The sequence below is a fragment of the Streptomyces sp. CB01635 genome (assembly GCF_002803065.1).
Taxonomy (GTDB): Bacteria; Actinomycetota; Actinomycetes; order Streptomycetales; family Streptomycetaceae; genus Streptomyces.
The window spans coordinates 1-54,577 of the sequence record NZ_NNBL01000008.1 but is presented as its reverse complement, the minus strand read 5'-3'; the positions used below and the strand labels follow the sequence as shown (position 1 = coordinate 54,577).

62 protein-coding genes and 4 pseudogenes (1 of these 66 cut by a window edge) are annotated in these 54,577 nt (G+C 67.6%); 22 read left to right on the top strand and 44 right to left on the bottom strand.

All coding sequences use genetic code 11. The features are described from left to right. Both CG723_RS22265 and CG723_RS22260 read left to right on the top strand, forming a co-directional pair. On the top strand, nt 1–1,287 hold the 3' portion of the coding sequence (locus CG723_RS22265; RefSeq protein WP_100595381.1) for a SpoIIE family protein phosphatase. It extends 18 nt beyond the left edge of the window; 1,287 of the gene's 1,305 nt are visible here — the last part of the coding sequence; its start codon lies beyond the left edge, outside the window; its stop codon occupies nt 1,285–1,287. After that, the gene (locus tag CG723_RS22260) at nt 1,284–1,619 is read left to right on the top strand and encodes an STAS domain-containing protein (protein ID WP_100595240.1); all 336 of its coding nucleotides are present in this window, start codon (nt 1,284–1,286) and stop codon (nt 1,617–1,619) included. Before CG723_RS22265 ends, CG723_RS22260 begins: the two co-directional genes overlap by 4 nt. A gap of 62 nt (nt 1,620–1,681) precedes the next feature. Here CG723_RS22260 and CG723_RS22255 read toward each other — a convergent pair whose 3' ends face one another. From CG723_RS22255 to CG723_RS47690, 4 genes and pseudogenes are all read right to left on the bottom strand, one after another. Further along, the gene (locus CG723_RS22255; RefSeq protein ID WP_159032508.1) at nt 1,682–2,086 is read right to left on the bottom strand and encodes an STAS domain-containing protein; all 405 of its coding nucleotides are present in this window, start codon (nt 2,084–2,086) and stop codon (nt 1,682–1,684) included. Nucleotides 2,087–2,184: 98 nt separating this feature from the next. Further along, nucleotides 2,185–3,048: an RNA polymerase sigma factor SigF gene (locus CG723_RS22250; RefSeq protein WP_100595238.1), complete on the bottom strand. Its 864-nt coding sequence runs from the start codon at nt 3,046–3,048 to the stop codon at nt 2,185–2,187. 134 nt (nt 3,049–3,182) lie between these two features. Next, nucleotides 3,183–3,569 (bottom strand): ATP-binding protein, encoded by a 387-nt coding sequence (locus tag CG723_RS22245; protein ID WP_159032507.1) that lies wholly within the window; start codon nt 3,567–3,569, stop codon nt 3,183–3,185. Nucleotides 3,570–3,977: 408 nt separating this feature from the next. Continuing rightward, nucleotides 3,978–4,148: pseudogene (locus CG723_RS47690) on the bottom strand (hydrophobic protein). Nucleotides 4,149–4,404: 256 nt separating this feature from the next. Here CG723_RS47690 and CG723_RS22235 point away from each other — a divergent pair. Then, entirely contained in the window at nt 4,405–4,578 is a 174-nt protein-coding gene (locus tag CG723_RS22235; RefSeq protein WP_100595236.1) for a CsbD family protein, read from the top strand. Nucleotides 4,579–5,034: 456 nt separating this feature from the next. Here the strand turns inward: CG723_RS22235 and CG723_RS49260 are convergent, their stop codons facing one another. The 4 genes from CG723_RS49260 to CG723_RS46945 form a co-directional block, all read right to left on the bottom strand. After that, a complete protein-coding gene (locus CG723_RS49260) occupies nt 5,035–5,268 on the bottom strand; it encodes a transposase (protein WP_100595235.1) in 234 nt (77 codons plus the stop codon). Between the two features lie 112 nt (nt 5,269–5,380). After that, entirely contained in the window at nt 5,381–6,088 is a 708-nt protein-coding gene (locus tag CG723_RS22225) for a VanZ family protein (protein ID WP_100595234.1), read from the bottom strand. 456 nt (nt 6,089–6,544) lie between these two features. Then, complete coding sequence (locus CG723_RS22215; protein ID WP_234374450.1) at nt 6,545–7,228, bottom strand: transposase; 684 nt, start codon at nt 7,226–7,228, stop codon at nt 6,545–6,547. Between the two features lie 673 nt (nt 7,229–7,901). Then, nucleotides 7,902–8,045, bottom strand: a complete 144-nt coding sequence (locus CG723_RS46945; RefSeq protein ID WP_199841848.1) for a hypothetical protein — start codon at nt 8,043–8,045, stop codon at nt 7,902–7,904. A 129-nt stretch (nt 8,046–8,174) separates the two neighbouring features. Here CG723_RS46945 and CG723_RS22210 point away from each other — a divergent pair, with 129 nt between their 5' ends. After that, nucleotides 8,175–8,354, top strand: coding sequence for a hypothetical protein (locus CG723_RS22210; RefSeq protein ID WP_100595233.1), 180 nt, complete (start codon nt 8,175–8,177; stop codon nt 8,352–8,354). 259 nt (nt 8,355–8,613) lie between these two features. Here CG723_RS22210 and CG723_RS22205 read toward each other — a convergent pair. The 4 genes and pseudogenes from CG723_RS22205 to CG723_RS22190 all read right to left on the bottom strand — a co-directional run. Beyond that, nucleotides 8,614–8,904 (bottom strand): annotated as a pseudogene (locus CG723_RS22205) (protein kinase family protein); the annotation flags it as partial. A gap of 82 nt (nt 8,905–8,986) precedes the next feature. Further along, nucleotides 8,987–9,643 carry a carbonic anhydrase gene (locus CG723_RS22200; protein ID WP_100595232.1) on the bottom strand — a complete coding sequence of 219 codons (657 nt, stop codon included), beginning with the start codon at nt 9,641–9,643 and terminating at the stop codon, nt 8,987–8,989. Nucleotides 9,644–9,997: 354 nt separating this feature from the next. Continuing rightward, on the bottom strand, nt 9,998–10,528 hold the full coding sequence (locus CG723_RS22195) for a GNAT family N-acetyltransferase (protein ID WP_100595231.1): 531 nt from the start codon (nt 10,526–10,528) through the stop codon (nt 9,998–10,000). Nucleotides 10,529–11,133: 605 nt separating this feature from the next. Beyond that, the gene (locus CG723_RS22190) at nt 11,134–12,660 is read right to left on the bottom strand and encodes an SDR family oxidoreductase (RefSeq protein WP_100595230.1); all 1,527 of its coding nucleotides are present in this window, start codon (nt 12,658–12,660) and stop codon (nt 11,134–11,136) included. On the opposite strand from CG723_RS22190, the gene CG723_RS47675 reads away from it, so the two are divergent. The 5 genes from CG723_RS47675 (at nt 12,653) to CG723_RS22170 (ending at nt 16,593) form a co-directional block, all read left to right on the top strand. Continuing rightward, a complete protein-coding gene (locus CG723_RS47675) occupies nt 12,653–12,967 on the top strand; it encodes a hypothetical protein (protein WP_234374449.1) in 315 nt (104 codons plus the stop codon). The two genes, CG723_RS22190 and CG723_RS47675, sit on opposite strands and share 8 nt — an antisense overlap. Nucleotides 12,968–13,018: 51 nt before the next feature. Beyond that, the gene (locus CG723_RS47670; RefSeq protein WP_234374448.1) at nt 13,019–13,360 is read left to right on the top strand and encodes an SDR family NAD(P)-dependent oxidoreductase; all 342 of its coding nucleotides are present in this window, start codon (nt 13,019–13,021) and stop codon (nt 13,358–13,360) included. A 187-nt stretch (nt 13,361–13,547) separates the two neighbouring features. After that, a complete protein-coding gene (locus CG723_RS22180; RefSeq protein ID WP_100595229.1) occupies nt 13,548–14,378 on the top strand; it encodes an IS5 family transposase in 831 nt (276 codons plus the stop codon). After that, nucleotides 14,375–14,881: a hypothetical protein gene (locus CG723_RS22175; RefSeq protein ID WP_234374447.1), complete on the top strand. Its 507-nt coding sequence runs from the start codon at nt 14,375–14,377 to the stop codon at nt 14,879–14,881. Before CG723_RS22180 ends, CG723_RS22175 begins: the two co-directional genes overlap by 4 nt. Before the next feature lie 218 nt (nt 14,882–15,099). After that, complete coding sequence (locus CG723_RS22170; protein ID WP_234374446.1) at nt 15,100–16,593, top strand: diacylglycerol/lipid kinase family protein; 1,494 nt, start codon at nt 15,100–15,102, stop codon at nt 16,591–16,593. A gap of 95 nt (nt 16,594–16,688) precedes the next feature. On the opposite strand, the gene CG723_RS22165 is transcribed toward CG723_RS22170, so the two are convergent. From CG723_RS22165 to CG723_RS22130, 10 genes and pseudogenes are all read right to left on the bottom strand, one after another. After that, on the bottom strand, nt 16,689–17,543 hold the full coding sequence (locus CG723_RS22165) for a DUF1206 domain-containing protein (protein WP_234374463.1): 855 nt from the start codon (nt 17,541–17,543) through the stop codon (nt 16,689–16,691). Nucleotides 17,544–17,626: 83 nt separating this feature from the next. Next, a complete protein-coding gene (locus CG723_RS47665; RefSeq protein WP_234374464.1) occupies nt 17,627–17,986 on the bottom strand; it encodes a hypothetical protein in 360 nt (119 codons plus the stop codon). 1,022 nt (nt 17,987–19,008) lie between these two features. Continuing rightward, the gene (locus CG723_RS47660; RefSeq protein WP_234374445.1) at nt 19,009–19,194 is read right to left on the bottom strand and encodes a hypothetical protein; all 186 of its coding nucleotides are present in this window, start codon (nt 19,192–19,194) and stop codon (nt 19,009–19,011) included. Nucleotides 19,195–19,239: 45 nt separating this feature from the next. Next, nucleotides 19,240–20,124 (bottom strand): COG4705 family protein, encoded by an 885-nt coding sequence (locus tag CG723_RS22160; protein ID WP_100595226.1) that lies wholly within the window; start codon nt 20,122–20,124, stop codon nt 19,240–19,242. Between the two features lie 195 nt (nt 20,125–20,319). Continuing rightward, nucleotides 20,320–20,805 (bottom strand): methyltransferase domain-containing protein, encoded by a 486-nt coding sequence (locus CG723_RS22155; protein ID WP_100595225.1) that lies wholly within the window; start codon nt 20,803–20,805, stop codon nt 20,320–20,322. A 102-nt stretch (nt 20,806–20,907) separates the two neighbouring features. Further along, a pseudogene (locus CG723_RS22150) lies at nt 20,908–21,159 on the bottom strand (permease); the annotation flags it as partial. Nucleotides 21,160–21,257: 98 nt separating this feature from the next. After that, nucleotides 21,258–21,614, bottom strand: coding sequence for a histone-like nucleoid-structuring protein Lsr2 (locus tag CG723_RS22145; protein WP_100595224.1), 357 nt, complete (start codon nt 21,612–21,614; stop codon nt 21,258–21,260). Nucleotides 21,615–21,729: 115 nt separating this feature from the next. Beyond that, nucleotides 21,730–22,137: a hypothetical protein gene (locus tag CG723_RS22140; RefSeq protein ID WP_100595223.1), complete on the bottom strand. Its 408-nt coding sequence runs from the start codon at nt 22,135–22,137 to the stop codon at nt 21,730–21,732. Further along, nucleotides 22,134–22,817, bottom strand: coding sequence for an Asp23/Gls24 family envelope stress response protein (locus CG723_RS22135; RefSeq protein ID WP_100595222.1), 684 nt, complete (start codon nt 22,815–22,817; stop codon nt 22,134–22,136). Before CG723_RS22135 ends, CG723_RS22140 begins: the two co-directional genes overlap by 4 nt. After that, nucleotides 22,808–23,440 (bottom strand): RNA polymerase sigma factor, encoded by a 633-nt coding sequence (locus tag CG723_RS22130; RefSeq protein ID WP_100595221.1) that lies wholly within the window; start codon nt 23,438–23,440, stop codon nt 22,808–22,810. Before CG723_RS22130 ends, CG723_RS22135 begins: the two co-directional genes overlap by 10 nt. Before the next feature lie 147 nt (nt 23,441–23,587). Between CG723_RS22130 and CG723_RS22125 the strand changes: the two genes are divergently transcribed. From CG723_RS22125 to CG723_RS22105, 4 genes are all read left to right on the top strand, one after another. Next, nucleotides 23,588–24,076 (top strand): Asp23/Gls24 family envelope stress response protein, encoded by a 489-nt coding sequence (locus CG723_RS22125; protein WP_100595220.1) that lies wholly within the window; start codon nt 23,588–23,590, stop codon nt 24,074–24,076. A gap of 61 nt (nt 24,077–24,137) precedes the next feature. Then, on the top strand, nt 24,138–24,332 hold the full coding sequence (locus CG723_RS22120) for a hypothetical protein (protein WP_100595219.1): 195 nt from the start codon (nt 24,138–24,140) through the stop codon (nt 24,330–24,332). A gap of 485 nt (nt 24,333–24,817) precedes the next feature. Beyond that, entirely contained in the window at nt 24,818–25,495 is a 678-nt protein-coding gene (locus CG723_RS22110; protein ID WP_234374444.1) for a DUF6286 domain-containing protein, read from the top strand. 20 nt (nt 25,496–25,515) lie between these two features. Further along, nucleotides 25,516–26,121, top strand: coding sequence for an alkaline shock response membrane anchor protein AmaP (locus CG723_RS22105; protein WP_100595218.1), 606 nt, complete (start codon nt 25,516–25,518; stop codon nt 26,119–26,121). A gap of 63 nt (nt 26,122–26,184) precedes the next feature. Here CG723_RS22105 and CG723_RS46940 read toward each other — a convergent pair whose 3' ends face one another. Next, nucleotides 26,185–26,340, bottom strand: coding sequence for a DUF6131 family protein (locus tag CG723_RS46940; RefSeq protein ID WP_199841846.1), 156 nt, complete (start codon nt 26,338–26,340; stop codon nt 26,185–26,187). A gap of 447 nt (nt 26,341–26,787) precedes the next feature. Between CG723_RS46940 and CG723_RS47655 the strand changes: the two genes are divergently transcribed. Next, nucleotides 26,788–27,174: a hypothetical protein gene (locus CG723_RS47655; RefSeq protein WP_100595217.1), complete on the top strand. Its 387-nt coding sequence runs from the start codon at nt 26,788–26,790 to the stop codon at nt 27,172–27,174. A gap of 450 nt (nt 27,175–27,624) precedes the next feature. Here CG723_RS47655 and CG723_RS22095 read toward each other — a convergent pair whose 3' ends face one another. Together CG723_RS22095 and CG723_RS22090 are read right to left on the bottom strand one after the other, a co-directional pair. Next, the gene (locus CG723_RS22095) at nt 27,625–28,368 is read right to left on the bottom strand and encodes a DUF1990 family protein (RefSeq protein WP_100595216.1); all 744 of its coding nucleotides are present in this window, start codon (nt 28,366–28,368) and stop codon (nt 27,625–27,627) included. A 7-nt stretch (nt 28,369–28,375) separates the two neighbouring features. After that, entirely contained in the window at nt 28,376–28,552 is a 177-nt protein-coding gene (locus CG723_RS22090; protein ID WP_227292845.1) for a hypothetical protein, read from the bottom strand. 239 nt (nt 28,553–28,791) lie between these two features. Here CG723_RS22090 and CG723_RS22085 point away from each other — a divergent pair, with 239 nt between their 5' ends. Further along, nucleotides 28,792–29,463: a DUF1990 family protein gene (locus tag CG723_RS22085; RefSeq protein ID WP_234374443.1), complete on the top strand. Its 672-nt coding sequence runs from the start codon at nt 28,792–28,794 to the stop codon at nt 29,461–29,463. 651 nt (nt 29,464–30,114) lie between these two features. Here CG723_RS22085 and CG723_RS46305 read toward each other — a convergent pair. Beyond that, nucleotides 30,115–30,447 carry an alpha/beta fold hydrolase gene (locus CG723_RS46305; RefSeq protein WP_159032506.1) on the bottom strand — a complete coding sequence of 111 codons (333 nt, stop codon included), beginning with the start codon at nt 30,445–30,447 and terminating at the stop codon, nt 30,115–30,117. Nucleotides 30,448–30,851: 404 nt separating this feature from the next. On the opposite strand from CG723_RS46305, the gene CG723_RS22075 reads away from it, so the two are divergent. Next, entirely contained in the window at nt 30,852–30,995 is a 144-nt protein-coding gene (locus CG723_RS22075; protein WP_234374442.1) for a hypothetical protein, read from the top strand. A 16-nt stretch (nt 30,996–31,011) separates the two neighbouring features. Further along, nucleotides 31,012–31,410 carry a nuclear transport factor 2 family protein gene (locus tag CG723_RS22070; RefSeq protein WP_100595212.1) on the top strand — a complete coding sequence of 133 codons (399 nt, stop codon included), beginning with the start codon at nt 31,012–31,014 and terminating at the stop codon, nt 31,408–31,410. 141 nt (nt 31,411–31,551) lie between these two features. On the opposite strand, the gene CG723_RS22065 is transcribed toward CG723_RS22070, so the two are convergent. The 3 genes from CG723_RS22065 to CG723_RS22055 all read right to left on the bottom strand — a co-directional run bounded on the left by CG723_RS22065 (nt 31,552) and on the right by CG723_RS22055 (nt 35,125). Then, nucleotides 31,552–32,337, bottom strand: a complete 786-nt coding sequence (locus tag CG723_RS22065; protein WP_100595211.1) for a crotonase/enoyl-CoA hydratase family protein — start codon at nt 32,335–32,337, stop codon at nt 31,552–31,554. Between the two features lie 103 nt (nt 32,338–32,440). Next, nucleotides 32,441–33,661: a CaiB/BaiF CoA transferase family protein gene (locus CG723_RS22060; protein WP_100595210.1), complete on the bottom strand. Its 1,221-nt coding sequence runs from the start codon at nt 33,659–33,661 to the stop codon at nt 32,441–32,443. A gap of 180 nt (nt 33,662–33,841) precedes the next feature. Further along, complete coding sequence (locus CG723_RS22055) at nt 33,842–35,125, bottom strand: acyl-CoA dehydrogenase family protein (protein WP_234374441.1); 1,284 nt, start codon at nt 35,123–35,125, stop codon at nt 33,842–33,844. Nucleotides 35,126–35,430: 305 nt separating this feature from the next. Between CG723_RS22055 and CG723_RS22050 the strand changes: the two genes are divergently transcribed. After that, a complete protein-coding gene (locus tag CG723_RS22050) occupies nt 35,431–36,696 on the top strand; it encodes a PucR family transcriptional regulator (protein ID WP_100595209.1) in 1,266 nt (421 codons plus the stop codon). A 34-nt stretch (nt 36,697–36,730) separates the two neighbouring features. Here the strand turns inward: CG723_RS22050 and CG723_RS22045 are convergent, their stop codons facing one another. The 15 genes and pseudogenes from CG723_RS22045 to CG723_RS21970 all read right to left on the bottom strand — a co-directional run bounded on the left by CG723_RS22045 (nt 36,731) and on the right by CG723_RS21970 (nt 51,016). Continuing rightward, on the bottom strand, nt 36,731–38,233 hold the full coding sequence (locus CG723_RS22045; protein WP_100595378.1) for a long-chain-fatty-acid--CoA ligase: 1,503 nt from the start codon (nt 38,231–38,233) through the stop codon (nt 36,731–36,733). A 570-nt stretch (nt 38,234–38,803) separates the two neighbouring features. Next, the gene (locus CG723_RS22040) at nt 38,804–39,706 is read right to left on the bottom strand and encodes a 3-hydroxyacyl-CoA dehydrogenase (RefSeq protein WP_100595208.1); all 903 of its coding nucleotides are present in this window, start codon (nt 39,704–39,706) and stop codon (nt 38,804–38,806) included. A 51-nt stretch (nt 39,707–39,757) separates the two neighbouring features. Further along, nucleotides 39,758–40,726 (bottom strand): 3-hydroxyacyl-CoA dehydrogenase NAD-binding domain-containing protein, encoded by a 969-nt coding sequence (locus tag CG723_RS22035; protein WP_100595207.1) that lies wholly within the window; start codon nt 40,724–40,726, stop codon nt 39,758–39,760. A 1,347-nt stretch (nt 40,727–42,073) separates the two neighbouring features. Continuing rightward, on the bottom strand, nt 42,074–44,071 hold the full coding sequence (locus CG723_RS22025; protein WP_100595205.1) for a SpoIIE family protein phosphatase: 1,998 nt from the start codon (nt 44,069–44,071) through the stop codon (nt 42,074–42,076). Nucleotides 44,072–44,468: 397 nt separating this feature from the next. Next, nucleotides 44,469–45,693, bottom strand: a pseudogene (locus tag CG723_RS22020) (site-specific integrase). Then, entirely contained in the window at nt 45,690–45,896 is a 207-nt protein-coding gene (locus tag CG723_RS22015) for an excisionase family DNA-binding protein (RefSeq protein ID WP_100595204.1), read from the bottom strand. The pseudogene CG723_RS22020 and the gene CG723_RS22015 overlap by 4 nt, the downstream one beginning before the upstream one ends. Beyond that, nucleotides 45,893–47,287: a replication initiator protein RepSA gene (gene repSA / locus CG723_RS22010; RefSeq protein WP_100595203.1), complete on the bottom strand. Its 1,395-nt coding sequence runs from the start codon at nt 47,285–47,287 to the stop codon at nt 45,893–45,895. Before repSA ends, CG723_RS22015 begins: the two co-directional genes overlap by 4 nt. Beyond that, nucleotides 47,284–47,517, bottom strand: coding sequence for a hypothetical protein (locus CG723_RS22005; protein ID WP_159032505.1), 234 nt, complete (start codon nt 47,515–47,517; stop codon nt 47,284–47,286). The genes repSA and CG723_RS22005 overlap by 4 nt, the downstream gene beginning before the upstream one ends. Before the next feature lie 5 nt (nt 47,518–47,522). Further along, nucleotides 47,523–47,705, bottom strand: a complete 183-nt coding sequence (locus CG723_RS22000) for a hypothetical protein (protein ID WP_100595201.1) — start codon at nt 47,703–47,705, stop codon at nt 47,523–47,525. A 91-nt stretch (nt 47,706–47,796) separates the two neighbouring features. After that, nucleotides 47,797–48,129 (bottom strand): SpdD-like protein, encoded by a 333-nt coding sequence (locus CG723_RS21995; protein WP_100595200.1) that lies wholly within the window; start codon nt 48,127–48,129, stop codon nt 47,797–47,799. Nucleotides 48,130–48,154: 25 nt separating this feature from the next. Next, nucleotides 48,155–48,310: a hypothetical protein gene (locus tag CG723_RS21990; protein WP_100595199.1), complete on the bottom strand. Its 156-nt coding sequence runs from the start codon at nt 48,308–48,310 to the stop codon at nt 48,155–48,157. A gap of 8 nt (nt 48,311–48,318) precedes the next feature. Continuing rightward, nucleotides 48,319–48,507, bottom strand: coding sequence for a mobile element transfer protein (locus CG723_RS21985; RefSeq protein ID WP_100595198.1), 189 nt, complete (start codon nt 48,505–48,507; stop codon nt 48,319–48,321). A 19-nt stretch (nt 48,508–48,526) separates the two neighbouring features. Beyond that, a complete protein-coding gene (locus CG723_RS21980; RefSeq protein WP_100595377.1) occupies nt 48,527–49,204 on the bottom strand; it encodes a DUF2637 domain-containing protein in 678 nt (225 codons plus the stop codon). Between the two features lie 138 nt (nt 49,205–49,342). Further along, nucleotides 49,343–50,680 (bottom strand): FtsK/SpoIIIE domain-containing protein, encoded by a 1,338-nt coding sequence (locus CG723_RS21975; RefSeq protein WP_100595197.1) that lies wholly within the window; start codon nt 50,678–50,680, stop codon nt 49,343–49,345. Nucleotides 50,681–50,683: 3 nt separating this feature from the next. Then, entirely contained in the window at nt 50,684–51,016 is a 333-nt protein-coding gene (locus CG723_RS21970; protein ID WP_100595196.1) for an SCO3933 family regulatory protein, read from the bottom strand. Between the two features lie 160 nt (nt 51,017–51,176). On the opposite strand from CG723_RS21970, the gene CG723_RS21965 reads away from it, so the two are divergent. The 4 genes from CG723_RS21965 (at nt 51,177) to CG723_RS21950 (ending at nt 54,391) form a co-directional block, all read left to right on the top strand. Beyond that, nucleotides 51,177–51,971, top strand: a complete 795-nt coding sequence (locus CG723_RS21965; protein WP_100595195.1) for a GntR family transcriptional regulator — start codon at nt 51,177–51,179, stop codon at nt 51,969–51,971. Beyond that, nucleotides 51,968–52,633, top strand: coding sequence for a YdcF family protein (locus CG723_RS21960; protein WP_100595194.1), 666 nt, complete (start codon nt 51,968–51,970; stop codon nt 52,631–52,633). The genes CG723_RS21965 and CG723_RS21960 overlap by 4 nt, the downstream gene beginning before the upstream one ends. Before the next feature lie 46 nt (nt 52,634–52,679). Further along, entirely contained in the window at nt 52,680–53,099 is a 420-nt protein-coding gene (locus CG723_RS21955) for an NUDIX domain-containing protein (RefSeq protein ID WP_234374440.1), read from the top strand. Between the two features lie 1,079 nt (nt 53,100–54,178). Further along, a complete protein-coding gene (locus CG723_RS21950) occupies nt 54,179–54,391 on the top strand; it encodes a hypothetical protein (protein WP_159032504.1) in 213 nt (70 codons plus the stop codon). The last annotated feature ends 186 nt before the right edge of the window (nt 54,392–54,577 follow it).

Genomic DNA, 54,577 nt, shown 5'->3' with positions numbered 1-54,577 from the left:
GCACCCGAGCCGGGTGAGGAACACGACGTGGACGCCACGGAAGCGGTGTTCACCTCGCTGCTGGAGGACAGTGCCGAGGAGCTGTACGAGCAAGCCCCGTGCGGATACCTGTCGACGCTGATGGACGGCACCATCGCGAAGATCAACACCACCCTGCTGGACTGGCTGGGCCTGGAGAGGTCCCGGGTGGTGGGGCGGATGCGGTTCACCGACCTGCTGACCGTGGGCGGCAAGCTGTACCACGAGACGCACTTCGCGCCGCTGCTGCAGATGAAGGGCGAGGTCAGCGGCATCGCCATGGACATCAAGGCCGCCTCCGGCCAGCGGATGCCGATGCTGGTCACCTCGAAGGTGAAGACCAGCAAGGACGGCGAGCCCCTGCTGATCCGGACGACCGTCTTCGACGCCCGAGACCGCCGCGCCTACGAGGCCGAGCTGCTGCGCGGCCGCCAGGCTGCCGAGGAAGCCCGCCGGCAGGCCGAAGCGGCCCGTCAGCGCGCCGAGACCGACCGCGAGCGGCTCCAGGAGGCTCTCGCCGTCCTCCAGCAGAGCCTGCTGCCCTCCCAGCTGCCCGCAGTTCCGGGCCTGGAGGCCGGCTCCTACTACCACACGGCCTCCCCGGACCTGCTGGGCGGAGACTTCTACGACCTGTTCCCCCTGGACGCCGGCCGGTGGGCATTCTTCCTCGGCGACGTGTGCGGCAAAGGCCCCCAGGCCGCCGCCGTCACCTCCCTGACCCGCTACACCCTGCACGCCGCCGCCCTGCACGACGGCGACCCCGTCACCGTGTTGACCACCTTGAACACGGTGCTGCACGAGCGGTACACCAGCGGCGACACCCGCTTCTGCACCGCCATATTCGGCATCCTCGAACCCAACGACGGCTACGTCGGCGTGCACCTGGCCTCCGGTGGACACCCCTCCGCGCTGATCCAGCGCGCGGACGGCACCGCCGACTACCTCCCCACCCCAGGCGGAATTCTCATCGGAGTCCTGCCCCAGGCCCCGTTCACCGCCGCCCGCGCCCGGCTGCTGCCCGGCGACACCCTGCTCCTCTACACCGACGGCCTGACCGAGGCCCGAATAGGGCCAGGCCGCGAGCTGTACGGCGAGGACGCCCTGCGCACCTTCACCGCCGCCCAGCCACCGGCAGGCCCGCAGGCCCTGATCACCGCCCTGACCGCCCTGCTCGCCGGGTTCGGCGAAGGACTCGACGACGACACCGCGCTGCTCGCCCTCGGCGTGCCCGCTCCGCTTCCCACTCCCGCGAGTGAAAACCTGACATGAGCCCCCTGACGACGACCACCCGAGAGGCCGCCACCGGTCCCGTACTGGAGATCACCGGTGACCTTGACCATGAGACGGCACCCGAACTACGCAAGGCCATGGACGCCCTCACCCTTGCCGCGGGCCAACTATTGGTCCTGGATTTGGCCGGTCTGGACTTCTGCGACTCCAGCGGGATCAGCGCTCTACTGTCGGCCAGGAGCCTGGCCATCGAACAAGGCGGCGGCATAGCCCTGGCTGCGGTCCCCGCCAACACCACCCGCATCCTGGGCATCGTCGGTCTGGACCAGGTCTTCACCATCCACCCGGACGCCGCGACGGCTACCGCCTAGCAGTTCCGTCACTCACTGATCCTGCCCTGAGCAGCAGTCACGTGCTTTCGCCCGGATGATGGTCAGATGTCAGCGGTGGGTGTTTGACCCCTCGTTGCGGACGTATCGACTGCGCGGAGTTGCTGCAGTCCCTCGTGTGCGGTGTCGGCGAGGGGCAGGATGGTGTCGGTGCCGGTGATTTGTAGCAGTCGTCGCACTGCCGACTGCAGGGGCCCGGTGAGGACGAGCGGCCTGGCAATCGAGGTGTGGTCGGAGAGCGTCTGGATGAGCTGGTTGAGGAAGGTGCTGTCGGCGAAGGTCACTTCCGACAGATCGAGGAGCGTTGCGTTCGTCGACGCGTCGGACAGGACCTGTGCGAAGACTTCCTCGACGTCAGCGAGATTGTGCAGGTCCACGTCGCCGATCGGCGTGATCACCGCCACACGTTCCTGCTGATCAAGACGTACTTTCCCGCTGCCTGATGTCATGCGCAGCACCCTGACACACAGCGTGCCCCGCACGCATCCCGCTCTCCGGCACTTGTGGTGCCGGAGAGCGGGATGCGTTGACGAGGAGCCGGGCTGGACTAGTTGGTGGTCATCAGGCCGGTGCGGAGCTTCGCCACCACGCGGGTGATCAGGCGGGAGACGTGCATCTGCGAGACACCGAGTGCTTCGCCGATCTGCGACTGGGTCTGCTCCTCGACGAAGCGGAGATGGATCAGCGTGCGTTCACGCTCGTCGAGGTCGGCGATGAGCGGGGCCAGGGAGTGGAAGTTGTCGATGAGCTCGTAGGAGTCCTCTTCGAAGCCGATGAAATCGGCCAGCGCGGTGTCGGACTCGTCACCTGCGCTCATCACCGAGGCGTCCAGGGAGGAGGCGTTGTAGCCGTTGGACGCCATCTGCGCCTGGGTGACCTCGGACGGCTCCAGCTGCATCAGCTCCGCCAGCTCGGCCGTGGAGGGGTTGCGGCCCAGACGGGTGCGCAGCTCCTCGGTGGCCTTGGACAGTTCGATGCGGGCTTCCTGGAGGCGGCGCGGCACGTGCACGGCCCAGCTGGTGTCGCGGAAGAACCGCTTGATCTCACCGGTGATGTAGGGGACGGCGAACGTCGCGAACTCGACCTCACGGGTCAGTTCGAACCGATCGATCGCCTTGATCAGGCCGATCGTGCCGACCTGAACGATGTCTTCCATCTCCTCCTGGCCACGGTGACGGAACCGGGAAGCCGCGTACCGTACTAGGGAGAGGTTCATCTCGATCAGGCAGTTGCGCACGTACTGATACTCGTGCGTGCCTTCCTCCAGCTGCCCGAGCCGGCCGAAGAATCGCTTGCCGATCTCTCGCGCATCCTTCGGCGCGATGGAAGAGGGGTCGGCGTAAGCCCGCTCGACGAGGTCCTCCTGAGCCTGAGCGGCCTGGATCTTCTCCTGCGTCGTCACGGTGATCATGCGTCCCGCCCCTTTCGGTTGTTCCGAGCTTGCCTGCCGCTCCCCGTTCTGGCGCGACTACCCGGCATGGAGGCGAACATGCAAGCGGAAGCCGGAAGATCCTTCCGAGTGTCCGGTGATGAGCGACCTGTGCTCTACGGCAGGGCGAGGACGGCTGTGATGGTCTTGCCGTCGGGCTGGATGTCAACGGAGACGTGTGAGGCGAGGCGCTGGGTGATCATCCAGCCGAAGCCGCCGGGCAGTCCGGGGTTGTGGAGTACGAGGTGAGGCGTCGTCGTGCTGTGGTCGCTCACCTGTATCAACAGGGATCCGTCTTCGATGCGGGCGTGGAACCGGGTGAGCCCGCCGCCGTGCAGGATCGCGTTGGACGTCAACTCGCTGGCCACCAGCAGGGCATCCTCACGAAAACGTCTGGCCTGGCCTGAGGGCAGCCGGCAGGCGGTTTCCACAACTGCCCTGACCTCGGCGCGCGCGTCGTGACAGCGCATCTCCTGGATCTCGGGCGCCGTGTGAGTGGTCATGAAGACCTCGCCCCTCTCTGCGTCGTTCTGCGAGCTCGTCAATCGGCAGGTGTGCCGCCGCGTTATCCCACCTGCCCGACCCGTCGCACGACACTCCTCCTACCCACCCAAAGGCAGAGCGTCAACGTCATACAGCACAAGGATGGCACCTCGGACACTCTGCCAATACTGGTCCCCATCGGCTGTGTTCCGCCTTCCGCGCACGGCACGTCTGCATGCGATCGATCCAGCGAGCTTTCCGTGGAACGTCGATTTGATGCTTGAGCACGTCGGCCTAGCAGACGGGTAGTCCTTCGCAGGTGCGCAGAAGAGGGGTGGAACCGACCGTCCCAGGTCGGGTCCACCCCTCAGTCCATCGCCCTGGCGGTAGTGCTGCATCCGCCGCGGGCCGTCTTCAGTCGGCGGTGATCACCATCGGTACCAGCGGCCCTTGCGGCCGCCGCTCGCCGCCGGGCGGATCACGAAGCCGAGCAGCCACAGCACCAGGACGATGACCGCGATCCACCACAGGGCCTTCTACGCGAAGCCCGCGCCGAGGAGGATCAGAGCCAGAAGAAGAACAAGAATCAGGGAAGCCATCGTTGTCGACCTCCTGACCGCCATATGTCCTCGTCTCACTCACGCAAACGCATGAAAGAGGCGTTTGTTTTACAGAGGTGAGGGAATTTGATCGCGCCATGGTCGCTCGCTCAATGCCTTTGCCCGCACTGGTCATGCATCGGATGCCGTGGTTATCCCTCCGGGGAAAGTCGCTGCCACTCATGTTTGCGCTGTTGATCCGTGGCCACACGAACTGACAGCACATGATGTCCAAGCCAAGGGAGTGTGAGCGGACTTGACTGCCAACGAGAAGGCCAAGGCCAAGACCGAGCAGGTCACGGGCGCCGCCAAGGAGATCGCGGGACGCGCTGTCGGCAACGAACGTCTGACCGTCGAGGGCCGCACCGAGCGCAAGAAAGGCGACGCCCGAGAGGCGAAGGAGAAGATCAAGGATGTCGGCAAGCACTAGCCGACCGAACGACGCGACAGCGGTGGGGCGGACTCCTTGGGAGAGTCCGCCCCACCGCTGTCGCGTCGTTCGGTCCCCGCCGCTCGCTGCGGGGTGACCTTTGAGAACGAGGAATTCCTCTCGGCCAGGAGGACAAGGTCCTCGCAGGTTTCAGCTCAGACGCTGTTGATACGACGCTCGGTCTCTGGGACCAATAGGCTGTGGCGCCGTGGGACCTCGGCGCCCTTGTGGGCGAAGTCTGCAAGGCTTTGATCGGCTCCCGAGTAGGGGGAACACCGAGTGGTCCCTTCCGGGTTATCGCTCGTGGCGCCAACAACCCGCGAAGCGATGGGCCCCAGTCCAGCAACTGGGCCGGGGCTGGCCACACTGAGGCCCACGTGCCGGGAAAGGGGCTTCAGCCCTCGCGGGTAATGTAGTTGGCCGCCGTGGGACTGCCGCGGTGATGGGTCTGGCGGGTCAGGGGAAGCGCCGGATGGGTACGACAGCTGCTTCCCTGGCGCGCTGGAGGGTCGAACGGCGCTTCCAGCGGCCGGGCCTGATGAGCTCGCTGGGCTCGAGATCCTCGGTGAAATGGCCATCGATGCCGAGTTCCCGGGCCATGTCGGTCACCGTTCCGCCCGAGGAGGCCACGAGAGCGATCGCATCCCGCTTGAACTCCTCCGAGTACCGCTTCGTGTAATTGCTTCCCACCTGGCGCTGCTTCTGAGCTCACACGTCCCAGTCTCCAGGTGTCCGCGATCAAGGTAAAGCTTCACCAGTGCCTCAGGGAGGATGCTCGTATCGTGGCGGGCGGCGTCCAGGATCAGGGGCGCTTGGCCCGCAGCAAAGCGGGAATCTTCTTGCGGGGGGGCTTCGGCGCAGTTTGTTTCTTGGCCGTTGTCTTGGTCTTTGTCTTGGCGCTTGTTTTGGTGGCCGACGTGGTGCGAGCATCGCTATTGCTCCAGGCCCACATCCAGTGTTGCCGGCTTTCCTTGACGGCAGCGGCCCGAGCTGGCTCGTCGGCTGGTTCGGCGCGCGGGCGCCACCAGTGGACGCGGCGCGGATGCAACGCCCGGCCGAGCCTGCGGCCAAGGATGAGATACCCGAGGAAGGCGCCCGTCGCATTGAGGATCACATCGTCGATGTCGAATGCCCGGCCGGCGACCAGCAGTCCTTGAGCGATCTCTACGGTGAGCATCACGAACGCTGTCATGAGCACCACTCGGACGAAGCCCCGTGTGCGTGGGAAGATCACCGGCAGCAGGAATCCGAACGGCACTCCCAGAACGACGTTCCCTCCGACCTGCTTGATTGTGTCTCGCCAGTCAGGCTGGTTGAAGTACAGCCGAATCGAGCTGCCGGGGTGCAGGTTGGTGTGGGTCAACGGTACTGACGCGGGTGACGGGACGAGTGTGGCCTTCGCCAGCGCGACGGCGAACGCCACCATGCAGACGAAACCAACCGCCATGACAAGGGCGCGTACCAGATTCCAGCCCCATGAGTGCCGCCGCAGACGAGGTTCGGGTTCCATGCGGCGCCCACTACCCCGAAGCTGGCGCCGCACACGTCGTGCGGCCAGATGTCTGCGCTGCCGCGTGCGCCTCAACGCGTTTTCTGGGGGCGTCGGTTCCGCTTGTCGGCGCCGACAGCCTCAAAGCATGGCGCCGACATCAACTTCACCGCTCCTGTCGGCGTGTGATGGACCAGCGACCGGTGGCCGATCAGCGACGTGATGGCACGCGCCCGCGAGATCGAGAACCTCGGCTACGCATGGCTGTTCTATGGCGAAGCCGGAGGCAAGGAGTACTTCACCCAGACCGCTGCCCTGCTCGGTGGCACCGAGCGGCTGGTGGTCGGCACCGGCATCTCCTCGGCGACGATCCCGCTACCGACCCCCTGCCCGCGCCGCGCGAACTCGCCCCGGCCCTCGGCCTGGGCACCGCGTGACCGAGTTGTCGTTCCCGCCCCCCGAGGCTGCCATGTCGCGTCAAGCGGTTCGGTGGAGATCATTGGGGGTTCGGTCCGAGCGTTCGAGGATCTTGAAGAGTTGGCGGCAGACGGCTCGTTTCAGGCAGTGCTGTGCGTCGCGGGAGGTCTTGCCGTCGCTGATCCTGCGGGCGACGTATGTCTTCGTTGCGGGGTCCAGCCGCATGCGGATGAGCGTGACGGTGTGCAGAGCGCGGTTCAGCTGCCGGTCACCGCTGCGATTGATCCGGTGGCGGTTCGTGAGCCCTGAGGAGGCCGGGATCGGCGAGACGCCGGCGAAGGATGCGAAGCCGGCCTTGGAGCGGAAGCGGCCGGGGTGCGACCAGCTGACCAGCACCTGAGCCGCGGTGATGGGCCCGACTCCTTGCAGCTCCAGAAGCTCTGGAGACATCTGACGCACAAGGCCAAGGATCTCGCCCTCGAGATCCTTGGCCTCAACTTGCAGTGCTTGGACGCGCTGAGCGGTGGACCTCAGGGCCTGGATCGTCATGTGCTCGACGCTTTGGGCTGGGCGGTCGCTCAGCTGAGCGCAACTGCCGATCTGGGCCGGACGCTTGAATTTCCGCAGTTCGGCACCAAAGTCGTCGGGTGTCGAGACGATCAAGCCCTTGAACTGATTGATCGTGGCTGTGGAGGCGAGGACGGCGCCCGTTGTGGGTGACGAGGAGGACTCGCCGGGCCTCACGTTCTCCTCGGGCTAGCGGCTGGATGAGGTGCTCGCTGGCCAGGGCTTCCTGAGCCGGTTTGCCGACGTGCAGTTGCGCTGAGCCCGGATGGCCATCAGTTCGGGATTCAGCACGAGGCGCCGCCTGTTCTGTTGTCCTGCGGATCGACGGACACCAACTGCCCCCGATTTCCCCGGGCATGCTCACCGGCTCCGCTCGACGAGTCACAGCATCCGAACGCGGACCGCTCCTTTGCGGGGGACGCTGGGCCGCGCACGAGACCCGCGTTCCGCGCCGCGCCAGAACACGCCACAGCAGGGGGACGCGAGTTCGTCGTCGGCGTCGAACTGGCGGGTGCAGTCGGCGTCGTGGACCACCCCGTCCGAATCCTGCCAGAGGGCGCAGCAATCAAAGCGGCCCTTGTCGGGGGCGGGTTGGCCAAGGGCCGCCCGGGTGCGTGCGCTTGCCGACCCGGGATGCGACGATGCCGGCCGAGAGTCCGGACGGCGCACCAGCCAGGAACGAGGCCGAGTACAGACCGATGACGCACGTCTACACCTGACCGGCTACACCCAGACCCCTCGCGGTGGCGCACGCAGGGCCGCGGCATCGCAGGCGACTAGGACACTGGGAGTCATCTGCGCTCTTTCGTCATCTGCGGCTATCGTTCCGGAAGCGCGACATCGTCGTCGTTCATCGACGCCGCAGTCGGTTGAGCCACGCGCGAGCCTGAGCCTGCTTGCGGGGGTCCGCGGCCGTCCGGCGCGCCGTCGCGATGGCCCGCTGGCCCTGCGGACTGCGGCTGTACTGCTTGATCCGGTCGAGAATGCCGGGCATGACGCCTCCAAGGTGTCGTTCGCCAAGAGCCGCCACATCGCGTCGCCGCTCACGTTGCGGCTACCCGGGAAGCAGTACGGAACACGAAAGCGGGCACACGGGCGACAACGACAAGGAACAGGAGTTCCCATGTTTGCCATCGCCTCCGCCGTGCTGTTCTTCCTGGCATTCCTGATCAATGCCGCCGACATCGCGACGAACGACGTCTTCTCGTCCGTGAACGTCATGCTCCTCGGGCTCACCGCTCTGGCTCTCCATCTGGCGGGAGCCGGTGGCTGGGCGCGTACCAGAACGTCGCGTCGACGCTGAACACGTGCTCACGACCTGGTCCTACGCGGCGTAGCGCACTCGCAAGTAGTCGATCACGGTTGGGGCTTCCCGGGGCACCTGCCCTCCCACGACGTTTACTGACGGGCGAGGAGATTCAGTGGTGATGCGCGAGCCCGACCGCGTGACAGGTGCGCCCCCCCATGACCGGTTGCGCGGCCCCCCGCCCGTGGCGGGGGCGAACGCCTGAGCGTGCTTGTGGTCGCCCTCGCACTGATCGGGTCAACGCTGAACGTCATGTCCCATCTCCCCAGTAGGTGACAGCCTTCTCCACGTCGGCCAGTTCCTCGGGAAGCGACTGCCCGGGGTGCGGCAGGGCCCGCCAGTGGTGCATCAATGGGAAGCCCTCATAGTCTTGTGCGAGCGCCCAGTTCGTCGTCATGGTTTGCACGGTCAGCTCCCTCCAGGCCCCAAATTCCGGCCCCCCGATGACCCCGACACCGAAATGGGAGACGGCAGGTAGCTCGAAGAGGTTGGCCGTGGACCGGACGTTCTCCGGCTGCCTTTCCGGATCGCTCAGCGGCACCCGCTTCCTGGGGAGCAAGCACATCGACGCCACTCACTCACGACGCTGAACCGTCGCTCAACATGGGGCTTCAAGGCGCGATCCTGTGTCAGCCGGTGTGGGCGTTGGCGGGGTGCGCCGTGGCCGCTGTCAGTCCGTGGGCTGCTACGAGCTGTGCGCTGCCGTCGGCCAGGCTGTAGGTCAGGCCGACCACTGCGGTGCGTCCGGCCGTGACGTGGTCGGCCAGGATGCGGGAGCGGTCCAGGAGCAGATCGACTGTGTTGCGGGTGTGCGCTGCGATGATGGCGCTGTCCTGGGTGAGGCCTGCGGCGCGGGCTGCGAGCACGCTCGGCGTGACCCGCTCTATGACGTCGCGTACGTACCCGTCCGCGGCGACGCCGTTCTCGATCGCAGTGCGGGTCGCGGCGACAGCGCCACACCCTTCGTGGCCGAGGACCACCACCAGCGGGCAGTTCAGCAGACCCACGCCGTACTCGAGGCTGCCCAGGACCTCGGGTCCTGCCACGTGTCCTGCCGTGCGCACGACGAAGAGGTCTCCCAGACCGCGGTCAAAGATGATCTCGGCAGCCAGCCGGGAGTCCGAGCAGCCGAAGAGCACTGCGAACGGTTGCTGCACCGAGGCCAGCGCTGCTCGTCGCGCGGCGTCCTGGTTGGGATGCTCCGGGCTGCCGGCAACGAATCGGTGGTTGCCGGCCATCAGCAGTTTGAAGGCTTCGTCGGGGATTACGTGCGCATCGGCGGTCATGGCGTCAGGTTACGACGCGGGAGCGCACCTCCGGCGGATGGGTTGGATGGCCTTTGCTCAATGCGCAGCCCTGTCGCGCTTACAGGGGCCGATGTTTAGACGAGGTGAGGGGCACGCCGAGAGCCGGGCCGCCGCATGCGTCAGCCGGGCGGGAGGTACTGCCTACAACGAGCCGGCATCGTTCTGCGGTCCTGCCCCATCCTTTCCTGAGTTCCGGCAACGCGCACGGAGGGCGTGTCAGCCTCCGCTGGTGACAGCTCGCGTCAATGGGTGTGGCTCTTCTACGGGAGCTGTCCGAATCGGGGACTTCCCTGCAGAAGGGCAAACGCAGCCGGCGAAGCATCGGCCGGAGCATCAGGGCCTCAGCAGTCCGCCTACCCACCAGTCGTGCGGCTTGCCATCGTTGGCGATGCCGCGATTGCGCAGTGTCCCTTCGACGGTGAAGCCGAGATTCTCGGCGACGGCACGCGAGCCGGTGTTCCCGGCCATGGCCCACCACTCGATGCGGTGCACGTCGAGCGTGGCCCAGCCCCAGTCACACAAAGCCTGAGCGGCCTCAACCGAGTACCCGCGTCCGCGCTGCTCCTTGACCGCCCAGTAACCGAGCTCCCAGACGCCGCGGCTGATGAGGGTCAGGCAGTACGAGCCGACCAGGGCGCCGGTGTCCTTGCGGAACGCGCCGAGGGTGTAGTCCTTGTCCTCGGCCCACTGGGCGGGCAGCTTCTCGCCGACGAGCTTCTCCGCGTCCGCACGCCGGTACGGCACCGGCACCGGGGTGTAGAACTGGATGTCTTCGTCCTGGCAGGCTTCGTACACCGCATCCACGTCGGCAGGTGTGAAGGCCCGCAGCAGCAGACGGTCGGTCTCGAGAATCACTGGATCCATCGCGGCAGTATGACCACCATCAACAAGCAGCGACCAGCGAATATCCCGACCGAGCACCGCCCATCACAACACCCCGGGCTGGTCAACGCTCGTCGCAACACCCAGATCAGCTGCCCGCGAGACGGAGCTGCACTCAGCATCAATCGCGGACCGAGCCGTTACGTAGATCTCCTGCGTCATGCCCTGCGGCAACCAGCTCGGGGACGAGAAGCCCGCGGCTGTAGCTGGTAGCCACGGTTACGAGACATTGCGGCCTCGCTCAGGCGCCATCGCAGATGACGTTCCGTGCGCTGGTTCCGCCATCGTGCTAGCCATCTCGCAGCAGGCCATCCAAGGACGTGTCGCCCGGGCCACATCCGCACAAAGCCCCGGTGCGCAGTGAAGCTTCCCCTTGATGTTGGACACCTGGAGACTGGGACGTGAGGTTCCAGAGGAAGTAGTGCCAGGTGGGAAATAAGAGCACGACGTCTTTCATGTCGGTTCCTCCGAGGCGCGACCAGAGCGCGCCTAAACAGGCGGACAGGCCGTCCTGCCAACGGCGTGGCCGCGAGGTTTCACGTCCGCGCTGAGTCGGGTTGAAGCGTGTCGGTCCCCGAACAAGATCGTTAATGCGGGAGTCTTCGCCCTATGCGTGGGCGCCTTGCGCAGGCGGGGTGCTTGGGGGCCCCGGGCGCGCTCATGCCCTTGGCGGCGGCTTGGGTGATGTTGCGGGCCATGCCGCCGAAGACGACGGCGTGGAAGGGAGAGACGGACCACCAGTAGGCATGGCCCAGGAGGCCGCGGGGGTGGAACAGAGCGCGCTGCCGGTAGCGGGTACCGCCCTCGGCGCCCGTCTCGACATACATCTCCAGCCACGCCAGGCCCGGCAGCCGCATCTCCGCGCGCAGCCGCAGTAGTTGTAGGGGCTCGATCTCCTCGACCCGCCAGAAGTCCAGCGAGTCGCCGACCCGCAAACGCTCCGCGTCGCGTCGTCCGCGGCGCAGGCCGACTCCGCCCACGAAGCGGTCCAGCCAGCCGCGGACCGCCCAGGCCAGCGGGAAGGAGTACCAGCCGTTGTCGCCGCCGATGCCCTCGATCACCTTCCACAGGGCCTCCCGGGATGCCTCGACAGGCAGTTGCCGCTCGTCCTCGTAGAGGCTGCCGCCGGCCCAGTCGGGGTCGGTGGGCAGCGGATCGCTGGGCGCCCCGGGGAGAGCGGCGGACGACCACCGGGTGGCGACCTGCGCCTCCCGTACCCTCCGCAGCGCCAGGGCCAGCGCCTCGTCGAACGGCAGGGGCCGGCCCGGGGGGTCGGGCACGTAGCAGGCGATGTCGTGCTCGTGGCAGACGACCTCGTGGCGGAGCGACTCCGTCAGGGGCCGGGCGATGGATGCCGGTACCGGCGTCACGAGGCCGACCCAGTGGCTGGACAGCCGCGGAGTGAGCACGGGCACCGGCAAGATGATCCGCCGCCGCAGTCCGGCAACCTCGGAGTAGCGGCGCATCATCTCCCGATAGGTCAGGACGTCCGGCCCGCCGATGTCGAAAGCCCGGTCGACGTCGGTCGGCATGGTGGCCGAGCCGACGAGATAGCGCAGCACGTCACGGACCCCGATGGGCTGCGTGCGGGTGTGGACCCAGCTGGGGGTGACCATCACCGGCAGCCGCTCGGTCAGATAGCGCAGCATCTCGAAGGACGCCGATCCCGAGCCGATCACCACACCGGCCCTCAGCACGGTGGCGGGCACCGGGGCGTCGAGGAAGATGCGACCGACCTCAGCCCTGGAGCGCAGGTGCGGGGAAAGATCTTGCTCGGGTACGTCCTGCGGAGTGAGCCCGCCGAGGTAGACGATGCGCCGTACGCCGGCAGCGTGTGCCCGCTCGGCGAAGATCCGGGCCGCGCGCCGGTCGGTGTCCTCGAACCCGGAGCCGGATCCGAGGGAGTGCACCAGGTAGTACGCGACATCAACGCCGCGCATGGCCGCGGCGACCGACTCGGCGTCGGTGACGTCACCATGGAGTACCTCGGTGTCTCCCGCCCACGGATGGTCACGCAGTTTGCGCGGAGAGCGGGCCAGGCACCGCACCCGATGGCCGGCCTTCAGGGAGACACAAGCCCCTCTCGGGCCGACCTCAGGAGGAACAGTGCACATCCATGAGGCACGCATTCTGGTCGCCAGTACCACAGGAACCATCGGTAGTGCCCTCACGGCCGAGCTCGGCGCCCGCGGAGCGCGTCTGGCTCTAGCCGCACGTGATCCGCATCTGCTGGCGCAAGCGGCCGAATTCCACCACAGTGCCGCCACCGCCCTCTTCGAGGCCTACGACACTGACTCCTGCGCCCGCGCCGTACACACCTGCGCCGCAGCGCTCGGCGGCTGGACGCGGTCATCACGACGTTCGGTGTCGTCGCGTTCGGAGCCGCGCCGACCGTTGGCGATGCCACCGCAGAACACCTGATGGCAGTCAACGCCCTCGCACCAGCAGCATCTGCGTGCCGCGCTCGCCATCGTGAAGCCCGGCGGAGCGATCGCCGCGATATCCGGTGTGGTGGCGGAGCACCCGCAGCCGGCGATGGCCGACTACAGCGCGTCCAAGGCCGCTCTGAGCGCCTGGCTCGACGCCGTCCGCCGAGAGACCCGTACCGTCGAGGTCCAGGTCCTCGACGTCAGGTTCGGGCACTTGGACACTGGGTTCGCCGACCGCGCAGTAGAGGGCATCGCGCCACCGATGCCAGCAGGAGGCGACGTGAACCAGGCAGTGCGAGCGGTGGCGGAAGCCCTGGAGAGCGGCGCTGAGCTCGTACGCCCTGGCCCCGACGGGAGATCGGTTGGCCACAAGCGCGCCAGGTAACCAGCACCCGTCAGACCGAGCGCTCCCCACGACATGGGGCGCACTCTGCCGTGAACAGCCCCTTCATGTGTCCATCGAGACTTCAGAGGGCGGTATGTGAGTGCATAGGAGTTTTGTCGTCACCTGAATGTGTGGCGGTGCGGCATCCCGGCCGGTCGGCGACCATGGGCATGTTGGGCTGGGCACCGTGAGCGAGCGCAAGCCCTACAAGACCGACGTGAGCGACGAGCAGTGGGCGCTGGTCGAGCCGGTGATCGCCGCGTGGAAGGCCGCGCATCCCTCGGTCAGCGGCCATCAAGGCCGGTACGAGATGCGGGAGATCGTCAACGCGCTGCTCTACCAGGGCCGGACCGGCTGCCAGTGGGACCTGCTTCCGCACGATTTTCCGCCACCCGGCGCGGTGAAGTACTACTTCTACACCTGGCGCGACGACGGCACCGACCAGACCATTCACGACCTGCTGCGGTGGCAGGTGCGGGAGATGGCACGCCGGAAGGCGGATCCGAGCCTGGTGGTGCTCGATACCCAGAGCGTGCACGCGGCGGCCGGAGTGCCCGCTGAGTCGACGGGGCGCGATCCGGCAAAAAAAGTACCGGGCCGCAAGGGCGGCCTGGCCGTTGACGTTCTGGGGTTGGTGATCGCGGTGGTCGTGATGGCGGCGTCGGCGCACGAGAACGCCGTCGGCATCGCGCTGCTGGACAAGGTCGCCGCCGACACCGACGCCGTGGAGAAAGCCCTGGTCGATCAGGGCTTCAAGAACGGCGTCGTCGCGCACGGAGAGAAGGTAGGCATCGAGGTGGAGGTCGTGGAGCGCAACCCCGCGCAGACCGGGTTCGTTCCTCAGGCCAAGCGGTGGGTCGTGGAGCGCGCCTATGGGATCTTGATGCTGCACCGCAGGCTGGTGCGCGATTACGAGCATCTGCCCCGCAGTTCGGAGTCGCAGGTGTACTGGGCGATGACCGCGGTGATAGTGCGCCGGTTGACCGGGGCGGCCGTGCCGGCTTGGCGCACCGCATGACCGGCGGGGAGCTGACGCTCGGCGCAGTGCTGGCGCGGCTGGAGGAGCGGGAACGAGAGATCACCGCGCAAGCCGAGGAGGCGCGGGAACAGATCACGCAGCTGACCGCACAGCTCGAAGAACTCGGCCGGGCCGTCGAGGAAGTTCGGATCACTCGCAAGACACTGCTGGAGCTGCCCGACCCGCAACCGCCCGCGCCGCCGGCACCGAAGCTGCCGGATCATCCGGCCTACCACCAAATCATGGCGGTGTTCGCCGCGGCCGACCATCCGCTGCGGGCGCGGCAGGTGTGCGAGGCGATGGACCTGGCGGTCGCGCCCAACAACATCAACAACGTCCGCCTGAAGCTCAAGCGACTGGCGGACCGCGGAATCCTGACCGAGACCGAGCAGGGCTTGTTCTCCCAGCCCCGGCCGCAGTCGACCGACGTCGTCACGACCTGCCCGATCGCCCCACACGAAACGAAGAATCGGGCATCAGGTCTCATACCGCCCTCCCAGTAGCGAGCAGCTGATCGCCCCGTACTTCTTGTACCTGAATCATCTCGTCGAACGGTCGAGTCAGTCGCCGATAGTGTGAGGCGGCGCTGCGGTCCGGTCCGGTCGCGCGCAGCGGACCCTAGGTGCAGAGGTGTAGCGAGCGCATGAAGCGACCTGGACGGCTGTGGAAGATACCCGGAACGGGAAGCCGGTTGGCCGGGGTCCTCGCCAGGAGTCGTGCCGTGAGGGGGAACTCGGCGACGGACCTGCTGCGCAGCGTTGCGGGGCACGATGCGGTGTGGCTGGCCGCCGCTACCGTACTCGGGATGTCGGGCGGCAGGAGTGCCCGCAGGGCCGCGCTGCGCGGCATCGGCTCCGTGGCAATCGTCGTGGCGATCGATCGCGCGCTGGCCAAACCAGCCGCCCGAAGCACGCGCCCTGTCCTGGACGCGCTCACTGGGGTCTTTCCCCGCTCGAGCACCGTTTCCCTGCCCTCAAGTCCGATGACGTCGGCCGCCGCCTTCGCGTCCGGGGTTGTCCTGGAGTCGCCCCGCTACGGGCTTGCGGTGATGCCGTTCGCGGCAGGACTGACCTACGTACGCGGCCGTGAGGGCCTCGACCACCGAGGCCGCGTGGCGGTCGGTGTCATCGTAGGTATGGGTGCCGCATTGCTCACCTGTCGCTGGTGGCCGGTGAAGCCGGAGGCCGCGGCCTCTGCAGCTCCTCCCCGCAGGCCGGCTCCGGCGCTCGTGGCCGGCAAGGGCCTGCATCTGGTGGTCAATTCGTCGTCGGGCATCTCCTGGAGCCAGGACACCGCCGAGACCCTGCGCACTATGCTTCCCGAGGCCGCGATCGCCGTATTCGAGCCCGGCGACGACCTCGTAGCGCTGCTCGACGAAGCGGCGATGCGCGCCGTCGCCGACGGTGGTGCGCTGGGAGTGTGTGGCGGGGACGGCACCGTCAACGCGGGCAGTGCGACGGCGGCCCGCCATCACGTTCCCCTGGCTGTCTTCCCTGGCGGCACGTTCAACCACTTCGCTGTGGACCTCGGCAATCAGACGCTGGAGGACGTGGCCCGCGCGATTCGGGCGGGCGACGCGGTCACCGCAGACGTGGGCCGGGCATCGTCACCCAAGAGCCCTTGCACGCGCCTCGAGGCGGGTGCTCCGAACGGTTCACCCGACGACTCGGCCGGCGTTTTCCCGAGCGGTGGAGAACAGCAACTCTTCCTCAACACGTTCAGCATCGGGGTGTACTCGGAACTCGTCCATGCCAGGGAACGCATGGAGAAGCGCATCGGCAAATGGCCTGCGCTGGCTGTGGGCCTGGCGAAGGTCCTGGCCACGGGCACCCCGCTCTCAGTGGTCATCAACGGCCGCCCCCGCAGCATATGGCTGCTCTTCGCGGGTAACGGGATCTACCACCCGGCCGGTTTCGCCCCGACCTACCGCACCCAGCTCGACGACGGGCTCCTCGACGTCCGTGCGGTGGAGGCTGGTACCCCGCTGGCCCGCACACGGCTGCTCCTCGCTGTCCTGACCGGGACTTTGCACAACTCCCGGGTGCTGACGACAGCGCAGGTCCGTCGGCTGGACCTGGAAGTCCTGCAAGGCGAACCGCACTTCGCCTACGACGGCGAGGTCACGGACGCCACTTACCGGCGCTTGGTCCTCGACAAGATACCCAAGGCGGTCACCCTGTACCGCCCTGCTGACCAGGACCAGTGGCTGCGCTGACATCAGGCGTCAAACGCAGGAAGGCGGCGGGGGCGACGGGATGAGTCCGTCGCCCCTGCCGCCCTCACGTACCGAGTGTGCTGCCTTCGCGCCTGTCAGAACTTGCGCCAGCGGGCGGTGGCCCAGGAGAAGACACCGAAGGCCATGAGACCGAGCGCTATCAGCGCCAGCACCCAGCGACCGGCTGGAACATCGGCGAAGGAACGAAGCGTGGTGTCCATGCCCTTGGCTTTGCCAGGCTTGTGCTGGACGGCCGCCGCGATCGCGAACGTACCCGCGACAGCGAAGACGACGCCACGGACCGTACCGCCGAAGACCCTGACGAAGCCGGCAGCCTTACGCACCCTCCTGGACATCTCGGATACCCTCAGGCGCTTCTGGAACTTGCCCATGAGTGCCCTGACAGCGATCCACACGCCGATACTGGCCACCCCGGCGCCGACGATTCCGACGATCCACTGCCCGCCGGGCCATCCCAGTACCTTGGCCGTGACGTCCCGGGAACTTCTGTCAGAATTTCCGCTTCCACTACCCTTGCCTCCGGCGGCGTAGGACAGCACGGAGTACGAGACAAATCCGTAGAAGAGGCAACGGCCCCCGGCCATCGTCCTCTTACTCGCCTTCCGGCCTTCGGGCCCCGCCTGCCCGAAGGCCGCTTCGGTCAGCCGCCACAAGGCCATCCCCGCCAGGGCTGTTCCGAGCAGCCACAGCAGTACGGTGCCGAAGGGCCTGTGGGCTATCTCGGCGATCGCGCCACCCCGATCCGCCTGCCCACCTCGGCTGCCGGAGAACCCGATCCGCAAGGAGAGGACGCCGATCAGTACGTAGATGACTCCGCGGGCGACGACGCCCGCCCGGGGTCCCGCCGCGACCGCCGTGCTGTTCGCCGCGCGTCGGGCCTGCCCGCGTCCGCGTGCTACTGCCGCTCCACCAGTCGTGTCATACCGAATGCCCCCGGCAGGCGAAGCAATACATTGGGCCGACCACCAGCCTTGTCTTACCTGCCGGACCGGATATGCGGACCCGGCCGTTCCTAGCCGTGGACCTGAATCTCGCCCAGGAACCAGCCGCTGACCTCGTCGAGTCCGATGCGGAACAGTCCGCCGTGTTCGGGGAAGGCGGCCCCGCCACTGACGACCTTGCCGCCGTTCAGATGGAGGTAGTTGCTGTTGTGCTCGGGCTCCTCCTTCGCCCAGGTGAAGTCGGCGGAGAAGGCGCTCGCACGGCTCGCTGAATCGCCGAGTTGCTCGGCTATGTGCTCGGCCCAGACGGTGTGCGGGACCACCTCTCCGGTGACCGTGGTGCCACATACGACGAGTGTGATCGGCAGTGTGAGGGACTCGCTCTCCACTCGGTCAGTCAACCTCTTCAGCAGGGGATCTACTTTGCTCATGCCTGGACAGTAGTCCGCTGTCGGCTACGGCGAGCCGTCGGTCCACGAACTGGCGTGCTCTGGCCAACAGGAGCTTCCCGTCAGTTGGTTCGGGGTGGGGCTCGGCACGGCGTCGTCCCGCCGTCTGGCCGCTTCTCCCGCTATCCGCGATTAACGCGCCTGGTGATTCCGGCCAACTCGCGCAGAACAAGCAGCACTTCCCGCATCCTGCACGGCACTCTGGCCAGGCTCCGTTGCGACATGTTCGCCCCACCCGACCCGTCCGCGGATCAGGGCCGGACACCAGGTGCGGGCCCCGATCCCCAGCCTTGCACCGCATTCTGCGTGCCTTGGTCACACGCTGAGGCGGCCGACATCCTGCGGGTTCAAGGCGGTCAGTTGAGCGTAGTTCGGCGGTCCGGGAGAGTCGGGTGTGGTTCGGCAGACTCGTCGCCTTCCCTTCGGCCTCCGCCGTGTACGACCGACCCCGGTTTCCTGCGGACGATCGCCGCTCTCGTGGGCGCGACCGCCGCGCTATGCGTTATGGCTACGCCGCACTTGCCCTCCTCCGGGTGGCCGGCCCGATGGCCCTCCTGGCCGCCCGGCGCCGCAGGCCACCGACACCGACGGCCAGGTCACACACCTAACCCTGGGTTGGGCGCCGCGACACTCAGGCGGAGGTGTGGCGCGGCTCCCAGTCTCGTTCGCAGCGGGGTATGAGGTGCACGCCTGAGTTGTGACTCGAACCGGTCCGGCCCTCGCCAACTATCAGTCAACGGACCCGCCAAATGCGAATCAGTTGCGTGGTAGTTGGTGAGTCCCAGCCAGGGGTGTGACGATGCGCGTGTCAGTGCGCGCTGCTTGGCGAGCGCTCGCAGTCTGGTGCAGGAGACCCGTTGGCAACCTGTCGTCCGGTATTCAGTGAGCCGGGATTCCCCACATACTTGCACTTTTCAGGCACCGACTGAGCGAGCCCAGTACTCCTCGATTGATCGCGGCCGTCTCTTGCTCCCAGAGCCCGCCGTGCGAGCCATGTCTTTCCGCTACGTGCGCTCCAGGCCACCGGTCCAGCCCGTCAGCCAAGTCGCCTGGGCTTCGCCGGTGAGCTGTTTCAGCACGGCCGAGGTGCCGAATCCGAGGACGGGCATGACGGCGCGAGATTCGGACTGCCCTCGCGCGGTTCCTGCCGCGGAGGCGTCGGCGATGAGGTGTCCTACGGCCCTGGGCACACGCCCAGGGCCCGGTTCATGGTCACCCTTTCTGCCGATGCGCGGCTACTCCTGCTCGCAGAGCGTCACCGCCTTCTTCTCTTGCATGTGGGCGTAGGCCATCAGGCTGAACAGGATGACCAGCAGGACGGCGGAGGAGCCGACGGTGCCGAGGTTCATCCCGCCTTTGGCGACCGGCTTGGTGAGAAAGTCCCCGGCGGTGGCGCCGAGCGGGCGGGTGAGGACGAAGGCGATCCAGAACAGCAAGACGTTCGGCACCACCGGCACCTTCATCAGCGCGAGGAGGACGGCCAGTGCGCCTGAGACGAGGAGGGCGCCGCCCAGGTAGCCGAGGCCGGAGCTGTCGGATAGGAAGTCGCCCATCGACGTGCCGAGGGTGTTGGAGACCAGGATCGCGGCCCAGAACAGGGCCTCTCCGCGGAAGGTGACGATGTCGCGGATCTGGAAGGTCATACCTGACACCTTCCAGACCGCGAAGATCACCAAAAGGATCGAGATCAGGATCGCCGCGCCGGTCGGGTAGCCCAGACCGAGTCCCTGCGGGCCCCAGCCGAGCGACGTGGCCCCGTTCGACAGGAACTTGGCGCTGGCATCACGGTTCATGAAGTCGGACATCGTGGTGCCGGCCATGCTGGTTGACAAGATCACCGTCCAGTAGAAGAACGGGTTGTAGCGGCTGGAGCGCAGCTGGACGACCAGTGTCACCACGAAGGTCAGGAACAGTGCGATCGTGGTGAGGAAATAGCCCAGCTTCAGCGTCTGTGCGAACAGGTCGCCGGCCGTCTCGCCGAGCGTCGTCGCGGCGATCTTCATGATCCAGAAGGCGAGCGTGACCTCCGGCAGTTTCTTCATCACCGACTCGGTCCTGCTTGCTGCGGACTCGTGGGTGCTCGCGACGTCGAGGTCGGTGAGGATTTCGGGGTTCTCCAAGGTCGGATGCTCCTTGCCGTGTGGGGGGTACGACGACAGGGCGCCCTTCCCCTAGTGGGGCAGGCGCCCTGTCGTCTCGGCCGACCGCAGGCGGCGGCCGAGGCGTGAAGTCTGTCGGACGCCGTCTGAAACCATCCTGAATGCCTTCCGCGCTGGTCACGCCGCTGGGTAGGCCGAGTGGTCGCACCAGCGGCTTCAGCCGTCGCCCTCCGTGCCCCCGTCGTGCGTGGCCAACTCGTGGGGGAACAACAGCATGTCGATGGCGGCGACGACCGACAGCGAGGCGTCGGCACGCGGCAGGGCACTGGCATCAGCGCGCACGCGGATCGGCGAACGTCCGGCGGCCTGGCGGAGCATCTGCTCGGACAGGTCGATGCTGATCACGGTGCCGAACGTAGCCGCGAGCGTGGGGGTGAACAGGCCGGTGCCGGAGCCGATTTCCAGGCAGGTGCCGCGGAGGAAGGGGCCGCCGCGCGCGAGTGCGTCGTGTAGGGGGTCCTCACGGCCGGTGGCCTGGTCGCTGTCCCAAGAGCCGGCGAGCTGGTCAAACAGGTCGGAGAGGGAGCCAGCTGCTTCGGTGGTCCAGGTCCGCCGGCCTGCTGCCAGGTCACGGGCGAAGGCCCGGAATGCCGCTGCGGTGTCGTTCGGCGGTAGCGGTTTGCCGTCGGGGCTCGGCAGCATGTGGGGCAGCAGAGGGCTCATGGCACCAGTCGAGCATTGGCTGGGCAGCGCAGGAATCGGCCGGAGGGGACACGGTGCCCCACCCTCAGGTGGATGTTGCGCTCAGCCATGGTCGCCGTGGCCGTGGCGAGTACTGGGTGCGCCGCCCATCATGCGGAGCATGTCCCGCCCACCGGTGCGGAAGAACCGGAAGAGGAGGGCGACGGCCAGGGTGAGGAAGGTGATGTTGAGCCAGGTGGTGTAGTTCCACGTGATGCCTGCCATGGGGACCTTGGCGTCTGCCTGATCGGGGATGAGACCGAGGTCGCCGAACGCGAACTCTACGATGTAGCCGGCGACGACCGTGGCGAGATAGCTGCATTCGCGCGCCGTTGGGAGGGCTTGGTCTGGGTAAGCCAGATGTCGAGGTGGGACTGCGTGAGGCCGGTGAGCTCGATCGTCAATATCAGAGATTAATCATTGGCCTTTTCGTATGCTTCCTTAACGGAAGCGGGAACTCGACCCCGGTCATTCACCTCAAGGCCGTTCTCCTTGGCCCAAGCCCGAATCTGGGCCGTGTCCGAGTGGGCGGAGGGTCCTGCGGCTCGACGCTTACCCCTCGTGCCGGCAGTGGTGACGCTGCCACGTACTCGACGCGCCCCCTCGGCGCTGAAGTAGGGGTGCAGAACTTCCAACAGGCGATCGTGGTTCTCCGTGGAGAGGTCAATCTCGACCCCGGCCCCGTCGATGAGGATGGTGTGGGTACCGATCTCTTCGGCTTCTTCACCTGTGAGGTCGTCCGTATAAGTGATTACTTCTCGCTGAGCCATGCGCTGATTGTAGGGCTTCACTCAGAACAGGGGCGGCCCTCGGGCTCAGCTTCGGCAGAATGGAGGTGTCAAGCCTTGGTTCGCACTTTCATGGCTAACCTGACCGGATCATCGCTCACTTCTTTGATTTCAGCGGCCGCCGGGCGACCTTTGGTTTTGTCCGTGTGATGCGGGTGATCGTGACGGTAACAGTGACGGTGTCCGCCGTGCCGTGCATCGTGACCAGGGGGGTGAGGGACGCGCGGGTCCGGTCGTGGACGGCGCGGGCGACGTCTATGGCTCGGTGTCCCTCGGCCAGGACGCAGCGCACCTCCACTTGCCAGCCGGAGCCGTCTGGGTCATGGACGACACGGATGCCCGACAGCGGCGAGGCGAACCTGCTGTCTGCCGCGCCTGCAGTTGCGCGTGAGGCGGCTCGGGCGAGACGGCTGGCGAGGGTGGGCTGCAGGGCGAGGACCCCGCTGACCGCGAGGGCGGCCTCAGCTGCGGTCTGGCGAATGTCGGCAGGGTGACATGCGGTCATCGGGTGCCGCCCGGTCCACTGCGGGTGGTGTCTGCGCGGTTCGGCGATACGGGTGCATGGTGCACGTCGATGACCGTGACGTCCACTGCTGTCACTCCCAGGCCCAGGGCATGGTCGGCCGCATCTACTACCGAGCGGCGCACCAAGTCGGCCGTCTCGGGCAGAGGGCGTTCCAGGCCAACAGCCAGGGTGATGCTCACACTTACGCCGGTGCCCTGGTCGGCTCGGGTGAGGCGGCAGCTGGCGGCGATGACGCCGGGTATCGCGTCTGCTGCGCGCCGTAGCACGGTGGCTGCGGTGTGTTCGGCGATCTGCAAGGTGCGCGTGGGGTCGTTCAGGGGCAGCATCGGCCCCAGTCGTACCTCGTCCCGGACGCTGGCCATGACGCGGGCGACGAGGTTCTGGGTGCTGGGTTTCTTCTGTTCCCGCAGGGCCTGCGTAGCTGTGTTCAGTGCGGCCAGTCCTTCGACGGCGTCGCGACAGTAGGGGCAGTCGGCGAGGTAGGGGTCGGCGGGCGGACCGGTGTCCCGGGCCTGTTCCCAGGCGTGACTAAGGGTGCGCCCGCAGGTGAGCACTTCGTCTCCGGTGTGACGGCGGACCTCGTCGAGAGGTGAGCCGTCTGGCGAGGGCGGTTGGCGTCCGGGCTCGGGAGGCTGGGGGGGATGGTCGTCTAGCGCCATGGGCCCAGTGCCTCCTTCAGGGATCGGCGTGCTCGGTAGAGTCTCCCGCGGACCGTCTGCTCGGTGGTGCCCGTCACGTGGGCGATCTGTTCGTAGGGCAGGCCGTGCAGTTCCCGCAGGATCCAGCAGACCCGCTGCTGTGGTTCCAGCGCGCCGAGCGCGTTGACCAGGGCTTCGGTGAGGGCATCCTGTTCGGCTGCCCGTGCGGGCGAGCTGCGCGTACCGGGGGCGGCGGGTTCGGCCACCGAGTTCAACGGTACCGGTGCCGGCCGGCGGCGCAGGGAGTTCAGGCAGCGGTTGACGGTGATGCGGTACATCCAGGTGCTGAACGCCGAGGCGTGGCGGAATTCGGGAAGGCTCCTCCAGGCGCTGATGAACGCGTCCTGCACGGCGTCCTCGGCGTCTTGAACGTTGCCCAGCGTGTGGGAGGCCAGGGCGAGCAGGGGACGGCTGTGGCGCCGCACCAGGATGGCGAAGGCTTCCTCGTCGCCTTCGCCGGCGCGTGTCGCCAGCAGGTCGTCCGGCGCGGTGAGCAGCCCGTCGGCCGTGCCCGGGACAGGGGGGTCCGGGGGTGGGCCGGGGCAGGCCGCTCGGCGCGGGGAAGGGCCAGCGCTGTGCGTCATGACCGCACCTCCTCCCTGCGGTGTTGTGCCCGGCCTGAGGGATGTGATGCAGGTTCGTGGACATGTGTGACGATTTGCCTGTCGGGTGTGTCCCATCCTTGACGGGCATCGTGCCGGTGCCGGCGGCGACTGATCGAGGCGACTGCCATGACGGACACCACCGACCGTTCCTCCACCGGACAGGACGGCTCTCCCGGGACGGCGACCATGCTGAAGGGGCCGACCGGTGCTGGCGCATCCCCCGAAACGCGGCGCAAGACCACCATCGCCGATGGCGTCGTGGCCAAGATCGTGGGGACGGCCGCCCGCGAGGTACCCGGTATCCACAACCTCGGCGCGGGCATGGCCCGTGCGTTTGGAGCCGTGCGCGAACGCGTCCCCGGCGGAGACACCGGCGGTGTCGGCCGCGGCGTGAAGGTCGAGGTGGGCGAACGCCAGGCCGCACTCAACATCGATGTCGTCGTCGAGTACGGCTGCCCCATCGTCGATGTGGCAGCAGAGGTCCGCGTCAATGTCATCTCCGCCGTGGAACGCATGACCGGCCTGGAGGTCATCGAGGTGAACCTCGTCATCGACGACGTGAACCTGCCCGACGACGAAGACGACACAGAACCGGCCGAAGGCCGCGTCCAATGACTTCCGGCAGCGGGCGGAGTTCCCTCCGATCGAACGCCGGCGTGGGACAGGTGAGTGAGTGATGAATACAGCGACCGTGGGTCTGGCAGCCGGAATGGCACTGGGATTCGCCGGCTACTTCGGCGGCTTCTGGGCCTTCCTCTTGGTAGCGGTCCTGGGCGCGGTGGGCTTGGTCGTCGGTCTCGTCCTGCAGGGCGACGCCGACGTGTTGTTCACCCGGCGGCAGCGGGACCTGTCCACCCGGCGGCAACAGTGAGCACTACCACCCGCAGCGCCGGTTCAGCTGAGAGCCCCCACCGCGGGTACGACGCCGAGAATCCTCTGCCGCCTGCCGAGCGCGGCGCAACAGAGATACCCGACTGGGTCGTGGCCCGCATCGCCGCACGGGTGGCGAGCACAGCCCTGCACCGGCTCACCCACCCGCCACATGCGCATGCGGCGCTGACCGCATCCGGCGTTCGCACGACCACGTACGACGGGACGGCACAACTGGCACTGACGGTGGACCTTCCTACCCCACTGACATCGCCCCCACCTGCGGGCAACTGCAGCGTGAAGTCGCCGAACGGGTGGCCCAGCTGACCGGCCTGGACATCAGCGAGGTGACGCTGACCGTGCGGCGACTGGTCGTCGCGGGCCAGTCGGCTCGCGTCCGCTGATCCCACTCACCGCGGCAGCGCTGCCGTACAGGCCGGCTATCAGCCCTGCCGATCCTCATACCAACGACGAAGGACGGCCACCATGGCCCTCCCATCCGGGCCCGCCCCGCCTGCTCACGATGAGCAGACAGACTCGGCCAAGGAGGCCGGTGAGACAGGCCAGCCCGACATCCGCCCTCCCGCGACGCGGCCGCTGCCGCATGACGGCTGGGTGGCGAGGTCGCCCCGCCTATGGTCCGCACGCCGCATCCCGGCCGCCCTGGTCGCACTGGTGACGCTCGGTGCCTTCGGGGTGCTGCTGCACGACGTGATCGCAGTGCGCGCCGGACAGCGGGCCGGGGCATGGCGCATCCGCCTCGCCGACGAGCTGGCCACCCGCCCGGTCGACGACCCTTGGCTGCTGATCGCGGCCGCCGTCGCCGTCATCCTCGGCCTGTGGCTGCTCATCCTCGCCTTCGCCCCCGGCCTGCGCCGACTGCTGCCGCTTCGGGCACCCGATGGCTGTCCCGACATGGGGGCCTGGCTGGACCGCAAGGGCGCCGCCTTGGTGTTGCGCGACGCCGCGATGCGGGTCCCCGGCATCAGCGGTGCCCTGGTCCGGGTCGGACGCCGCCGCGTCACGGCCCGCGCGGACGTCCGCTTCCGCGACCCCGCCACCGTCCGCGACGACCTCACCCAGGCCCTGCAGGACCAGTGCCGTCAACTCGCTGTGGCGCACCCCCCGCGGCTGGCGATCCGCCTACGACACCACACCCGTTGACCACGCCCCGGGAGCGCGCCATGAACGGCCGATCCACACTCAACCGTCTCCTCATGGCCCTCAGCGGCCTGGTGCTGCTGGGCGGCGGTCTGCTGATCCTCACCGCAGGCCTCGACCTCTACCGCCGGCTTCACCTGGCCGCGCCTGCCGGCTGGCCCCTCACCACGCCCCACGACGTCCTGCTCAGCAACGTCGACCGCATCGGGTGGAGCGACCAGGGCTGGTGGTGGTGGCCCGCCGTCATCGCCGGCCTGGTTCTGGCCGCCGTTTTCGCCCTGCTCTGGCTGCTCGCACAGTTGCGCCACCGCCCCGGTTCAGTGCACCTGGGCGGCACGCCTCCACCAGAAAGCGTCGAACTGCGGGGCCGCGCCCTCAGTGATGCGGTCACCGCCGAAGCGCGTGCCCTGCCCGGCGTCGAGCAGGCGAGCACCCATGTCACCGGACGGGCGGCGCGCCCCAGCCTCCACGTGGCCCTCACACTGACGGATCACGGCACGCCCGCCCCCGTCCTGCAGGCCCTGTGCCACGGCCCCGTGGCGCATGCGCGCGACTGCACCGGGTTGCCCCACCTGGCCACCCGGGCACGACTGGACGTTGGCAAGCACAAGGCGCACCGCGCCGATTAGAGCGCGGTCATTGGGTGCAGCGAAGGCCCGCGGATGGGTGGCCCTCCCATCCGCGGGCCCGGGCTACCAGTAGTGGCGTCGTCCTGCGACGGCGTGGCCCATGGCGCCCAGGATCCACAGAATGGCGCCGATGACGAGCACGATGATCCCGATGGTCCACAGGATCGAGAGGCCGGTCAAGAACCCGACAACCAGCAGAATCACTCCGAGAATGATCATGGTGTCCTCCAATGAGGCATGGTGCTATCTCAACTGTGAACCTTCCAGGCCCGGAGAGAAAGCGGGCCGGCAGAGCCCGGCTGAAGGCCACGCGTTGCTGCTTCACTTCGTGGTGACGCCTTCGGGTGAGCCGCCCGCTCAAGGCCTCACGGCGCACTCCACGTGCCGAGTCCAGGGCCGTCCGCGCTGCAGTTGTCATGGGAGCCGATGCATGCGGCGGCGATCGGAGCCCATTTGGCCGGCAGCAGCGGTCTGCTCACGGGGAATACCCCCGGGGGCAGGCAGAGCGGCTGCCGCCACCGTCGGTCAGCGAGACGGTCCCTCCCTTGGGCACCTCTCAGCGACGTCTGCATGCCCGATATGACCGCTCCGGCCGTGGATGGGAGAATTGGACACCACCGGCAAGGCGTGTGTAGGTAGCCCCGACAGGACAGGCAGGTAGAGGTCATGCCCAAGCAGCCGAAGCCGTCCGAGCCCTCACACGGAGAGGGGCCGAGTCGGCACAAGGGCACTCAGCACGGCTGGTCGCCGGATGTGGACGAGACTCGTCAACAAGAGAATCCGAGCGCCCACCGCTCCTTCCACCCGGAGGAACACGCCCCCGCGAAGGGGCCCGGCAGGAAAGTCTCCAAGGAAGAATCGAAAAGCGTCCCCGGCGACACCGCCAAGAGCACCGGCCGCCGCGGCGAACAGCAGAGCAAGGGCTCAGACGAAAAGGGTATGCACGACACCGGTCGCAGAGGCCGCTCACAGCGTCCCAGCGGAACCAGGGACGCCTCCGCGTCGAGCGGGGTGGACCCCCAGAACCCACCCGGCACACGCAGCGAAGGTTAGGCAGCTCGACGAAACTGGTCGTGATCTTCGTAGGAGCGCGGAGCGCATGACGTGCCGCACATAGCGTTCGTGGTGGCGCGGCAGCCGTCCCCGACGATTTGATGAAGTAGCAGCAGGCGACTGACGAATCGCACGCGCGCGGGCGGGCGTTGCGGGAACGGTTCGGCTCGCCCATGAGCAGGGCGTGCACGTTCTGCTGCAGCGCATGATGCACGGTCAGATCAACGATGAGTTCGGCGCGCCGCAGCAAGAGACACGCGCTGGTCCGCTGCTTCCGCGCACCGTGCCGTACCTCGGAGGCCAGGACCGGGCCCGTCCGCCCGTCCGCCCGTGCGGAACCGGTGCGCCAAGGAGGTTCCTCGGGCGCTGGCACTGCGGCCAAAGGCGCGCTGCTCGATGCCGCCTGACCGGTACACCGCGCAGCGTGATGCATGCCCTGAACAACCAACTTCACTTACCGTGACAGGATCGGCGCGATGATGTGTTCACCCACACGTTAGGGGCGATGACGACGCTGTCGTAGCCCGGGAGGGTTCTGGGTGTCAGCGGGGCGGCGCCCATGAGTTCCGCGAGCGTCAGGTGCTGCAGCCGTCGGGCGCTCGCGCGGTAGAAGCGCTGCTGGGTGGTGCGTCCGAAGGCCGCGAATCCGGCGTGGATCAGGGGGTTGGCCAGGGGCGCTCGCCGCGAGTAGCCACTGATACAGAACTCCACGGCGCCGGTCCGCAGTCGCTTGACGACTTCGTAGGTGAGTTCACCCTGTTCCAGGTGGCCTTCCAGGGTCTGATATGACCAGCCCCACGCGCGCGATTCCTCCCCGCTGCAGCTGCGCGTCTCATCGATCACGGAGGTCACTCGTACGCCCATGTCGAAGCGGAGTCCGGCGAACCGGCCTTCCAGGAGCATGTCGCGGCCGAGCAGGGTGTCGTCGGCGCTGTAGATGGCGCGCAGGATGGCCGGATCCGCGAACTGGTAGTCGCGGACCAGGCGGCAGGCGATCTCCCAGGCACCGCCCTGTTGCGGGTCGCCGGCGGGTTCGCGGGCGAGCGGGTGGCGCAGGGAGTCGAGGCTCCAGCACGCCTCCCGGGTGGGGAGGCTACGGCTCTCGGGCAGAGGCTCGTAGTTGACCTGACAGTCGGCCAGTTCACGCAGCGCGGCCACGGCCTTCGCCCGGTGCAGCCGTCGCTCGCGCAGCATGTGTGCCTCACCGAGGCGGGGCGTGTACGGCCTGGTCGAGGTCGCGCAGTGACTGCGCCATGAGCCAGAGTGTGGGTGCCCACAGGCCGACGAAGAGGGCGCGTCGCTCGGCGTTGCCGCGTTCGTCCTGGTCGAAGCTCGCGGCGCGCATCCAGAAGACGGTGCACAGGCCCACTGAGCCCATTGCGGCAAGTTGCAGTTGCGCACTGCGCAACCCCCATCGGTGCATCACCTGTGCGACGTCCGCCATTCAGCCCTCCTGAATCCGCATCAGCATCGAGGACACGCGGGCGGCGCCTCGAAGCGGCGCCCACCTCGTGCTGTCATGGAGAAATGTCGGGACAAAACGACAGTAGCAGTGCCACCACTCGCGATGGCCAACCTCAGCTCCGCAAACCGCCGCCGAGGCGGCGGCTGGGCACGTTGCTGCGCTTCCCCATGGGGGTATTGCTGGTTTCCTGGGAGTACATGTGGCGGGTTACCGCACTGCACCGCACCGAGGGGAGTGGCGACGCCGGCGATCTGCCCCCTCCGCTGCCGGCGGCACACGTCGATGAGTTCACCAAGCCGCTGGCCGATGGAGTGGGCCCGATGTTCCATCGGCGCTTCAGCGTCCGAATCGAGGGCGCGGCGATGGGTCCCGAGGAGCTGATCGACGCAGTGGCGGCGGATCTGAACGGACCGGCGCCGTCGACCGTTGCGGTCTTCCACAGGACGCGAGGCAAGCAGGGCAGCCCCGCACGTCCCGGCGACGAGTACCGCGTGCAGATGCCGGGCCCCTGGGACGGTCCTGTCCGCGTGCTCGACCGCGACGCGCTCTCGATCAGGTTGGGAACGCTTCGTGGGCACTTGGAGGCGGGACAGATCCAGTTCTGGGCCGGGGCCGACGACGACGTGCTGGAGTTCGGCGTCGAGGCATGGTCGAGGGCGGGGGACCGCTGGGCCGACGTCTTCTACAGCCGGCTGCGGGTGGCCAAGGAGATCCAGTTCAACATGTGGGTGCATTTCTGCCTCGGCGCCGCCGGCATGGCCGGCGGACGCCCGCGGGGCGGCGTCACCATCGACACGCGCCGTGTTTCGCTGGATCTCTTGTAGACAGCCCGTGTGTCGCTAGTGTCCTGCGCCGGAGATCCGTCGGCAGAAGCGGGCGAGTCGAGGATCTCTTCGGCTGTCTTGGTCCAGGTGAACGGGGTTGGATTCTCGTTCCACTGCTTGACCCAGGAGCGGGACTGCGCCGTAGCGGTCCTGGCGGCCCGGCGCTTCGAACTACGTGGCCGGGCCCTGGGCTTCAGGCGGCCGCCCGAGCACGAGCTGGGGGAGATCCGGGACGGGATCTTGTACGGGAACCGAATCGGGGTGCAGTGGCGCCATCCGCCCCACGGCTTCCCGCCCTGGGAGACGGTCTACGGTGCAGGATTCGGTCATCGGCACCCGCCTGCTCGACGAGGTCACCAAACCACCCACCTCACGTTGCGCAAGGCACGGATGGACGGCGGCTGCCGCCAGCACCTCGTGAACACACCGCAGGCATGGGAACCGACATGGACGGCTGATGCTCCACCGCCGCCTGGGCCGCGACTACGGAATGAAGCAACGGGCGAAAACGACCTCGCACCGAGGGCTACGGCAGTCCCCAGCACTGGGGCCAGGATCATCGCCGGGGGATGTCTTGGGCGGCGGACCGGTCCACCGACCGCCGGAACGAGCGTAGTTGTCCGGCCAGCGCCTCCGGCTGCTCCATCGGCATCATGTGCGTGCCGGGGTCGAGCAGTCACACCCGGAGATGCCGGCGGCGGTCTGCCGCATGGTCTCCGGCGTAGCCGAGCTGTCCTGCTCACCGGCGATTGCGATGGCCGACACCGTGATCTGAGGGAGCCGGTCCAGGATGTCCAGGCGGGCCGTGGCGCGCCAGGACGCCGCCCAGTCCTCGACCCGGTCCCGGCGCACACATGCGCGCGCGTAGCGGACGGCCCAGCCGTCGGTGGCGATCCTCTCGGGCGGGAACCAGCGCATCAGCGAGACCGGGACCTGGGCCTCCATGCCGTGCAGTTCAGCGGACTCGGCGCGGGCGTCCAGCATCTCCAGTGGGGACTTCGCCGCGGTTGCGATCAGCGCCAGGGGCCGGCCCGGCCCGGGGTGGGCGAGTGCCCGATGCTGGGCGACGGCTCCACCGTAGGAAGCCCCGTAGACGTCGGCCGCGGGGACAGCGAGGGCCTACAGCAGGCTCGCTGCGTCGTCGGCGAGTTGGTCGACGCCGGTGGTGAGTGGTGTGCCGCGGGAGAAGCCGTGTCCGCGCAGGTCGTAGGCGATCCCGGCCGAGGCCGGTCAGCCGGGGCAAGGCCTCGCGTCAGAACCGGTGGTCCACTGCCGGAGCCGGTCTCGTATGTCATGGGCCGTCCTCTCCTTCCCTGAGGTTGCAGCATCCGGAACGTGCCCGTCCTGATCATCGCCGGCGAGGAGGACAGCCAGTTCCCCCGTGCACGTTGGTGCGGAAGACGGCCGACGCCATCGAGGGCAGCACCTTCCGCGTGCTCCAGCACACCGCCCACCTTGCCGCGCGTGAGAATCCCGTGGCCGTCAACGCCGAAATCGATGCGTTCGTCGCCGCCCTGCCCATCGCTGCCTGATCAGGAGACCACGACCATGACAGATACCGCACACGCGACCGCCGTACCCGACTGGGTCCTGAAGTTCATGGAAGCGATCGACACTCTGAACTTCGATGAGGGCTTCGCGCCACTGACCGAGGACACCGACATGTACTTCGGCACCGCACACATTCACGGCGTCGAGGCCATCAAGGCGTTCTTCGTCAAGATCGACGCACCGCTGAACATCACCCATGAGGTCCTGGAGTACTGGGCCGCCGGCGACGGCGTCCGCCTGCTTCGTGGCGAGGCGACCATGGCCAAGAAGAGCGAGCCGGACCAGGTGGTGCGCGCCCCGTTCATGCACATCTTTTACCTCGACCAGGAAGAGCCGGTTCGCGTCCGGGCGCTCCGCATCACCGCGGGCCCGCTGCAGACCGACGCCGTGATGTAACGACAGGCACCTTCCGACGTCGACGTCGCCGCCCCACGCAATGTGCACGGCAGGCCCGCGTGAAGCTCCTGCGCGGCCCTTGCGGGCGCCGATGACCCTATCCATGACCCGCACCACGGGCGCTCGCGCGGGGAAAAGCGGTCAGCGGCTTTCCCAGTGGGGTGGGCGCTTTTCGGCGAAGGCGTGAGCTCCTTCCTGCGCGTCGTGGGACGCGAGAACCGGTGCGACGAGCTGGTCCTGCTGGCGGAAGGCGTCCTGGTCGCCGTATGCGGTCCGCTCGTTGACCGCGCGTTTGACGGCCGCGATGGACAGCGGGGCGTTGCGCGCGATGCGGTGGGCCACTTCCACGGCTTTGGTGAGCGTCTCGCCGGGTGGGGTGAGGTGGTTGACGAGGCCGAGCTGATGAGCCCGTTCGGCGGGCAGAGGGTCGCCTGTGAGGAGGATTTCCACGGCGATGTTGCGGGGGATGCGTTCGGGCAGGCGCACGATTCCTCCCTCGGGGGGAACCAGGCCGAATGTCACCTCGCTGAGGCCGAAGGTGGCGTCCTGGGCTGCCACGATCAGGTCGCAGGCGAGTGCCATCTCGGTGCCGCCGCCCAGCGCCCAGCCCTCGACGGCAGCGATGAGCGGGGTGCGGAGCTGGGTCCGTGTGAGGCCCGCGAAGCCCCGCCCGGGGATGACCGGGGTGTCTCCCTTCGCGAACGCCTTGAGGTCCATCCCCGCGCTGAAGGTGCCGCCAGCACCGGTCAGCACACCGACCATCAGGTCGTCGCGGGCGTCGAGTTGGTCGAAGGCATCGGCCAACGCCCGCGCGGTGGCGCCATCGACGGCATTGCGTGCCTTCGGCCGGTCAATGGTGATCACAAAGACACCGTCGCGTTCCTCGGTGTGCACGGTGGGCGCATCGGTTGTGGGTTTGGTGGTCATGGTGGGGCTTCCTTGCCTTTCCCGCCGGTGTGGATCGTCGAACCGCTGACGACGGAGGGCTGCTCGTCGTCCAGTGCCGAGTGCGGTTGGATTCGGACCACTGCTAGCTCGGGATCGCTCCGCCGGTACGCAGGGATGCGATGTCGTCGGTGCTGAAGCCGAGTTCTGAGAGGACCTCTTCGTTGTGCTCACCCAGATCGGGTGCCGGCCGTGGGGGAACCTTCTGTTCCTGGTCCAGGTGAACGGGGCTGTTGAGGGTCAGGTGTGGCTCGCTGCTCCCGTCCTCGATCGGCACCACGATCTGGTTGGCCAGGAGTTGGGGGTCGTGAGCGCATTCCTCGAGTGTCTGGACGACTCCGTAGGTGAGGCCTGCGGCGTCGAGTACCTCGCGCCACTCGGCCAGGGGACGGGTGGCGAACCGCTTGTCCAGCAGAGTGACGATCTCGGCGGCGTGGGCGCGACGGCTGACGGTGTCGTGGAACCGGGGGTCCTCGACGGCCTCGGGGTGGCCGATGGCCTCTAGGAAGAGCGGCACTTCCTTGCCTTCGTTGGCGAAGGCAAGCAGGATCCAACGGTCGTCCGCGGTGCGGTACACGTTGGCCAGGGCGTTGGGTGGGTCGGAGCGTTCGACGGGGCGCGGGGGTTTCCCGCCGAGCAGCGCAGCCTGCAGCCACATCCCTGCAGCCCAGGCGCCTTCGGCGATCAGGGACGCGCTGACGCGTGCGCCCTGGCCGGTCTTCTCACGCCGGTACAGGGCCGTCATGATCCCGGCGAACAGGGTGATCGCGGTGGGGTGGTCGCCGGAGCCGAACACGTTGATGGCAGGGGCAGCGTCGCGCTGGCGAGTGAAGTCCATCAGACCGCTGCGTGCCCAGAATGCCGTGACGTCAAAGCCGGGCAGGTGCGCGTCGGGGCCTTCCTCGCCGAAGCCGGTGACGTCGGCGTAGATCAGCCGGGGGTTGACGGAGGAAAGATCGTCGTAGTCCAGGCCGAGCTTGGCCCGGGTGCGGGGCGGGAAGTTGGTGACCAGGACATCGGCCCACCGCACCAGTCGTTCGAGTACCGACCGGGCGTCGGATGATTTCAGGTTGAGCTCGATGCTGCGCTTGTTGCGGTTGTCCAGCTGCCAGGGGTAGTTGACCCCTTCGACCTGCGGATTGGGGGGCATCCGGCTGAGGCCGCGGTAGCTGTCGCCGGTGTGCGGTGGTTCCACCTTGACGACATCGGCCCCGTAGTCGCCGAGGATTGTGGCCGCGGCCGGCCCGGCGATGAAGCTGGCGATATCAACGACGTGCAGTCCCTCCAGCAAGGGCGTGTTCTCCATGACAGGTTCCTCTTCCGCGGGGTGTCCGGCGGACATGTAGGTGTCCTCGCCGCCGACGCTGCCCGCACGTGGGCCGCCAGGGGAGGCGCACGGTGGGCGACGCAGCGGTGAAGCGGGTACCGACGTGGCCGGTCGCGCAGTCGCAGGCTCGGCGCTGCGTGGCGAGGGGTGCGTACCGGTCTAGTGGTGGCCGTTGGGAGCCATGGGCACGAAGGCGCTGTATCCGGTGATGTCGCGGCCGACGATCAGCGCCTGCACGGTGTCGGTGCCCTCGTAGGTGTCGATGGCCTCGATGTCGCACAGATGCCGGGCCACGTGGTAGTCGAGCAGGATCCCGTTGCCGCCGAGCATGTCGCGAGCGTCGGAGAGGATGGCGCTTGCACGTTCCGTGTAGTGCATCTTGGCCAGCGCGACCCGCGGCATCGAATACTTGCCTTCGTCCATGAGCTGGCTGAGCCGGTACTGCATGCACACCATGTCGGTGATGTCCGCCAGCATCCGCGCCAGCCGGTACTGGACGAGTTGGAAGGCCGCCAGCGGTACGCCGAACTGCTTGCGCTGCTTGGCGTAGGCGAGGGCGGTCTCGTAGCCGGCGATGGCGGCGCCGATCGACTCCCAGGCCACGCAGAAGCGCGAAGCCAGCAGGACCTTCTCGGTGTCCCGGAAGGTGTTGACGTTCGCCAGGCGGTTCTCGGCGGGCACGCGGACGTCGGTGAGGGAGATCTGCGCGTTCTGCACGCAGCGCAGCGCCGTCTTTCCGGTGATGACCTCGGCCTCGAACCCCGGGGTACCCTTCTCGACTACGTAACCGCCCACGTGGCCGTCGTCACCGCGGGCCCAGATGATCGTGTAGTCCGCGAAGGTCGCGTTGCCGATCCAACGCTTGTGGCCGTTGAGCACGTACGAGTCGCCGTCCCGGTGCGCGGTCGTTTCCAGCTTGACCACGTCCGTGCCGTGGGCAGGCTCGGTCAGACCGAAGGCGCCGATCTTCTCCAGACGTGCCATCTGCGGCAGGAAGCGCTCTTTCTGCTCCTCCGATCCCAGCAGCGCGATCGACATCATGGCCAGCGCCGAGTGCACCCCCATGAACGTGGACATGCTCAGGTCACCGCGGGCCAGCTCCATGATCACCACACCGGCCGTCACGTTGCTCATCCCGGGCGAACCGTATCCGGGAATCTGGAAACCGGCGATGCCCAGCTGCGCCAGCTTTGGGACCAGCTCGTGCGGGAATTCCGCCCGCTCCCAGTAAGGGTTGATGATCGGGGTGACCTCATCGTCCATGAAGTCCCGCACCTTCTGGCGGAGGGCCTGCTGCTCATCCGTGAGCAGGTCGTTCAGCAAGTAGTAGTCCGTATTCTCGGGGCCACCCAGCACGGGGGGCTGGACGACCGGATGCCCGTTCCCGGGGCCGACAGTGGTGACATCGACGGGCATCATCGTGTCCTGGCGTTGCGCGTTCATCCGTCCGACGCTCCTTCTTATTCGACCTGGGTCCGATCCCTCCCCATAACACGACGCTAGGGGCCGGCCGGAGAGAAACCATCGGACGCGGAGCACGAACTTTTCGAAGGAATTCGTGCCCGCGACCCGATACACCCGGGGTGACCGCCCCGGCACAGAAAGGCGTTGAGGCGTGAGGCGTGGAATGCAGGTAACTGTCCGTCGCCTGACCCGCATTGGCGACCTCCCCGCCGGGACCGGCTGCTGAAGATCTTGCCCGGTTGAGCTGGATGGCACGGCCGGGACCGTCGCGATAGCGTGACGATATGGCTGTGGGCAGCGTTGCAGCAGAAGAGTGCCTGTCTGCCGTGGCGTCGAACGTCGCTGCACACACGCCGGAGGTCAGCCGCGACGTGTGGGAACTCGTGATTGCCGAAATCCCGCAACTGAGAGGCGACGGGATAATCCTCAACACTCTTAAAGCGAGCGTCGAGGAGAATATCGCCACATTGCTGCACGGTTTCGAGAACGTCATGCCGCTGGACAATGTTGAGGGGCCCGCGGCTGCTTTGGATTATGCGCGTCGGCTGGCTCAGCGCAATGTTCCCATCAGCTCGCTCATCAGGTCCTACCGGCTCGGACACTGCCGATTCCTGCAGTGGTGCCTGGACGAGCTCCGCCGTCAAGGACCCGATGAGGATGTCTGCACGGCTACCGCGCGCCTCATGCTGGAGTTGAGCTTCGGATACATCGACCGCGTCAGCGAACGAGTCATTGAGGTCTACCAGCTGGAACGGGATCGTTGGCTGCTGGGCCAGACAGCCGTACGCGCCGTACGTGTGCGAGAGATCCTCGCCGAGAAGCATGTGGACGCCGACTCGGCGGAATCAGCCCTCGGCTATCGCATACGTCGGCATCATCACGTAGGGATGGTCCTCTGGCTGCCTCAGCGGCCCCTTGGTGGTGAAGGCCTCGCCCGGCTCGACCGGCTGACAAGCCGGATTGCCGAGGAGCTCCACTGCTGTACCGAGCCGCTGTTCGCCGCCCGGGAGGAAACCCTGGCATGGGCCTGGCTGCCCTTCGGCTCGCCCCGCGACCTTTCCTGGGACGTGCTGGCGAGCGCGGTCGAGGACGGGGACGCCACCGTGAGGGCAGCCGTGGGGGACGTGGAACCCGGCGTCGAAGGCTTCCGCCGCACCCATCGCCAGGCTTTGCGCGCGCAGGAACTCGCCATGGTCGCGGGTCCCGGAGCCCGGGTCACCGCCTACGCCCAGGTCGCCCCGATCGCACTGATGTGCGCGAACATTGAGGACGCACGCGCCTGGGCGTGGAGCGTGCTGGGTGCCCTGGCCTTCGACGATGAGCACTGCGCACGACTCCGGGAGACCTTGCAGATCTTCCTCGCCACCGGCTGCAGCTACACCGCCACCGCCAGCCAGCAGATTCTGCACAAGAACACCGTGCAGTACCGCATCCGCAAAGCCGAGGAAGCCCTGGGGCGGCCTCTGCAGGAACGGCGTCGCGACCTGGAGCTGGCGCTGCTCGCCGTTCAGTACCTCGGCTCATCATTCCTGCGAACGAACCCCTCCTGAGCATGATGCTCACGACCTCCCCCGGGGAGTCAGCTCATCGATCGCCCGGTTCGCTCGGCGGGACGATCTCCCGCTTGAGGATCTTGCCAGTGGAACCTTTCGGCAGCGCGTCCACGATCCATACCTTCCGCGGGTACTTGTACGCGGCGACCTGCCGCTTGACGTAATCACGCAGTTCATGAGCTGTGGCAGCGGCGCCTGGCTTGAGAACGACGGCGGCGCCGACCTCCTCGCCGAGGTCAGGATTGGGCAGGCCGATGACTGCGGCTTCGGCCACCGCAGGATGCTCGTACAGCACGTCTTCGACCTCGCGCGGGTACACGTTGTACCCGCCACGAATGATCAGGTCCGTCTCCCGGCCGACGATCCAGAAGTATCCGTCTTCGTCGACCCGGCCGAGGTCGCCGGTGTGGAACCAGCCGTTACGGATCGCGGCGGCCGTGGCCTCGGGACGCTGCCAGTACCCCTTCATCACATTGTGTCCGCGGATCGCGATCTCGCCGGTTTCGCCCTGCGATACCTCGTTGCCGCTGTTGTCGACCACCCGCATCTGGACGCCGTGGATCGGGGTGCCGATCGAGCCTGGCTTGCGCCGGGCGTCCAGGCGGCTGAACGAGGCGACCGGTGAGGTCTCCGACAGCCCGTAGCCTTCGAGCACGACACAGCCGAACGCGGCCTCGAAGTCCCGCAGCACCTGGACCGGAATGGCCGCGCCACCACAGACGGCCAGCCGGAGCGCGGAGACGTCGTACGCGTCCCGGTCCAGCGGCTGCAACAGTCTGCTGAAGATCGTCGGTACCCCGGCGAAGACCGTCACCCCGTGCTCGGCCAGCATCCGCAGCGCCTGCTCGGCGTCGAAGCGCGGCAGCAGCGTCAGACATGCACCGGCGGTGACGGCGGCGTTGAGCGTGCAGCTCTGCCCGAACGCGTGGAACAGGGGGAGCCCACCGAAGATCACGTCGTCCGAGGTGAGGTGAAGCAACTCTGCCGCCACGACCTCGCAGTTGCGGGTGAGGTTGGCATGGGTGAGTTCGGCACCCTTCGGCTGACCGGTCGTCCCCGATGTGTAGAGGATGACCGCGGTGTCGTCCTCGTGCCGCTCGATCACGTCCTCGGCGAGTGGAGCGGACGCGAGCAGCGTGTCGAATCCGCCGGGATCCACGACGACCGCATCGGCCCCGACCTGCTGTGCGCCGGTCCGTACCTCGTCGGCGAAAGCGGGCCGGGCGAACAGCAGCCGGGCACCTGAGTCGCGGAGGTAAAAGGCGACCTCCCGGGACTTGAGCAGGGGGTTCATCGGAACGACGATGCCTCCGGCCCGGAGCACGCCGAAGTAGGCGATGGCGAATTCCGGACTGTTGGGGAGCATGATGGCAACTTGGTCGCCTGGCTTGACGCCTCGGTCGCGGAGCAGTCCCGCCATGCGCGCGCTGACCTGGTCAAGCGCGCGATACGAGAGGATGTCATCCCTCAGACGTAGCGCGGCGCGGTGCGGGTAGGCACTGGCGCTTCGTACGACATGCGACGCGAGGTTCATGGCAGAGTCACCCTTCAGCATGCTTGCCTTCGTCGGCCGCCGGCCTCAGCTGGAGCGGCAACATCGCCCACGCCGCCCTCGTGCCCAACGGAACCCGCAAGTGATCGCCGTCGAGATCACCTCATTGGTTGCGGCTTGCGCGCTGCGCCCTTCTCCATGGCGACGTTGGCGTCCCGTTAGCGGGACGTGGTCCCCTTGACGCATTGGGTTCGGGCCAACGAATCGGCATGTGCTTCACCTCGCACCGCCCCGCACGCCCGGGCTGTCGGAGTCTTGAGCGATCGCCGGCCGAAGCCGCTGCGGTGCACGACCCGCATGCACGCAGACTCCGCTGTCCATTCTGCCGCACCACCAGGCTGCCGCATCTCAGGTCATTATCCGCAGGTCTCACCAGCACGTCGGGTGCGGTTTGCCGTCGAGGGGACCCCGAGGGCCGGTCCGGTTCGGGCATACCGGCCGCGGCTGGGAGCAGCGAAGAAGCCCGGCGCCACTACTGCCGCCGCCGCACGCACCTTCACATGTTCCAGGTTCAGTCGTACTAGGCGGATCGCCTTGCGGCAGCAATCGTGCCTACGGCTCCTCGGTGGGAATCAGGGCATGGGCGATCCCGGTGAGGTTGCCCTGCACAATGAGGATCTCTCTACGGTTCGATCCGTCGAGATCCGCCGCGTAGACGGTCCCGGCCATGTCGGTCACGAACATACGGCTGCCGTCCAGATCGAGAGCGATGCCGATGCCTTCCATCAGGTGGGTCCACAGGATCTCGGCCTCCCGCTGCCCGTTCTGCGGATCCATCGGCGTGCGATTCACAGAGTTGCCTCGCGGCGGATCCCCGCGGTCGGTCCAGTACAGCGTGCGCTCTGCGAGGTCGAGTTGTAGGTCGATCGGCTCCGGCAGCCCCCGGAGCAACACCTCGATGTCGCTCCGGTCGGCTGCGGATTCGCCTGCGGGCAGGTCGATTCCGGCCCGAAGGATCTTCCCCAGCCCCGCATCGCTCGGGCCCTTCTGCGTCCAGTACAGGTGCCCGCCGCCAGGGTCGACGGCGACTCCCACGCACCATCTGGTCGGGTCGCGGCGGTCGTTGCCCCCCTGCCCTGTTTGCACGAGTGTCTCCACGTTCGAGCCGTCGAGGTCGCAGCGCATGACGCGCATTCCTTCGCGATCGCCCCAGTACAGCTTTCGGCCGACGGCCTCGAAATGCAGCTGTTTCGGCGTGTGCGTGCCGCCGCTGGGAACGATCGTCGTCCGGTTGCTTCCGTCCAGGCCGACGCGCTCGATCGAGCCGTCGTTCACCGGCGGAGACCCCATGTTCGTCCAGTAGAGGTGCCCCGCCTCGACGTCGACGGCCACACCATCGGGATACCTGCATCCGGTGACGATGACCTTCTTGTCGGTGCCGTCGGGATTCACGGAGAACACGCGACCGCCACCGCTGAGTTCGAGCACGAACAGTCTTTCCTGCCGCTGTGTCACGGTCTCTCCTCTCGAGTGAGATCCCACCGCCCCGGGCAACGGGTGCCAGCCTCATGCCGACCGGCTGGCTGCGTCGCCGTGCGGGCCGGATGCGGCGCGCACGGCCAGCAGGTTGAGCAGCATCGCGTCACGCTGGGAGGCCAGTTCGTCGACCGAGTGGCCGTTCGCCTCTTCCAGGACACCGTTGACGATTTTCTCTTTCAGCTCGGGCGTGAGCTCCGGGGTGCCCAGTTCCTGCCACATCCCGGTCATCCGTGGCATGAGGGTGTCCATGAAATGTCGGATGCCGCCCTCGCCTCCGCCGAGATGCCACAGCAGATTGGGTCCCATGACACCCCACCTGAGTCCCGGCCCCCAGGACACCGCGTCGTCGGAGTCCGCGACGTCGAGTACTCCCTGCTCGATCATGTGGACCACCTCGCGGTACAGCGCGGCCTGGATACGGTTGGCGACGTGCCCAGGGAGTTCCTTCTTGAGATGGATCGGCTTCTTGCCGATCGCGGCATAGAAGGACATTGCGTCCCGGATCGTCTCCGGGGCGGTCTTCGTTCCGCCGACGACTTCGACCAGAGGCATAATGTGCGGCGGGTTGAAGGGGTGCCCGATGAGGGTGCGCTCCGGATGCCGACACTCGGCTTGGATGACACTCATCGTGATGCCCGACGAGCTCGACGCGATGATCGAGTCCGGCGGCGTGGCGTCGTCGATGTCGGTGAACAGCTTGACCTTCAGCTCCGGGCGCTCCGGCGCGTTCTCCTGCACGAAATCGGCGTCCGCAACGGCCTGTCGCATGTCGGCGGTGAACCTCAGGCGATCGGGTGAGGCTCCGGGTTCGGCCCCGAGCGTGGCTGCTGCATCCCAAGCTGCGGCCACGTACGACCTGAGGGCCTCCTCCGCGGCGGGGGCAGGGTCGGTTGCTGTCACGTCAAAGCCCCGAGCGAGATAGTGAGTCGCCCAGCTCGCACCGATGGTGCCGGTGCCGACGATCGCTACGCGATGGACGGGTTTGTACTCGTTCATGGCTTGTCGTTGCTCCTGGGTGTTGGGTGTCTGTGGGCGAGGGGAATCACGGCCAGGTGGTCAGAGGCCAGGACGGCTCGGTCTCCTGCCTGCGGCCGCGTTGCTGGCTCGGGCGCTGCTCGCGCTTTCCGTGGCGCGGCCTGGGGTGGGCGATCACCGCTTGTCAGCTCCCGGACGACGTCGGCGCCGGCGACGGTCAATGGGGTTAGGTCTGAAAGAGCCGGAGTTCACGGACACCGCGGTGCCCCCTTCCCTCGGCGGTCGGTACCTGCGGCCGGGGTCGCCCACGGCCGCTTCCCCTGTGCGGCCGGGAGCGTGCCCGTACGAGGACTCCGCGATCGGCTGCCCGTCCTGACTCGTGTGACTACGTTCCAGGGTGCGGCGCTTGCCCACCCGGGGCATCTCGGGGACCACCACCACCGGGGGGCCGCTTTCCCCATCACGTTGCGACGTAAGGTCGCGCTGGCTCGGACGGCCAGCGAGGGTTGGCTGGTGCTGGAGAGCCGCCCCGATGTCCCGGCGGTCCTGGGGTTTCACCACCCGCGGATGGTTACTGGTCGGCAGGTGCCAGGATGCGGCGAACGCTTGCAGGGCCTGCCCGGCACGGCCATCAGGTCCACGGCGTGACGCAACCACGTTCCGGCTCGGATTGGCGCGCAGCGCGAGACGATGTCATGGATCTCGGCGACGTAGTCTGCGGGGAACGGCCGATGGCGCTGTTGCGGCCTGCGGGGGAGTGGGGGCCCAAAGCACAGTGGCCCCGGCTGCCTTGGCACTGGCCAGCGTGCGCTGCAAGGTGTTCCACCTGGTACCCAGTGACTTCTCGCCCGAACGGGCATGGCATGTGTGCGTTGGCGTTGGTCACCGTGACGACGGTCTTCCCGAAGCGGGAGGTAAGGCTGATCTTGCGTTATGTCTTGCCGGACAGACCGATTTCGCCCACGTTCGCGTTCCGGTCGTCACAGACATGATCCGTTGGCGAACTTTCAAGTAAGAGCGCAGGAATGCGCTGACCGCATCGGCCGGGACGTGCACCTTTTTTCCGGCACTGTTGCGAGCGGCTGTGTACCGGCGCAGTCGTGCGCCAGTACACCTGGGAACTGATCCGGCCGGGGAACTGGATGACCGCATCCCGGCCTACGGGGTCGGGGAACGGGGAGACGAGAAGGCGAGCTCCGCTGGCTTGGGCTCGCCGGATCCGACGTCGGGTTCTTCAGTGGCCATCCGGTGCGCTCTGGTCCCAATGGGTGCCGTATGGGCGTTTTGAAGTCAAACGCCGACGGTGCCGACGGGTGAGGAAGCTGCCTTGGGGGCCCGCAAAGAGGGTGTGTGAGGACGTGGGCGCCGTCATGCGCGTCGGATGACCAGCACGGCCACGTCGTCGAGGTGGTCTACCGCGACCGAGGCGTCGAGGACGCGATCGGCGGTCTCCTCGGCGTTCAGTCCGTCGTGGAGGGCCGCGCCGGCCAGTGTTCCGGCTCGCTCCAGTCCGGCTTCCAACGTGAGGCTCGGTCCTTCGACCACTCCGTCAGTGACCATCACCAGCGCGCTGTCCTCGTCCAGGGTGAAGGTCTCCTCGCTGTACTCGGTGTCGGACACGACTCCCAGGACCGGCCCGCCCGCCATCTCGTGGATGCTGTGGCTGCCGTCCTTGCGCGCGCACAGCAACGGCACATGGCCGGCGCTTGCGCCGGTGACCCGTCCGTCGCCTGGGTCGATATGCAGCATGGTGCAGCTGGCGAATCGTGCCGCGCCCATCGTGACGAGCAACTCGTTGGTGCGCGTCAGCACAGTTGCGGGATCCGGTTCGTGGGCGGCGATCGCGCGCATGGAGGCACGTACCTGCCCCATAACTGCGGCGGCGTCCACGTCGTGCCCTTGGGCGTCGCCGATCTCCATTGCGACCGTGCCGTCGGGCATCACGAAGGCGTCGTACCAGTCTCCGCCGATGTCCAGCCCGTCGCGGCTCGGTCGGTAGCGGGCGGCGACCTCCAGGCCTGCGAGGTGCTCGGGAAGTGTGGGGAGCATGGTCTTCTGCAGCGCCGTTGCCAGCTCGACTCGTGCTTGCTGCAACCTGATGCGCCTCAGTGCCTGGCCTGCCAGGTCGGCCAGAGTTCCCATGAGGGTCCGCTGATCCAGGGACGGCCGGTATCCGCTGCGGTAGGTCACCAGCCACGCGCCGAGCGGCTGGTTGCCTGCTTCGCTGAGGGGAGTGATCGAGGTGGCGTAGTCGGAGCCGAGTCGGCCGAGCCGCGGGAATTCGGCCCCGTGTGGCCAGCGGCGGATGTAATCCTCCCGGTCGAGGATGAGCTGCGGTTTGCCGGTGCGGATCGCCTCGGGCAAGGCGCTTGGATGGTCCAGCGGCAGGCCGTGCAGGACGTCGACCTCTCGCATGGCTATCCCGGCATCGGTGGAGACGCGCAGGCGGCCTTCGTCGACGAGTGCGAGCAAGGCGCCGCTGGCGTCGAAGGTTGCGGCGAGCCGGGTCAGGGCGATCTGCTGCAGCTCCTGCTCCGTGGCTGCGGTGATCAAGGCGGAGGAGAAGTCGGCGATGTCTCTGGCGCGCTGTCGCTCGGCAGTCAGTGCGGCCCGCGCCTTCTCCTTGCGTTTCTCCTGCTTGGTGTCGTCGCGGACCACCCCGAAGATCCGCTCGGGGCCGCCATAGCCCAACTGGATCCGACGGGTCTGGGCGGCCAGCTGGTGCCAGGCGTCGTGCTGGGGGAGGTATCGCACCTTCACCCAGGTGGACTGCTGGGTGGAGGCCGAGCGCAGGAGCTGCCGCAGGTCCTCCCGGTTGTCAGGGTGCACTGCCGATATCACTATGGAAAGCGACACAGCGGGATCCGGAAAGAGCGCGGCCAGGGAGGGTGCGCCACCGAGCCACTCCAGCTGGTGCTCATGGGGTGAATACATCCACAGGCCGAGGTCGGCAGCCTCGGTGGCCAGCCGGAACGGGATCAGCAGGCTTGCCAGGTCGTTCCGCGCATCCAGGGCGTGCACCCAGACCAACTGCTCGGCCCCTGCGGGATCCTTCACTTGCCGCGCCTCGACCAAGCAGACAACGGGTGCTCCGCCTGGCCCGGGGAACTCCAACACCCGCATCGCGACCGCATTCGACCTGGCGGCTTGGACCACGAGGCTCTCGGCCGACATCCGCTGGCTTGCGGGCAACAGATCACCAAAGTCACCTCCCAGGCACTGCTCAGCGAAGTCAAGTCCCAGGCACTGCTCCGCCGGCCTGCCGAGCGCTGTGGCCATCGCAGCGTTGAGGCCGCGGATGGCACCGTCAGGCGTCAGAAGAGCCGCCGGGTCAGCCCCTCGAAGGAATTCGTCCGAGACATCCATCTGTGGCTCCCTGGCACATACCAAAACAGCCTCTTCAGCAATCTTCGCGCATTTTGCCGCGATGTCTTGGGCAAAGGGTGCGGTTGACCGGCTGCACTGAGTGACGACGGCAGGGAACCCGCTGGAAACGGTAGACGGCCGCCCGTGAAGAGGGGGTGACCGAGCTCCGTTGCGGTCCAGCAGCGGAGTAGAGCAACCCCAGCAATGGCCCGTGGCCTGTAGTCCCTTGGAGACTTCGACGCGACCGCTATGACTGCCGTTGGCCGATCCACATAGAGCTACGGATCAGAAGGTTGCAGGTTCGAATCCTGCCGAGTGCACACAGGTGAGAGGCCCCCGGAGATAATCCGGGGGCCTCTTGCGTTGGGCCGTACAGCAGCGAAGTACAGCAACCGTGTCAGCCGGTAGCGTCCATCGCGCCGGACAGCTGGTCGAGCGCCGAGCGCACCTCTTCCTCGCTTGCCTCCGCGTAGACCTCCATCGTCATGGCGATCTGCGAGTGCCGCAGGATGCGCTGCGCCACCTTCGGGTGCACCTTCAGAGCGACCAGGAGCGAGCTGCACGTGTGCCGGGTGTTCCGCAGCGGGATCACACGGAGGCCCGCGCGCCGAGCTCGCAGGGCGAACATCCGGGTGAGGTTCCCCGGCTCGATCGGCGTCCCGTACTTCGTCGTGAAGACGAGGCCGCGATCGTCTTGCCAAACATCACCGATGGCCTTGCGGTCGCCGGACTGCTGAGCACGACGCATCCGCAGCGCCTTCAGGCAGAGCGCGGGCAGGGGCAGGAAGTCGTCCGAGTCCTCGGTCTTGGTCTCGCGGTGCAGGATCTGGCGGCCGGCGCGCTGGATCTGATGGTCCACGTACAGCTCGCCGTTCTCGAAGTCGACGGACTTCCATGTCAGGCCCAGGACCTCACCCCGACGGAGCCCCAGGCAGAGAACCAGCATCCACGCGGCGAACAGGTGGTCATCCCGTGCCGCAGCGTCGGCAAGGAACTCACCGGCTTCCGCGACGGACCACGGCTTGATCCGGCGGCGCCGCGGCTTGGGCACCTTCACCAGGGAGGCCACGTTCTTGCTGATCTCCTCCTCGGAGACCGCATGGGTCAGAGCAGCCCGCAGGGCATCACGGGAAGCCTGGATGACCCGGCGCGACGGGTACGCCTCAGCAGTGCCCGACCGCGCAGCACTTCCGGCGGGCCGGTGCACGCTTCGAATCCTTGCCCTGGGCGCAGCACTGGCAGACGGTCGCCAGCTTGGTCAGCCACTCCCGCACGTCGCGAACGGTCAGCCGGTCCAGCCGCTTCGCACCGAGATAGGGAGCGATGTAGAGGCGCACGCAGCCCTCGTACGAGACGTACGACAGCGGGGCGAGGTTCGGCTTCACGATCGAGTCGAGCCAGTACGCGAGGAAGACGGACACCGTGCGGTGCCTCGTGGCGACAGGCCCCTTCTTCGCCTCCGCATGCAGGTTGAGCCACTTCTCGTGGACCTCATCGCGAGTCTTGCCGTACGCGTACTTCCTGGCCCGCGAGCCGTCCGGCTTGGTCACCCAGACGTATGCCGCAAAGCCGTTCTTGTACGGGTAGATGGAGCCCTCACCGTTGCCGCGCTTGCCGCTCATGCCACATCTCCCTCGGCCTGGAGGGCGAGACGCTCGATGTACTCGTCCACGTAGCGGGGGAGGATGCGCCGGTTGCGGCCGTCCTTGATGGAACGGATCTCGCCAGTGAGCACCAGCATCTTGGTCTTGGAGAGGCCGTAGCCGAGCATCTCAGCGACCTCCGCAGTGGTGTGCCACTTCCGTTGGATCAATGCTGTGGTCATGCGTCGGCTCCTTCCGAGGAGCGTTCGTCTTGCAGGGCTTCGCGGGCGAGTTCGCGGTTCTGCGTGATGTCGCGTCGGATGTTGGCGGCGAGCCAGGATTCTCCGGGGGTGTGGCCGTGGCCGGCGTAGGACCAGTGGGCGAGGGTGAGCGTGGTCTCTTCCGGGATCTCGTCGGGGTCGGGCAGGCCCAGGGCAGCGCGGTGCTGGGCGGCGCGGTAGTCAGCGCGGACCTGGCGCAGCGCGCCGAGGGTCGTGGAGTAGCGGCGGGACTTGGTGGAGAAGTGGCCGCGGAAGCCGAGCATGTGAGCCCAGTCGCGGAGCTTGCGATCCGGGTAGGCGGCATGCAGGTCCAGGCAGGCTTCGATGAGGCGCCGGGGATGATCGGGCACGTCGAGGAGGACGAGGGCTTCCTTGTTGCCGATCCGGCGATCCACGGTGCCGGTGGTCTCGGCGGCCTTGGTCGCGTACTTGGCGACGTAGGAGGCCACGGCCTGTTCGGTGATCTCGGCACCTTCGCCGAAGGCCTTGATGGGTTGGACATCGAGGCGATCCCCCCAGCACAGGACCCGGGCCCGGTGGTCTCCGGAGGCTGAGAGGCCGACGCGGACGCGGGCAGCTGCAGCGTGGATCGCGTCGGTCAGTAACGCGAGCGTGGCCCAGTGCGGGGGCGGGGTGTCCGGGCCTTCGGGGCCATCGAAGCGGATCACGGCGTGGAAGTGGATCGCACCGCGCTTTTGGTACTCGGCGACCTTGCCGAAGGAGAGCCGGGACTGTTCCTTCGCTGCCTTCTGGGTGAGGCCGACACGGGCGGCGATCTCGCGGCGCAGGTAGATCGTGAAGTAGCGCCACAGCTCGGAGGCGTGGTTGTTCCACAGCACCGAGCCCGCGTAGTCGTACGTGTCCGGGTCGAGCGGAGTGCCCAACTCGGCAGCGTCTTCCGGGTGTCGGGCCCCGCAGCGGCAGGGCCGGGTGCCGGGCCGGTTGTGGACCGGGCCGAAGCTGGGGGCGGTGAGGGTGGCGAAGACGCGGGGGTGTTCGCGGACGGTGGGCGGGGTGCCCTTGTTCGGGTCGCCGACGAGTCCGGCGCGGATCAGGTGGTAGGTGTCGCCCGCGTAAGTCCAGGCGCAGGAGGGGCATCGGGAGGCCCGGCGGTTGCCGCAGGCGACCCGGAGTCTGCCGCCGGGCTCGGTGTCGGTGGAGTAGGCGTAGAGGACCTGTCCGGTGGTGCGGTCGCGGGTGACGGTGCTGCCCTGGAGGTGGATGGGGTCGGTGCAGCCACCGGTGCGCTTGATCTGGTCTTGGATGCGGTCGAAGCCCGGGGATCCGGCCACCCTCAGCACGTCGGCGAGGGTGGCCGGGTCCAGGCCCGCCATGGTGGCGGCGTCACTCACGCGGCACCGTCCGCGCTGGAGGCGGTCAGCTCATCCAGTAGGGCTGCGGCTTTGTTCGTGGCCGTTGCGATGTCCCGCAAGACGTCAGAGGTGCCCGTCGCGGCCATGAAGGCGACGTCGACCTTGCCGAGGCCGACCCGGAGGCTGACGAAGGGGTCGTCCCCGGGGAAGGTGCGGACCACGGTCTCCGTGTCCGGGTTGAGGTGCCCGCCGACAGTGATGGAGTCCATGAAGGTCACCGCCCAGCGCGAACGTGGACGGCGGCCGGAGCGGGGACGCCGCGGCCCTTGCAGGTGTGGCAGGTGGCGGTGAGGGTCTGGCGGGAGCCGTCGCGGTTGCGGAGGCCGGTGGTGATCGCGACGACGGGGAAGCCGTCGCAGTCGCGGCAGACGCGGGCGCGGGAGGTGGGCTGGGCCATGATGGAACTTCCTTCCGGATCTTTTGGTTCGGGCAGGAGGCACGGCTCCGGAGCGGGCAAGACTTGGCGGTTGAGACCGCTCCGGGGCCGGTCAGCGGCGCTTGGCGTCGCCGTTCATGAGCGAGCGGACGACGAGCGCGACGATGGCGAGCGAGCCCGCGGTGATGGCGACCGCGAGGAGCATGGAAACCAGCACCGCGCCGACCACGAGCACGGCCGCGGTGCCGCCGCCGACCAGGAGCGCGAGGGCGCCGGGGGTCAACTGAACGGTGGGCCTGGCGGACGCGGCCGGGGCGTGGTTCTGGTTGTGGCAGTAGCAGTCGGTGGGGGCGTGCAGGTGGCCGTCCACGGCGGCCGGGGTGGTGTTGAGCGGGATGATCTGGCCGGTGGGCTGGTCGTTGACCGGGATCTTGGGCGTGAACACGGGCGGTACTCCTTTCCGGGGAGGGTCAGTTGATGAGGGAGCCGACGGCGGGGGCGAGGAAGCTTCCGGCGATGAGGTAGCCGCCGAGCAGGAGCAGGATCACGAGCCACCAGGGCGGGCGGACGAGCTTGATGCCGAGGTAGCCGACGACGATCAGGGCGAGCCAGAGCGGGACGTCCATGAGGTCTCCTAGGCGGCGCAGCGGTGGGTGCGGGCGGCGAGTTCGGCGGCGGAGCGGTTGTCGTACTCCGCGGAGAAGTCGCAGCGGGGCGCGGTGCAGGCGGCCGTGTGGCGTTCGCGGCCGCGGCCGTCGAAGAAGGTGGCGACCTGGACGGGGCCGAACTGACGGACGTTGCGGAAGCGCCGGTAGGCGGTCATGACGGGTCTTCCTTTCGGCTCAGGCGAGTTGGAGGTGGGCGGCGATCGAGTCGACGACCGTTGCGGGAAGCCCGAGTTGGGCGCGCAGGTTGTCGATCGGGAGCGGTGTGCCGGTGGTCGCGCGGTGGTGGTCGGCGAGCTTTCGGGCGTGGTCCAGGAGTGCCGGCGGAATGCTCGCCGGGACCGGCTTGGGCTCCGGTGCCGGTTCGACTGCCGGGAGTTCCGCAGCCGGTTCGGGCTGTTCCGGGGCCGAGTCGAGTTCCGGCGCGTCGGTGCGGTGGAGGTCGACCGCAGGCGGGTCCGCGGTCGTCTCTGTCTCCGGCGCTGGAGTGGCCTCGGCGGGGGTATGGACGAGGAGCGTGCCGCCGAGGAAGGCGAGCGCGGGCCAACCGGCGACGACGATGCGCAGCCAGGCCGGAGCATTGGCGAGATCGAGGAGACCGGCGGTGGCGATGTTGGCGCCGAGCGAGGCGATCAGGGCGATCGCGAACCAGGCCCAGGCGGCCCGGTCACCGCGAGCTGTCCGCAGCCGCCGCCAGGCCGCGACGAGGAGCAGGTCGACGCTGATGGGGTAGGCCCAGGCCTTCCAGCCGGTCTGTCCGGCGGCCTCGGCCAGGTCGTGCAGGTGGGAGAAGGACAGGGCTCCGGCGATCACGGCTTGGACGAGTACGGCGTCCAGGCGGATCGAGCGGTTCACCGTCATCACCTCCATCAGGGGGTTGGGCCCGAGCGGGGCGGGGAGTGATCTCCGGCCGCCCGGGCTCCGGCGGATTCAGGCATGGGTGGGGTAGGGACCTGGCGTGAGGCGGTCACGCCGACCGGAGAGCGGGGAGCGTCAGGGGATCGCGGGTGCCGTCTTCGGCATGGCCGGGATCGTCGACGCCGGGACCGAAACGGCCGGCCGGAAGGGCTCCAGGGCCGGAAGGTCCGGGATCAGGTGGGCGAACTCGCGGCAGACGGCCACGGTTTCGTCGACCGAGGTGAGCGGGGTGCGGATGCGGCCCCAGCCACCGGAGGCATCGGCAGCAACAGCCTGCCCGGGCCGGTCGGCGGGGATCGTGCACGCGGCCGGGACGGACTCCGGGGCCACGTCGTTCAGACCCATTTCTGCGGTCTGCTTGTCGTTGACCCGGTGCACCACGCGCCCGGTGAGCTGAGCGCGGAGCATGGTGGCGCCCTTGCCCAGCTCGGAGCCGAAGCGCTGCCCGCAGATCTCCAGGTAGATGCCGACCGCGCGGGACAGCTGGGCCAGCCGGATCAGGCCGGTGACGATCCGCTCCCGACGCTCCTCGTCCTTCTTCGAGGAGATCAGGAACAGTTCCGCGATCTCGTCGACCAGGACCACGACCGGCGCCGGACGCAGGTGCTCGGGCAGCTCCCACAGGTCGGAGACGCCGTGCTTGGCGAGCAGGTCGAAGCGGTCTTCCATCTCCGCCACGAGCACCTCGACAAGCGAGGCGGCATCGTCGGGGTTGGTTGCGAGGGCGGACAGCCGCGGGGCGTAGCGGGACTGCTCGACACCGCGCTTGCAGTCCATCCCCACCAGGGCCACGGGCAGTTGAGCCAGGCCCTTGATCAGGTTGCGCTGATACATGGATTTGCCGGACTGGTTCGCCCCGAGGGTCAGCGCGTGCGGGATCTCGCGGTAGTCCCGCGCATACGCCGAACCGTCATCCCGGAGCGCCACCGGCACCACCAGCCCGCGCGGCGCCGCCTTCTTCGGCATCCGCACCCGCCGCAGCAGGTCATGGCCGGTCATCCGCAGTTCCACATAGCCCGGCTTCTTGGCGATCACGTGGACCGCGTGGACGCCCCAAGCGTGCCGCAGCCGCTCGGAGGCCGCAGCCAGGTCGGCAGGCTCCAGTCCCGCGGGCAACCGAAGCGTGACCCGAAGACCGGTCGACGTGCCCCGCACCCGGCGGATCTTCGGCGCAACCGGCCGCACCTCGCTGCGAGCGACCCGGCGCGACATGAACGCCCGCAGTCCCGACGGCTGCACCGTCAGCCCGCACACATCCATCGTGTTCCGGTACGAGAGAGCGAACCGGCCCCAGGCCATCGGCAGACCCACCGTCGCCCAGTACACCCGCGGGGCCTTGTACTTGGCGTAGGTGACGCCACCGGCACCCGCTAAGGCGCCCGACGCCTCGAACCACACGGCCAGGTCAGCCACGACTCAGACCCCCGACGTAAGCGCGATCGCGCGGAACGAGATGCCGTGCCGCTTCTGGCCGTTGAACTCGTTCTCCCAGTCACGGGCCTTGAGGCCGGTCACCTTCACCGGCATGCCCGGCGCGAGGCCCTCGGGAAGCCCGGTCTCCGGGACGGTCACCTGGTAGAGGTTTCCCTCCCCCTCGTCCGAGACCAGGAGACCGACCGTGGACAGGGCCACGTTCGGGTTGTCCCGGTCCATGGCCCGCTCGCCCGTCTTCTTGTTGATCAGCTTCGGTTCCGGCGCGGTCGCCACGAACACGATGGCGGTCTGAAGGTCGATCTTGAAGGACGGCATGAAGTACTCCCTGAGTCGAGTCTTGGGGCAGCCCAAAGAAGGCCACCAACACCCGCTGTCCTAGGACTGCGAGCGACTGGGTGAGACTTTGGCATGCAGTCCTGGGACTGTCAACAGTCCTGGGACTGTGCTTGACTGGTTCGTATCGAGAGGAGTTGTCATGACGCCTAAGTGGCGAGAGCTGGCAGACAAGCTGGCTGATGAGATCAGGAGGGGTGAGTACGCCCCTGGCCAGCAACTTCCGCAGATCAGGGAACAGGTCGCGGAGGGCAACGGCTCCAAGTCCACTGTCCACCAGGCCTACAAGGCACTTGAGGCCGAAGGACTGGTCACCTCGTCACGGGGTCATGGCACGGTCGTGCGGCGACAGGTCCCGCTCAAGCGACTTGGTATCGCCCGATACGACAAGGCCAAGTGGCGCGATGGCGACGAGGTCGCGTTTATCGCAGACCGAGTCGCCTCCGGGCGCAGCTATCAGCGCAATGAGCAGACCCAGACAGTCAGCCTGGTTGAGGCGCCGCCCGCAGTGGCAGACGCACACGGCTTGCCTGAGGGTGCGCAGGTGTATGCGCGAGCGCGGCTCGTGAAGGAAGGCGACCAGCCGACCCACACCTTGACCAGCTACTACAGGCCCGAGCACGTCGAGGGCACGCGCATCGTGGACCCCACCCCAGGACCGGCCGGCCGCGGGGGCGGCTTCCGAGTCCTGTACGACGCGGGGTACGAGATCGACCACATGAAGGAGTCGATTTTCGCCCGCGCTGCGACGGCGGACGAGGCGAAGCTGTTGCAGCTCCCAGCGGGCGAACCCGTCGTTGAGCTCCATCGAACGACCTACACGGCTTCTGGCACAGTGGTCGAGTTCGCCATTGGTGTACACGCGGCTTCGCGCTTCGCCTGGGAGTACGACTTCACGGTCCCGGACTCGGCGAAGGGCGAGAAGGGGCAGGAATGATCTCGACACAGGCTTGGACCGACGCTCGGCGCCTGTGGGGCTACCACCAGATGGGCCACACCCTGCGACCCTGCTCGGTCGCGGTCGGCTTGGGCAGTCACGACTTGGGTGTGGCCGATGCGGCAGTAGATCTGTACAAGCGCGGTATGGCTCCACTGCTTGTGTTCACGGGGGCCACAAGCCCCACGACGAGGGATCGCATGCCGCAGGGTGAAGCGGTCCACTATCGCGAGCGGGCACTAGAACTCGGTGTCCCCAGCTCGGCAATCCTCGTAGAACCCAACGCCCGCAACACCGGTGAGAACATCCGCTTCTCCAAGGCTGTGCTCAAGGAAGCCGGCGTGGACGTGTCGTCCGTGCTCCTGATCAGCAAGCCGTACGAGGAGCGGCGCGCGTACGCGACTGCCAGGAAGCTCTGGCCCGAGGTCGAGATCGTCAGCGCTTCCACCCCGATGACGCTCGACGAGTACGTCGATTCCATCGGAGACGCCCGCCTCGTCATCGACATGCTTGTCGGTGCGCTTCAGCGCTTGCTGATCTACCCGGAACAAGGGTTCGTGATCAGCCAGCCTGTACCCAACGACGTACTTCAGGCATACGAGCGGCTCTGCCATGAGGGCTTCTCCAGCCGTCTCCTCGCCTCTGGCAAGTCCTCCGCCTGAGAGATCTTCCGTGTCCGCCAATAGGGAGCCCGCGCAGCAACACTCGGTGTCAGTCGCAGGTGTTGCTGTGCGAGAGGACGGGCGCGTACTAGTGATCCGCCGTGCCGACAACGGCCGGTGGGAACCACCGGGCGGGGTGTTGGAGCGGGATGAGGCCATCGAGGAGGGGGTGCGCCGCGAGGTCTACGAAGAGACTGGGATCAAGGTGCACGTCGAGCGGCTCACCGGGGTCTACAAGAACATGACGTTGGGCGTTGTTGCCCTGGTCTTCCGATGCAGCCCCGCAGGCGGTCACGAGCGGCTCTCGGACGAGTCGACCGCGGTGACCTGGCTTGCTCTGGACGAAGTCATGACGAGGATGAGCGAGGCCTACAGCGTCCGCATCGCAGATGCCCTCACTGACGATCTGGCGCCCCACATCCGAACCCATGACGGACGCAACCTCACCGTCCCGGACTGCTACTAGTCCAACTGCCCTGGGCCTGAGAGCTGTTACAAGTTTCTCTACCTCATCAAGCACCCGGCTGCGCTCCGCTCCGCCGGGCGGGCTTTCCGGCTCCGCTCGGGGCTGCGCTCCTGCCTTCGGCCCGCGCTGCCCCGGCTGCGCCGACGCCCGCCCACTGTGGATAGGCCCGGAGGTCATGAGTCGAGCACCCGGCGAGCACGCGGCCACCAGTCAAAGATGATGCCTCCGGCGGGGGCGCTCAGACTCTGGGATGGCGGGGGCCCGATGCGAGTGCCGGCGCATCGTGGTGAGCGTGGTGAGCTCCCATCCCGTCCGCCATCGCCCCAGGCAGAGCCGAGCAGTCGCGGCCCAGGGCGTCAAGGTCGTTCGTACAGTGGCGCGCTCCACCTTGACGCCCTGAACCACGCCCGCTCCACGGTGTGTGGGTCGACGGCGGACGGGATGGGAGCTGGGGAGAGTGGTGGATGAGGATGGTGGTGAAGGTGCAGGCCGAGGGGCGGGACCACGGGCCAGCCCAAAGCCGCTACGCCGACCACGTGCTGCTCGTACACCGATCTCGCTGTTCGCGCTCTGCTAAGCGTCAGTCTTCGTCATCCGACGAGGAGCCCCGTCGTACAGAGAACACCAAGACCGCAACAAGCGTCAGGATGACCAGGACCGCGACCAGTCCCCAGATTCCGGACGACCAACCCGCGCTTGTGTGACGCTTGAGAGGCGCCAAGCCGCCATGTCCAACAGCGAAGATCCCACGCCCCATATCCCCCAGGTTCATGGGCGCAGCGTATTGCTGCCTACGATCCGCGGCTAGAGCGCGTCACCCGGCAAACCGGAGGAGGAAGCGCTTGTCAAGACCGCGTGCTGCGACTGACATCAGTGCCTGACACCAACAAACGCGTACAGCGGCGGTCGGCGCCGAACTCCAGTGGACGATCCGCCAAGGCTCGCGGGGCGTTGATCGATGTCCCCGACACCCCGTGATCGACCTGATAAGGATGAGGCCACGGCACAAAGCCCATCGTCGGCCTACCGAGACCACAGCGGCTACGATCTCGCCCACACCAAGGGGAGGGAAGATCGTCATGGCTATGGGACTCGCAGGACTGCCCGGCAGAGAGTGGATGATCCGGGACTCGAAGGGCCGGAAGTACAGCTACGACTCGGAACAAGAAGCGATCGAGGAGCTCCCCGAGCACGGGGAAGGGGCCACGGTATGGACCCGCGAGGTCTACCGTGTGTTGTTCGTCACCAGGTCGGTCGACGGCTGGCAGCAGGTTCCCACCCCGCGCGGCTAGGACTGGCTAGGGCGTGCTTTAACCGCTGGTGATTGATCTTGTTCATCGGCCGGCGAAACGGGCTGTACAGCAGCGCAGTACCGCAACCCCATCGACCGCCCCTGTCCGCTGCCACCCCTCCAGCGCCTCGAAGCGTCCGGAATGACCGTCGCTGACCGAACTGGCTAGAGCTACGGATCAGAAGGT

Coding starts and splice junctions, on each gene's coding strand:
- CG723_RS22015 (WP_100595204.1), bottom strand. CDS start 45,896: ATGACCACAGCATTGATCCAACGGAAGTGGCACACCACTGCGGAGGTC.
- CG723_RS22250 (WP_100595238.1), bottom strand. CDS start 3,048: ATGATCACCGTGACGACGCAGGAGAAGATCCAGGCCGCTCAGGCTCAG.
- CG723_RS22195 (WP_100595231.1), bottom strand. CDS start 10,528: ATGGATCCAGTGATTCTCGAGACCGACCGTCTGCTGCTGCGGGCCTTC.
- CG723_RS21950 (WP_159032504.1), top strand. CDS start 54,179: ATGGCTATGGGACTCGCAGGACTGCCCGGCAGAGAGTGGATGATCCGG.
- CG723_RS22065 (WP_100595211.1), bottom strand. CDS start 32,337: ATGACCACCAAACCCACAACCGATGCGCCCACCGTGCACACCGAGGAA.
- CG723_RS21965 (WP_100595195.1), top strand. CDS start 51,177: ATGACGCCTAAGTGGCGAGAGCTGGCAGACAAGCTGGCTGATGAGATC.
- CG723_RS21985 (WP_100595198.1), bottom strand. CDS start 48,507: ATGACCGCCTACCGGCGCTTCCGCAACGTCCGTCAGTTCGGCCCCGTC.
- CG723_RS22130 (WP_100595221.1), bottom strand. CDS start 23,440: ATGACGCACAGCGCTGGCCCTTCCCCGCGCCGAGCGGCCTGCCCCGGC.
- CG723_RS22245 (WP_159032507.1), bottom strand. CDS start 3,569: ATGACCACTCACACGGCGCCCGAGATCCAGGAGATGCGCTGTCACGAC.
- CG723_RS22255 (WP_159032508.1), bottom strand. CDS start 2,086: ATGACATCAGGCAGCGGGAAAGTACGTCTTGATCAGCAGGAACGTGTG.
- CG723_RS21970 (WP_100595196.1), bottom strand. CDS start 51,016: ATGCCGTCCTTCAAGATCGACCTTCAGACCGCCATCGTGTTCGTGGCG.
- CG723_RS22095 (WP_100595216.1), bottom strand. CDS start 28,368: ATGCTGCGCGAGCGACGGCTGCACCGGGCGAAGGCCGTGGCCGCGCTG.
- CG723_RS22050 (WP_100595209.1), top strand. CDS start 35,431: ATGGCTGTGGGCAGCGTTGCAGCAGAAGAGTGCCTGTCTGCCGTGGCG.
- CG723_RS21960 (WP_100595194.1), top strand. CDS start 51,968: ATGATCTCGACACAGGCTTGGACCGACGCTCGGCGCCTGTGGGGCTAC.
- CG723_RS22225 (WP_100595234.1), bottom strand. CDS start 6,088: ATGGAACCCGAACCTCGTCTGCGGCGGCACTCATGGGGCTGGAATCTG.
- CG723_RS22090 (WP_227292845.1), bottom strand. CDS start 28,552: ATGGGCTCAGTGGGCCTGTGCACCGTCTTCTGGATGCGCGCCGCGAGC.
- CG723_RS22070 (WP_100595212.1), top strand. CDS start 31,012: ATGACAGATACCGCACACGCGACCGCCGTACCCGACTGGGTCCTGAAG.
- CG723_RS47665 (WP_234374464.1), bottom strand. CDS start 17,986: ATGAGCAAAGTAGATCCCCTGCTGAAGAGGTTGACTGACCGAGTGGAG.
- CG723_RS47655 (WP_100595217.1), top strand. CDS start 26,788: ATGCCCAAGCAGCCGAAGCCGTCCGAGCCCTCACACGGAGAGGGGCCG.
- CG723_RS22155 (WP_100595225.1), bottom strand. CDS start 20,805: ATGCTGCCGAGCCCCGACGGCAAACCGCTACCGCCGAACGACACCGCA.
- CG723_RS22055 (WP_234374441.1), bottom strand. CDS start 35,125: ATGAACGCGCAACGCCAGGACACGATGATGCCCGTCGATGTCACCACT.
- CG723_RS22035 (WP_100595207.1), bottom strand. CDS start 40,726: ATGAACGAGTACAAACCCGTCCATCGCGTAGCGATCGTCGGCACCGGC.
- CG723_RS21990 (WP_100595199.1), bottom strand. CDS start 48,310: ATGGACGTCCCGCTCTGGCTCGCCCTGATCGTCGTCGGCTACCTCGGC.
- CG723_RS22135 (WP_100595222.1), bottom strand. CDS start 22,817: ATGGCGCTAGACGACCATCCCCCCCAGCCTCCCGAGCCCGGACGCCAA.
- CG723_RS22175 (WP_234374447.1), top strand. CDS start 14,375: ATGACCGGCGGGGAGCTGACGCTCGGCGCAGTGCTGGCGCGGCTGGAG.
- CG723_RS22120 (WP_100595219.1), top strand. CDS start 24,138: ATGAATACAGCGACCGTGGGTCTGGCAGCCGGAATGGCACTGGGATTC.
- CG723_RS22190 (WP_100595230.1), bottom strand. CDS start 12,660: ATGTGCACTGTTCCTCCTGAGGTCGGCCCGAGAGGGGCTTGTGTCTCC.
- CG723_RS46305 (WP_159032506.1), bottom strand. CDS start 30,447: ATGCTGGACGCCCGCGCCGAGTCCGCTGAACTGCACGGCATGGAGGCC.
- CG723_RS22145 (WP_100595224.1), bottom strand. CDS start 21,614: ATGGCTCAGCGAGAAGTAATCACTTATACGGACGACCTCACAGGTGAA.
- CG723_RS22105 (WP_100595218.1), top strand. CDS start 25,516: ATGAACGGCCGATCCACACTCAACCGTCTCCTCATGGCCCTCAGCGGC.
- CG723_RS46945 (WP_199841848.1), bottom strand. CDS start 8,045: ATGCCCGGCATTCTCGACCGGATCAAGCAGTACAGCCGCAGTCCGCAG.
- CG723_RS46940 (WP_199841846.1), bottom strand. CDS start 26,340: ATGATCATTCTCGGAGTGATTCTGCTGGTTGTCGGGTTCTTGACCGGC.
- CG723_RS22140 (WP_100595223.1), bottom strand. CDS start 22,137: ATGACCGCATGTCACCCTGCCGACATTCGCCAGACCGCAGCTGAGGCC.
- CG723_RS22045 (WP_100595378.1), bottom strand. CDS start 38,233: ATGAACCTCGCGTCGCATGTCGTACGAAGCGCCAGTGCCTACCCGCAC.
- CG723_RS22260 (WP_100595240.1), top strand. CDS start 1,284: ATGAGCCCCCTGACGACGACCACCCGAGAGGCCGCCACCGGTCCCGTA.
- CG723_RS22025 (WP_100595205.1), bottom strand. CDS start 44,071: ATGGATGTCTCGGACGAATTCCTTCGAGGGGCTGACCCGGCGGCTCTT.
- CG723_RS22200 (WP_100595232.1), bottom strand. CDS start 9,643: ATGACCGCCGATGCGCACGTAATCCCCGACGAAGCCTTCAAACTGCTG.
- CG723_RS22005 (WP_159032505.1), bottom strand. CDS start 47,517: ATGGACTCCATCACTGTCGGCGGGCACCTCAACCCGGACACGGAGACC.
- CG723_RS22110 (WP_234374444.1), top strand. CDS start 24,818: ATGGCCCTCCCATCCGGGCCCGCCCCGCCTGCTCACGATGAGCAGACA.
- CG723_RS22000 (WP_100595201.1), bottom strand. CDS start 47,705: ATGGCCCAGCCCACCTCCCGCGCCCGCGTCTGCCGCGACTGCGACGGC.
- CG723_RS22210 (WP_100595233.1), top strand. CDS start 8,175: ATGTTTGCCATCGCCTCCGCCGTGCTGTTCTTCCTGGCATTCCTGATC.
- CG723_RS22125 (WP_100595220.1), top strand. CDS start 23,588: ATGACGGACACCACCGACCGTTCCTCCACCGGACAGGACGGCTCTCCC.
- CG723_RS22060 (WP_100595210.1), bottom strand. CDS start 33,661: ATGGAGAACACGCCCTTGCTGGAGGGACTGCACGTCGTTGATATCGCC.